Below are 57,671 nucleotides of genomic sequence, written 5' to 3'. Positions count from 1 at the left end.
CGACCTCCTGGTCGCGCTCGCCGACCTCGAGAAGCCGTCCGGCCAGACGATCAAGGACCAACTCGAAGCTCGGCTGAACAAGGACATCACCCACGGTCGACTGTACCCGAACCTCGATACCCTCGTCACGGAGGGATTCGTCGACAAAGGGGCAATCGACCGCCGCACCAACTACTACGCGATCTCCAAGACGGGGCAAGACGCACTCGCTCAGTACATCGAGTGGGCGAGCACGCACGCCGAGGACTGACCAACGCTCGGTTACGACTCGACTGACAGGGACCACGGCCCGTGAGGCGATTTGCCGTGTCGAGAGGTCCCCGTCTCTTGTGATACAGTGCGTCGACACACGAATCAGGGAGTGGCTTTATCCACGATAATTCCATATTGTCGACTGGATGGGTTGGCCCCATCCCCGACTTGGCCGCTGTTCGTCCGAAGAGGAGGTGTCTGAAGTGGGCGTACACCTCCTCACGGACTCGTCGCCAGAGACGTTCTGGTAGCACGTACCACCGGGTACCGAGCGGAGTACGGTGGACACACTCACGCGCGAATCCGACGACGACCACCCAGGACAGACAGCGTGTCCTCCAAGACGGGGACGGCCAACGGTCGAGTAGCGCTCGGAGATGGCAGGACACCGCACGGCGCTGCGGTCACGGTCTGGCCGGTGAATACGAGATGGCCGTGCTGCGTGCTGTCCTGCCGTAGCTCAGTGATGGTGATCTGGCAGAAGTGGTCGGCCCATCTGCGAGGTACTCGAATGCTGGGTGTCGCGGAGGGTGCAGAGCCTCGCGTCGCGGGCCGACCATCGATGCAACGGTCGTGGGAAGCGACGGTCGTTCCCGTCGGGCACCTCAATCAATCGAAGACCGAGACACCGATTTCACGGTAGGTTTCAATGATAAAAACTCTTGTGGCACGATATCATGGTTCGTGATGCGGTTGGTACACCTGGAACGGTACGTCCAGAGCCGATTACGTGCCGGAAACGCCGATGCATCACCGCGACGTCCTCGCCGAGTCCGTGCCCGAGGACGACATCGCAGCGATGAATGGTAGAGAGAATCGCTGCCGACGTTCCATACCCCTGAACCTGAATGTATCACCCGCGAAACCGCCCAGAGAATCCGCCTTCTCGATATGTCTCGCAACCACACCATGTGCCTCGAGCGTGAGGAGCACAATTATCGACGAAGTCTCACGCGATACAACCGGGACCACGTCGACGGCTGTGCGTTCTGCGGGCGCGACGCTTCTATTGTTTCCTGGAATGAACACCCTCCCGCGTCGATTACGACGGTGACACAGCCTGCAAGGTCGACGACCGAATCGACTACCCGACGCTCCAGTTCTGCGACTAGCACTTCTCGACGCCAGAGACGGACGTCGAACCATACGACGCGAGAATCCACCGAAACGCATGCCGATCGACCGACCGCTGACGCCTCAATAGGCACTCAGTGAGGTGTCTCGGTATGAGGAGAGAGACGACCGGATGTCCTGCTCTCGCCACCCCATCGGCGAGAGGATGCTCTCCGTCGCTCGAATCGCCAAGCCTTCGTAGAATTCGACATCGTACTCACCGTCGTCGGCTTCGTCGACGAGGCGGACTCGGTCGCGTCCACGCGTGCTGTCGACGACGACGTACTGGACGGACTGCCCAGGGAACACCTGAAGGCCGGTGTCGTCGGCACGTTCCAGGGCGGCGACCCCACGGGTCGCCTGTCGATACTCCTCACCGTCGATAGCCACGGTCTCCAACGCGCCAGCAGCGACGTCACGCTCCGGGATGGTGAGTCGCAACGTCGTTGGCTCACGCTTTGGGGAAGCACTCAGCCCGTGTTCGAGACAGTAGCGGAACTCTCGCGAGAAGTCGACGTTGAACAGCCGGTAGTCACCGGGACGACCCTGCCGTGCAACGAACCACGCCACCTCCTCGACAGCATCGAGGTCGGTGACGGCGATGTGGAGCACTGGCTGGTCGCCGTGCCGGAACCCGGGGCGCTTCATCGTCAGTCGTGTCGCTGCCACCTGTGGGAGCGCTTCGACGGCCTCGTTCAGGTCGAGCAGCGCTGCTTCGTCTACGGTTCCCGGTGGCGTGCTCGCGTACAGCGATGGTGTGTACAGTGGGTTGTGATGGGCGGTGGCTCCATCGTGGGTGAGTTCCCACTCGAGGACACCATCGTCCAGGCAATCAATCTAGTGCGGCATCCGGACCTCTTGCTCCCCTTCCTCGTCGAATCGCTCCTCCAATTCCTCGATACGCCGTTCGTGCTCGAGAGCGATGGAAACCAAGATTGGATAGAGTGGCTCACTGTCGTTCAACGCGCCGGCGGCATCGGCATGAGCGGCAGCGTGCTCGAACAGCCGGTCGAAGTGCGGCTGGCCACGCCGACGAAGGGCCCGCCGGTATGCCTGCCAGTAGTCCTCGTACTCCCGGAGTTGGTCCCGGAAGGTTGGGTTCGTGCGGCCCATCGCTCATCCCACCACAGCTGGAGCCCTCTGACTCGACTCGGCATAGAGTGGCCGCCGGTCGGAGAGCATCTGTTGCCAGAATGCGATGGTCGTCTGGAGTAGACCATGACCGACTGGGTAGACGAGCGTCTCGAAGCCCTCGCCGGCGAACCGCGGCCCGTAGCGTGTCTCCTCGTAGGAAATGCACTCAGTGGCGGCCGTCGCGATGGGGTCGGCGAACTCGTCTGAACGAGTCCGCGTCACCAGCACTGGGATGTCGTGGCTCCGGGCCATCGACGAGAGGCGGGCGACTGCCCGGAGGAGCAGTGCCTCAGCCTCTTCATCCCGGCACTCTTCGCGGTAGGGTCGGTCGAGCGCCGGGCAGACGACGAGCGCCGTCTGTTTGGAGACGCGGTCGGCCAATCGCTCGACGAGTGAGGCGTGCTGGTGGAGCGTGAACGCCCGTGCGACGGTGATCCGTTCGAGGAATCGCTCGCTCGGGACGAGTCGAGCTATCGGCTGCGCCGAGGCGTGGCCTCCGGCGTCGACCCACTCGACGTACCCTGAGTTGAGCAGGAGATGGTCGAGGACGAGCGCCTGGACGACACTGGTTGATTGCCGACGGGACGAGTCGGGTGCTTCGAGGAGGCGAACGCCAGGCCGGAGGGATGGCAGCTCCGGGGTGGCATTGGTCTCCTGCGACTGTAGCGAACTGTGGTCGGGTCGCATATCTCTCGAATCTCATCATATCGTCATAACGCGAACCGGGTCCGTGCCAGATGTACCACATCGGACGAAACCAGCGATTTCAGTGGTTTCAGCGACCCCTGGGTATCCACGAACAGCTGAGTGAATCTGGTTGCCAGATTCGTTGCCAGAAGTCAGAGCCACTCGGGCACGTAACTGATGAGTAGCACAGCCACTCTCTGCAATATTTGCCTGTATCTCGTGTGTCGAGCGGCTCGCGAGATCGGAGGAATACCGTCGCACAGTTCGCTATGTCGTACGGTGCAGCAGTTCACCAGTGTCTCGGGTTCGTGCAGAGACACCCGGAGAGCCCCGACTTAACCATGCGAATCCCGTGGTCAGAACGTGGCACTGACGCTCCTCATCGCAGCGGTCGTCGGAACTGGCCTCGGAGTCTTTCTCCAGAAGGGCCGGTTCTGCTTCGTGAACGCCTTCCGGGACTTCTTCGCGTACAAGGACTCCCGAGTCACGAAGGGCGTCATCGCGGCGACCCTGTTGACCATGGTCTTCTGGGGCATCGCCTACCAGCTGGGATATTACCAGGGTTTCTGGACGCCGGGGTGGGGGCTCACCGGACTGTTCGGCGGGTTCATCTTCGGCATCGGGATGACCTACGCCGGCGGGTGTGCCAGCGGGACGCTGTATCGCGCCGGCGAGGGCTACCTCCAGTTCTGGATTACCCTCCTGTTCATGGGCGTGGGCTACGCCGCGTTCACCATCGCCTTCCCAACCCTCCAGAGCACGTACTTCGCCCCCCTGACGTTCGGTGAAGGCGTAAGCCTGTTCACGATCTCGCCGATTCCGGCAGGCCTCCTCGCCATCGGGGTCGCCGCCCTCGTTCTCCTCGTGTACGCGACGCTGGTCGGACGAGCGGCGACCGGTGTCGACCCCGACGACCGAGCGACGACGGCCTCCGTCCGGATGACGTCGCTCCTCGCCCCAGTCGTCGGCCTTCGGCAGTTTGCCCGCGGGACGAGCGCGTACCTGTGTGGTCTCGTCGAGACGTGGAGCAACCCCATCGCAGCCAGCAAGCGGCCGTGGGACCCGCGAACCGCCGCGCTGGGCATCACTGCGATGGCCGTCGTCTGGTTTACGCAGGTATCCATCGTCGGGGTCACCGGTCCCGAGGCCCGTTGGACGGGCTACCTGCTCTCGCAGGTCGGCGTCGATGCGGGGTCCTTCGAGTACTGGGGCTCAGTACTGTTCCAGGGACAGGGCGTCGGCCTCACCGTCGACATGGTGATGATCGGCTTCGTCATCGTCGGCGCGGCACTGGCTGCCCTCTGGAGTGGCGACTTCTCGCTGCGGATGCTCAAGCGTCGACGACTCCCGAACGCCGTCGTCGGCGGGCTCCTGATGGGCGCAGGGTCACGGCTCGCTCCCGGGTGCAACATCGGAAACATCTACTCCGGCATCGCCGAACTCTCGGTCCACTCGTTCATCGCGGCCATCGGCATCGTCGCCGGGGTCTACGTGATGACCCATTGGATCTACCGCGAAGTCGGCTGCGCAATCTGAATCGCTCGCTGACCGATATCACCATACACGACACCAATGCCATCGATCGACGACGTCACCGACGCACCGGATGAACTGAGCGACGAACAGGCCGAAGAACTCCTCGAGGACGCCGACCTCGTCCAGGACATGGTGGGCGAGGTGTGTCCGTATCCGCAAGTGGAGGCGAAGAAGGGACTCCAGCAGCTCGAAGCGGGCGACCTCCTCGTCCAGGAGACGGACCACGTGCCCTGTACCGAGAACGTCCCGCGGGCCGTTGGCGACGACGCCGACGCTCGTGTCTGGCGGAGCGGTAACGCGACCTACCGGATCTATCTCCGGAAACAGTGATGGTCGAGGAACTCACTCCTGCCGCGGTCCACGAGCGCATCGAAGGCGACGCGGCGTTCGACCTGATCGACATCCGTGACGACGACGCGTACGAGGACAACCATCTCCCGACCGCCGAACACGTCACGGTCGAGGAACTCGAGGAGACGGTTGTCGACCGAGACTGGGCCGACGAGGTCGTCGTCTACTGCTACGTCGGACAGACCTCCGTTCAGGCAGCGCGACTCGTCGAGAAATACGGGAATGCCGACTCGGTTGCGAGTATGGCCGGTGGATACGAAGCGTGGGAGCCGGCCGTGGACCCGGCCACAGACTGACGACGCCCACGACATTCCTATCGAGGGGTGCTGGCTATCCGATGAGGGGGCGAGTCCGCTGTTCAGTAGTCGACGCGGCAGTACCGACGATCCCGACTCGTCCTCTCGATGCGAATCAGGTTGTACCGTGCGAGCTTCTGGAGGTAGTTTCGCACCGTTCGGTCGGCCTTCGGTGAGTCGACGCGCTCGCGGTACTCGCGATAGAGATCTGAGGGAGCGACCTCACCGCGTTCGTCGACGAGTTCGAACAGCGCGCGCTGATGCGGCGTGAGGGTATCGACGTTCTTCCGGCGGACTTCGTGTCGGGCGTCGGGGATGGCCGCTTCCAGCAGGTCGGGTGTGATGCGCTCAACGCCCTTCTGCTGGGCGTGGCGAGCTGCGTTCCGGAGGATGTTCAGTGCGGCGCGGGCATCACCGGCGGCGACGTCGGCGACGGTCCGGAGCGTCTCGTCACCGACAGCCTCCCGTTCGAGGCCCCACCGGACGCGCGCCTCCATGATGGCGATGAGTTCCGGGACCGTGTAGCGGTAGAACTGGATGCGCTCAGCGCCGACGAACCGACTCGTCACACGGTCGTCCGCACCTGAGAAGATTTCAGACTCTTCGTTGGCGACGAGGACGAGCGTGAACTTCGGCAGCGAGTGCAGGTGGTAGAGCATCCGCTTGTCCTCCAGTTGGTCGGCCTCGTCGAGGATGACCACACACGGTGGGCCGTCGTACTGGCGGAGGCGTTCGAGCAGTTCGTCGTGCGGTGTGGACTGTCGGTGGATATCGACGGTCTTGCCCAGCCCTTCCAAGAGACGATACAGTACCCGGTACTCGGAGTAGTTCTGCCAGCAGTTCACGTACTGGACGTCGATGTCGAGGACGGCCTGCCGGAGTTGTTCGAGCGTATACTGCGAGATACAGGTCTTGCCTGCGCCCGAGGGTCCAAGGAGGATCGCCGGGGCCGAAGGGTCGCCGTCGACGAGGGGTTCGAGGACGGCAGTGAGTGCATCCACTTCGGAATCGCGGTACTCGACGTCCCGTGGAACGAAGTCGGCACGGAGCACGCGAGCGTCGGTAATCATCGTCGTTTGGGTGTTCATTCCGCGATGTATATACCAGTCGGGGGGTCGATTCCAGAACTGCCAGAACTATTGGCATAGATGTCAGAAGGAAAGACGACGGCATCGGGATGTACCCATGATTGTGTCCTGGTCACACCGAGAGGGAGGACAGGGGTTGGACGAGTGTCGTGCTTACCAATCCAAATTGTCGCTTCACGGGAGCAGACGCCGTAGTGCCCATCGAGGGGGCGCGTCGGTCAAGTCTGTCCCGAGTCCGGTCAGCACGCTCAATCTGCGCCAGCGAGCCACAAGAGCAGCTCAACGGTGTTTGGGCACCTCGTAGACACGGTGCTCCACACTGTCAATCGAGGGGACCGCCGACACACTTGGGGACTACCGTGGGGCGGTTCTGGAATTCGAACGGGGGCTCACCCCAATCAGTCTGGCGAGAGATGGCTCGGTCGTTCTACGTCCTCTTCTACCCAGTGGAGAGACGTACCCCGTTGTGATTGACTCGTCAGATGCGCCCGCACTCGACAGTTTCGTCCAAGAACTGTGGCCGGACGCTCGGATTTCAGCGATGGCGGCGACCCGAAAGAGCTCATCAGGTACAGTTGCTTGGTCGATCCGACCGACCCGGCTCCCATGCACCTTTCAGCCGCACGCCTCCATTCGTATCTCAGCTACAAAGACGACCATGTAAACGGAGTTCAGCGGGCGAACCCCGGTGGTGTAAAGCGGATTCAGGAGGAGAGCGAGTCCCTCAGACGATTCCTCGCCGGATACGTGGTAGAAGCAAGGAGCAATTTTTCTCGGCGGCCGCTGACCGTTGGACCAGATTGAGGAGCCCCTCGGTCAAGGTCGGTGAAGCGACAGTGCCGCCATCTGAGCGGTCTCTGTACCTGGCACCGCTCGTTCGTGGTGGCACCGAATCGCCACGCGATGTGCCGAGGGTGAGTATGAAGGTCAGCTGCGTCTCATACAGAGTCCTTTGGTCTCTGATGCTGCATTGACCACACAAGACGCGTTTTCAGTAAGTTGTATGGGTCATGAAGAACAATATCATAAGACGTCAGATATATTAATAATATAACTAGCTTTGAGGGTGCAAAAATGCCGTTCGTTCTCAATTCGTCAAGTTTATATCAACTATTTGCTGATGTGTAATCGGCATCACTGTCTAGCTACCCTCCCGAGCTGGCGTTCGTCCATCGAGCGATTGATGCGGCCGCTGAAAATTATAGTAATGAATGAACACTACAAGCCAATGACGGACGCTCCGCCGACTCTCCACCCACGAATCGTGGAAATGATTGACCTTCATTTTGGACGTGTGAAACCACCTTTCGATGAGGTTTCGGTCTGTACAGTCGACCCGATGTTCAGCCCTAATCGAACGAAGGTAGTCCGATAGCCGAAGGCATCGGTGAGAAGCGTAAGGTCCTCACAATCGTGCTTCTCGGCGACACCATGAAGGAATGCAGTCGCCGAGTCAGTTCCGTGCCGTTCGAACAACGGCACGTCAACAAGCAGCTTTTCGTCGATGTCTATTGTAACGTATAGCCAAGACTACTCGCCATTTATTTTGACAGCGGTCTCATCAACTTCGACCCGCGACGGCTGCGCTGTCAGGGGGTCAGAAACGCTGTCAGCAAGCTGATGTACCCATGGAAAAATCGCTTGGTGAGAGCTTCAACGCTTAATTCAGCGAGAATAGAAGCTATTCTCTAAGTGAACAGCCGTCCGCTCACGCACCCAATATACTTTTAAATTGGCTGCAAACGACTCATTGAGCAGGTCTTCGAGACATTTTAGACGATTAACTCAAGGGGCTGTTCACTTCTTGAATTGGTTTGAATAGATAATGCCGAGAGGGAATTATTACTGGCATATGTATCGGTCCATCTAACGAAAAGTTGGCCTCTCTCCCCACCCCGTCAATTGATAACAATCGCTCAGATAAACCCAAGTACCGATGGTGACTACAGCGCCTAATCAGTATCCAGCGGCTATCGAGCCTGAACCGAGATCCCCTTTAGGAGAGCAACCACTCCATCAGTATCTCTCCCAGTGGGCCAACGAGACACCGGAAAATTCCGTCATCAATTACTACGGTAACGAGATAAGCTATCGCGAGCTGGATGACGCCGTAGACCGATTCGCACAGTTCCTCACGAGTCGAGGATACGGACGAGGAGATACACTCCTTCTCTTCCTTCAGAATTCTCCACAGTACTACATCGGGTACTACGCAGCGCACAGACTCGGCCTCCGAGCGAGCCCCTGCAGTCCGATGGCCAAGGGGCACCGAGTGAGCTATCAATTGGACGATGGTGACGTCGATGTCGTCTTGGCGCAGGATACGTATTCGGACGTCGTCGAGAGTGTAAGAGGGGAGTCATCGCTGGAGGATGTCGTCTACACTCGGCTCGAGACGTACCTCCCCGACGACCCGACACCGGACCTCCACGATGACATGACCGACGCGATCGAGACCGACCGGCAACCGACAGGCGATAGCACGAGGTACCTGTCGTCGGTACTCGACGAGACTAACCGAATAGAGCAAACTCCTGAGACAGCGATGGACGACGTCGCGCTCCTTCAGTACACCTCGGGGACGACAGGGATGCCGAAAGGCTGCAAACACACGCACCGTACTATCTTGTACAAGGCCGCCAGCAACGCGACGGCGATGGGGTACAACGACGCCACCCGATTCCTCGAAGTGATGCCAATATTCCACGTTGCTGGGAAGTTGTTCGGCGTAGATACCCCCATGGTCAGTGGAGGAACGACGGTTCTACTCACCCGGTACTCGCCCGACGCTTTGCTCGAAGCCATCGACGCCCATCGACCGACGATGAGTTGGTTGACGACGCCGATGGTTCGAAGTGTTCTCGGTGAATCGGATGTCGAACAATACGCCCTCACATCCCTCGAGCGCACCCCGACGACAAGCTTCGGGCAGGCACTCACCGAGGAGTTGTGCCAGAAGTGGCACGAGGTCACGGAAGGAGAGATGTTCGAGGCCGCCTACGGACTCAGCGAGACCCACACGATGGACACGTTCACCCGCGGGCTAGGAGTCGTTGAGGAGGGGTTCGTCGGTCGACCGTCACACGGAGTCGACATCGTCGTTCGCGATTGGGACACCCACGACGAAGTGCCACTCGGTGAGACGGGCGAAATCAGCGTGAAGTCACCCTCTGTCATGAAAGGCTACTTGAACAAGCCCGAAGAGACGAGAGAGTCATTCTACGACGACTACGTCCTCACCGGCGACGTCGGGAGGATGACCGAAGAGGGGTTCCTATACTTCCTCGGTCGTCGTAAGAACATGATCAAGACCAGTGGCTACTCGGTTTCGCCGGCCGAAGTCGAGCAGATTCTCAAGGAACACGATGCCATCGACAACGCTGCGGTCGTCGGAAGAACACACGATGCCAAGGGTGAGGAGGTAGTCTCGTTCGTCACGTCACCCGACGAGACACTGAGCTCAGATGCCATCGTCGACTGGGCGAAGGACGCGATGGCGGCCTACAAGCGCCCGAGAGCAGTGTTCGTCGTCGAAGAGCTCCCGACCACGGATGTCGGGAAGCTTGACCGGCAGCGACTCGAGGAGATGGTCGATTGACCGTCGAATCCCCGAGAGCGAAGTGATTGCTCTGTGAACAGTTATTACGCTCGGAGCTACCATTCGGTACGATTTATATCTCGAACCGCCAACTCGCGGTATCAGCTATCGAAGAACTCCCCAAGCGCGTGTTGATACTCCTCTGTTTGCAGTAGTCGAAGCCCAGCATTGAGCTCGCGTTCGAGTGAGTCCTCGTACTCACCCTCTCGACCGTAATTGAGCAGATGCTTGGCCGCCACGAGGCCCGAAGGGGATTTCTCTAATAAACTCTCGATGATCTCCTCGCTTCGATTCTCCACCTCATCGTCCGGGACGGCCTCCGCGACCAGTCCTAGAGTGGCCGCCTCCTGTCCCGAGATGCGCTCGCCGGTGAGGACGAGTAGCTTAGCTCGTTGAAGCCCGACCGCTCGTGGCAGCAGATTCGTGACGCCGTTCGTAATCGATAGTCCGATCTCGGTCTCGGGAAACCCGAGTGTCGCCGATTCCGCAGCCACCGCGATGTCGGAGATGACCGCGAGCTCCAGTCCCGCACCGAGTGTGTTTCCCTCGACGGTCGAGACGACGATCATATCCGTCGAATCGACGAGACGGCTAAGGTCCTGCAGAGCTCGTTTCCCCCCCGCGTGCCGCTCGAAGTTCTCGTACGACATCCCCCCCATGTCGTCTTTGAGCTCGTTGAGGTCGAACCCCGACGAGAACGACTCCCCTCGTCCCATGATGTGGACCACGAGTACCTCTTCGTCGTCGTCGAGTCGCTCGAACGTGTCGCGAAGTTCGATTGCCAACTCACCGTTAATGGCGTTCAGTACCTTCGGTCGGTCCAGGGTTATCTGTGCTACCGGGGCGTCCGTGCTAACCGATATCGTGTTGGTCATTGCCGTATCCTCATCAAGCAGGTGATGGGAACGTGTTAATAAATCTACCGGGGGGTAACACCACGTTCCACGAACAATTCCGCAATTGAGAGGAGACAGGGGCGACTAGCCTTCGACGGCCCGGTTGTCCAACGGGCGCTAGACACCAGTCGAGACCTTCAAGTACCGATCGATAAGGTCCGAGTCCCGCTGGAGGTCGTCCGTTTCCGCGACTACCTTCCCTTTCGTCATCATATATATCCGGTCAGAGATCTCCGAGACGGCCTCAACGTTCTGTTCGACTAGCAGTATGGTGATGTCGTCACGAATCGTGTCGAGCGCCTCGATAACGTCTTCGACGATAAGCGGCGCCAGCCCCTCGGTCGGCTCGTCGATGAGAAGCATATCGAAGTCACCGAGTAGCCCACGAGCGATAGCGAGCATCTGCTGTTCACCACCACTCAGCTGACGGCCGAGGGCGTTGGACAAGTCGTCCAGTTTCGGGAAGTACTCGTATGCCGTCTCGGTCGCCACACTGTCGTTCCGGATCGCCAGCTCGAGGTTCTCCTCGACTGTGAGTGAGGGGAATATCTTCCGATCCTCCGGAACCCAGCCGATTCCTCGGCGCGAGATTCGATCCGGAGGTTCTCCGGTGATGTCGTTCCCGTCGAAGCTGATGGACCCCGAGGACGGAGGGGTGTGACCGAGGATACTGCGGAGCGTCGTCGTCTTACCGACGCCGTTGCGCCCCAGCAACGAGACGACCTCCCCCTCGTTGACGTGGAGCGACGTCCCGTGGAGGATGTGCGAGTCCCCGTAGTACGTGTCGATGTCGTCGACCTCTAGCAGGGAGCTCATGTTAGACGGTCCCCCCGAGATAGGCCGCCTGTACGTCTTCGTTCGCCGCAACTTCGTCAGGTTTCCCTTCCGTAATCACTGACCCATCTGCCAGCACAGTAATCTTGTCCGAGAGCTCCATGATGAGGTCGATATCGTGTTCGATGAGCATTATCGTGTAGTCCTCGTTCAGTGAACGTATCAGGTCGACAACTTCCCGAGTTTCTTCGGCAGACATTCCAGCAGCTGGCTCGTCGAGCAGGATTATCGAGGGATTCTGCGCAACGACTAAGGCGATCTCCAATAGCCGTTTCTCGCCGTGAGACATCGTGGAGGCGACCGTCTCCGGGCTCGCTGTGATACCGATTTCGTCGATGATTTCGTCGACCCGTCGGTCGAGACTCTCGATTCCGTCGACTTGCGACCAGAAGTTTCGGCCGTATCCCGCACTGTTCTGGAGCGAGATCCTGATGTTTCGTTTCACCGAGAGCCCCGGGAAGATATTTGTCACCTGAAACGAGCGTGCGATTCCCTTTTTTACGCGCGCCTCGGGCTTTTCGTGGGTGATTGGGTCCCCGTTGAACATTATTTCCCCCTCTGAGGGCTCCAGCAGACCAGTGATGAGGTTGAAGAAGGTCGTCTTCCCGGCCCCGTTCGGCCCGATAACAGACCTGAGCTCTCCCTCCTGAACTTCGATCGTAACGTCGTCTACCGCGACGAGGCCACCGAACCGCTTCGTGAGGTTCTTGGTAGTAAGTAGCATGTGCTATCAGTTTTCGCACCCGCATTTGTATCTTGTCGTCTGTCCGGCCGATTCGGTCGTCGAAGTATGATATGAGCGATACATCGTTACTCTCTGTCGTCGGAGGTGAGGAGTCCGACGATTCCCTCCGGGAAGAACAGCACTACGAGGACGAACGCGGCACCGACCATCAGTCGCCACTGGTCTGTTATCGGACTGAGGAACTCGTCGAGTAGAACGACGAACCCTGCCCCAACGACAGGTCCGAAGAGCGTCCCTGCGCCACCGAAGAGCGTCTGCAGGAGGACGTCACCGGACATCGTCCAGTTGAGGAACGTTGGCGAGGCAAAATACAGGAACAGACCGTACAGCACACCGGCGACTGCGGAGACGGACCCCGAGAGCGTTAGGGCAGCGAGCTTGTAATAGAACGTGTTGTACCCGAGCATCTCCGCCCGTTCCTCGTTTTCGCGAATCGCTCGGAAGACGTCTCCGACAGGCGATTTCAGCACCCGCTGGAGCACCAGATACGTGACTAATAGTATCACGACGGTCACGACGAAGAATTGGAATTGATCGCCGAGGTCTATCGGAAGGAGCGTTGTGGGCCGGTCGAAGATAGAGAGTCCCGACGCACCACCGAGAGAGTCACCGAGCCTGACTGTCAAGATGTACAGCAGCTGTGCCATCGCCAGCGTAATCATCGAGAAGTAAACCCCTGTCGTCTGCAGGGACACGATCCCAATCAACGAAGCCAGAACTGCACCGAGCACTATCGCAGCGGCGATGATGACCAACAGCGGCAGGCCGAACTCTGCCGTCAGGTACACTGCGGTGTACGTCCCGCCGCCGAAGAACGCGGCGTGGCCAAAAGACATCAACCCCGTGTACCCGAAGAGAAGGTCGTACGCCATCCCGAAGATACCCAGGATGAGGATCTGGTTGAGGATGGAAAGCTGGTGTGGAGCGAGGAGCGGTCCGATTGCAACGAGTGCGACCGCGACAGCTAACGGGAACACCGTGATGACTTCCGATGGGAGGCGGTCTAGGAGGGCGACCTTCGCCTCGCTGATCTGTGCCTTCATCGCTCCAGTGGTTGAGGTTCTATCACTCATATTACTCGGTGAACACCCCCTCGACGCCGAATAGCCCCTGCGGGCGGTACAGAATAATAGCTATCATGAGCAGGAACGGTAGTGCTTCAGAGAGCGACGGCACGTAGATCCGTCCGAACGACTGAGCGAGCCCGATTAGTAGGCCGCTCGCGATTACGCCCTTGAAACTCCCGAGTCCACCGACGACGACGACGATGAACGTGATGATGATAATCTGATGACCCATCCCCGGGAACAGTCCGAACAACGGTGCAATCAGTACCCCCGCGATAGCGGCGTATGCGGCCCCCAGTGCGAAGATGAACGTATAGGTACGTGAGACGTTGTACCCCATCGACTGGACCATCTCGGTGTCGAAGATTGCGGCTCGAATTATCAACCCATACTTGCTCCTCTGGAGGAAGACCCATAGGAGCCCGACGAGGATGACACCGGAGACGATCAGGAAGAGCCTGTACAGGCCAAACGAGTAGCTACCAACGGTGAACGTCCCTGACAGATAGTTAGGGATAGGGAAGGGCTTACTGTCGGAGCCAAGGACGAACTTGATACCCTCTATCATCACGATAGCGACCCCGAACGTCGCTGGAAGTTGGTAGATGGGATCCCGATCGTAGAGTGGCCGAATGACACCGATTTCGAGTACACTTCCGATGGCGATTCCTCCGATTATGGCCGCGACGATCGCGACGGGAAAGCTCCCAGTGATTCCAAAGAGGACGAACCCGGAGTACGCACCAATCGCGTACAGTTCTCCGTGTGCGAAGTTGATCACTCCCATCAGTCCGAAGACCAGCGACAACCCGGCAGCGGTCATGACGAGAATCATACCGTACGAGAGCCCACTGTACACTCCCTGGATTACCGCACCCAGTCCAGACTGCAGAGGTGCGAGCATGACGGCGGTGCCAATACACAGGCAGTCGGGTATCATAGCGAGTCGTCGTGGTACATCATTCTCCGAGGTCGCACTCTAGTCGCGAGGTCTGTTCCTCACAGCTCAACAGTATCTGGTCGGAGGCCACGGTACCCTGGACGTTCCAGGAGACTGCACCCTCGCTACTGACTTGGTCGACCTGCGCGATGTACACCGGGTACTCTCCCTGGTGATCGCAGGCGCGGATGGTGTAATCGCCAGTGATGACGCTACCGCTCCAGCCCTCGAAGGCTGAAACCAGTGCGTCCGCCTCGAGACTGTCAGCTCCGTCCATCCCTTTGAATCCGGCGTCCAGGTGGCGGTACGCATTTCCGGCAGCAAGACTCGGGTTGCGTCCGAACTCACTGTTGAACGCCTCGACGAACTGATTGTTAGCTCCCGTGTCGATCTGATACGTGTACTCCGTCGGGGTATACACGGGAACCGTGTTGAAGATGTCTCCAGAGGCTCCGCTCACGGTCTGTTCGTAGAGGACGTGGTGGAACTGTGGGTATTCGAGTCCTTGTTGGTTTGCTTGTGTCATGAACGACACGGCGCCCGAGCCGGCGAACCCGACCTGAATCCAGTCCGGGTCGGCACTCTGAATCCGCGAGATTGCCGTCGAGAAGTCCGAGGCACCGAGTTCGACGTACATACTGTCGACGACGCTTCCGCCGTTGTCCTCGATAACCGTCTGCCAGTCCTGTTTAATCTCCTTCCCCCAGCTGTAGTCGGGGTTCAATTGGAACACGTTCGAACCGAATTCCTCGACTCCAGTCGGACCTCCGGCCTTTGCTTTCGCGAGGGTCGAGGTCGGTCCCCGGAACGCGTATGGGTTGCATGCCTGCTCGACGAGCAACCGTGCCCCCGTAGAGCAGGTGATGAGCGGTGTTTGGTTTCGACCGGCTACGTTCATCGCCGCACGCGCCTCCGGCGTGCTGAGGAAACAGCCCATTATGTCGATGCCCTCACTTTCCACCAACTCCCGTGCCTCCTGGATTGCCTTCTGGGCATCCCCTTCAGTGTCTCTCGTCGAAAGTTGGATCTCCTGCCCCTGAAGCCCGCCTTGTTCGTTCCAGTTGTTTACGAGCATCTTGGTGGCGGCGACGATGTCATCGCCAAACGCAGAGTACGGACCGGACTGGAAGGTCACGAGCCCGAACTTCACGGCGCCGTTACCGCCACCACCACTGCCGCCACTATCGTTACCGCCACCACCACCACCGCCTCCTCCAGTTCCGTTTCCATCACTACCGTTGTCACCGTCGTCGCCTCCCGTACAACCTGCGAGCCCGGCTGCGATTCCCGTACCAGCAGTCGCCAGTAAGGACCTCCGGGTAGTGCTACCTTTTGACATCCTGTATCAGGTCGAACGCATCGGAGGATAAATATGTTACTGTTCGACTTATGGTTGTTATCCGTGAATTCTACTCGCCGCCCCGTAGTTTCCGGCGTTGGACTTTCCCGGTAGTCGTGGTCGGGAACTCCTCGACGAATTCGATCTCTCGAGGGTACTCGTACTTCGCTAGTCGATTCTTCACGAACGACGAGATGTCTTCCCGGAGTTCATCAGAGGGGACCTCACCGTCCAGAAGTTTGACGAATGCTTTGATCACTTCCCCGCGCACCTCGTCGTCGACGCCGACGACTGCCACGTCCCCGACAGCAGGATGCTCGATGAGAGTGTCTTCGACCTCCGCGGGGCCGACCCGGTAACCCGCCGTGATGATGACGTCGTCCTTCCGTGATTTGTACCAGAAATATCCGTCTTCGTCCTTTACGGCCATATCCCCGGTTAGCATCCAATCATCGATGAACGTGGACGCTGTCTTGTCGGGTTTTTTCCAATAACGCTTGAACATGACGGGAGCGGGCTTTCTCAGCGCTACTTCCCCCATCGTCCCGACATCAGCGACGTTGCCGTCCTCGTCGAGTATCGCGACAGTGCTCCCCGGTACTGGCTTTCCCATGCTTCCCGGTTTGATATCGAACCACGTTGGCGAGTTCGCGATGAGCATGTTCGCCTCAGTCTGACCGAATAGATCGACGAGCGTCGCATCGAGCGTCCCCTCGACCCAACGAACGAGCTCGGCACTACACGGTTCACCGCCGACACTTATTACCTGGAGACTGGATGTGTCGTACTCCTCTACAGCGTCACCGAGCCCCATCATCATCTTGAGCGCTGTGGGAGGAATGAAGGCGTTCGTCACTCCGAACTTCTCGATGGTTTCGAACCCCCAGTGTGGGTCGAACCCGTCGTCTTTGAGCCGACTCACGTAGGGCTTCCCGTAGTGCCACGCACTGTAGAGATGGGCGACCAGGCTTCCAACCCACGCCCAGTCACCAGGAGACCAGTACATCTGGTCCGGTCCGATTTGAAGGTTGTTCCACATCTCGAACCCCGGTAAGTAACCGGCGACGTACCGATGGCCGTGAAGTACGCCTTTCGGATCTCCGGTCGTACCGCTCGTGTAGACGAGTAGAGCATCGTCGTCCTTGCTCGTGTCCACGGTGTCGAATGATCGATCGTAGTCCTCGAGACGTTCACGGAGCGAGACGTCGCTCCTGTCGTCCTGCTCGACAGACGCTAAGACGTCCAAGTCGGGGAGCGTATCGAGGAGTGGAGTGATTTTATCGAGACCGTTCGCATCGCCGACGAACATCCTCGATCCGCTATCTCGGAGCCGGTACTCGAGTGCATCGGGACCGAACAACTTCGAGAGTGGAACGACGACCCCGCCGAGCTTGTAGACGGCCAGATGTGTGACGACAGTCTCCGGAAGGTTCGGGAGATTGACCGCGACCCGGTCTCCTCGTTCGATTCCGTAATCAGTCAGGAGGTTCGCCGCCTGGTTCGATAAGACGTCTAGATCGTAGAACGTGTACTTTTGAACGCTCCCGTCCAGATCCTCGAAGATCAATGCGAGTGTTCCACGTCGATCGTCGTGGCTGGAGACGAGATCGGTCGCGATGTTGTATTGATCCGGGATGTCCCATTCGAACTGCTGTCGAGCCTCCTCCCAAGAGTCGTACTGTGCTATCTTCGGTACGTGATCATAGTGAGCCATACCCATGCACTACAGTGAGGCGAGTTAAAATTTCCCCAGGCGAAACAGTCGGGGCGTTTGTCCGGTGTATCGATTCCAGATGTCTGTTTGGGCTACAGTTTCGGACGCAGTGTACAGCCGAGGACGATCACAGTTTGACGATGATCTTCCCGAACACCCCCCTGTTCTCCAACCGTTCGTGAGCGTCGGCGAGGTCAGAGAGAGGGATTTGACTATCGACAACGGGGGTCAGTTCATCGGAGAACACTCGTTCCATTACCTGCTGGAATTCGTATGGGGTATCACCTGTCGAGCCGACGACTTCGAGTTGCTTCCAGAAAATGTGTTGCAGCATTGCCTCGTCAGCATCCCCAGTGGTCGCCCCGAACGTCACCAGCCGGCTCCCTCGGGCGAGGCTCTTCGCGGCCTGCTTGTACACGTCACCACCGACAGATTCCACAGCGAGATCGACTCCCCGCCCATCGGTCAGTTCCTTGACCTCGGCATCAATGTCCCCAGCGGTGTAGTCGATAGTGTGGTCGGCACCGAGGTCACGGAGACGAGTGGCCTTCTCGTCGGTGGACGTACAGGCAAGCACCCTCGCCCCCGCATTGGCCGCGATCTGGACTGCTGCGTGGCCCACACATCCGCTGGCGCCGACGACGAGAACGTCATCGTCGAGTGTGAGATTTCCCCGCGTCATGAGCGCGCGCCACGCTGTTCCGAAACTTGAGGGGGCTGCAGCGGCGGCCGTGAACGAAACTGAGTCCGGGAGCGATAGGATGTTGGTAGCTGGAACGGTGACGTATTCTGCATGTCCCCCATCTCGACTTTCCCCGATTGCGCCGTAATCGACGCACATGCTCGGGTCCCCCTTCGTGCAGAACTCACACTCGCGGCAGGCGATAATCGGATAGACCACGACCCGCTCACCTTCACGGACACTCGAGACGTTGGCACCCGTCTCGGCAACCTCACCAGCGATGTCCAGTCCCGGAATGATTGGGGGGATTCCATCTGTGACCCCCCGTCTCACCCATATATCGGTGTGGTTCACTGCACAGGCGGCTACTTTCACCAGTACGTCTCCCGGTCCCACCTCGGGACGAGGCACACCGTCTCGGATTTCGATTACATCTGGTCCTCCACTGTCCGTGATGACTGCTGCTTTCATTGGATTTGTTGACTTACTTATTGGTCATACTTACTGTTCGCTCGGCTACTGTCCGCCCTTCACTTCGCGGAAAACCCAGCATCGACGGGGAGTGTGACTCCTGTGACGTACTTCGAAGCCTCGCTCGATAGCCACAGGACGGCCTCACTGATGTCGCGCTCGGTCAGCGGGTTGTCCTCTTCGTCGAAAAGGTTGAACGAGCCTGCTATGCCCGTGAAGTCCGGGGGTGTGTCCTGCGCCTGTGCATCGGCGAGCCCCTGTCGCATCATCTGCGTGTTGACCGAACCTGGGCACACAGCGTTGACGTTGATACCATGACTCGCATACTCGATGGCCATCGTCTTCGTGAGGCCGACGATACCATGCTTGCTGGCGGAATAATGGACCGATCCTGGAAAGCCGACCAAGCCCGCGACGGACGAGATGTTGACGATAGCCCCGCCCGAGCTCTGCTCAGCCATCCGGTTTGCGACTTCTGCAGCACAAAGCCACGCCCCCTTGAGGTTGACATCTAGAGTTCTGTCCCAGGTGGACTCGTCAACCTCGAATGGATCCGCTACCTCCCAGACACCTGCGTTGTTGACCAAGATATCGATTTGACCGAACCGGTCTTCGATCCGGTCCACAGCTCGGCGGACCGCCTCGAGTTGGCTTACGTCCACTTCCAAAGCGAGTGATTCTTGTCCCTCCGCTTCGACAAGTTCGGCCGTCTCAGCTAGCCCGCCGTCGGTGCGAAGATCACCCACAGCGACGTCAGCTCCGCTTTTCGCGAACTCGACTGCGTGCGAGCGTCCCTGACCACGTGCTGCACCAGTGACGAACGCTACCTTCCCCTCGAAATCGTACGTTGGCATTCGTTAGCCCGTCTTGCCAAGTGTGACCATACCACTTAATGCTTCTCCACAAATCTCAGCGTACCCTCTGGGGAAGTTGGTCCGAGATCCGCCTAAAGGTTTAACTATCGTGTTACGAGATACCACATGTATGCCAGTCGAGCTTGAGGCGGTAGAGATGTCGAGAGAAGACAGTATCGCGTGGCTCACTATCGACCGTGTCGAGAAACACAACGCACTCAGCCTCCAAGTCATCGAGGACCTCATCACGGCTGTCGAGGCCGTCCACGAGGACGACCATTCTCGAGTCATCGTCGTTCGTGGTGACGGAAAGAAGGCGTTCTCAGCCGGAGCTGATATCAGTGAATTCGCCGAACGGGATGCGTCTGAGCAACTCCACTACAACCGGCGACTCGGAGATCTGTGCGAACTGCTCGACACTGGTCCAGTTCCGACAATCGCCGGGGTAAACGGTGTCGCGTTTGGCGGCGGAGCGGAACTCCTCCTCTCGTGTGATATCAGGGTCGCATCGACGAACGGATCGTTCAGCGAGGCAGAAATCAACGTCGGCGTCGTTCCGATGGCCAAACGACTCATCGACCTCGTCGGATACGGAGTGGCGGCGGAACTCTGTCTAACTGGGAGGACGGTCGACGCTGACGAAGCAGCTGACCTCAAGATATTCAACCGGGTAGTCGAGCCTGGTGACCTTGACGAAGCGATCAGAGAGATGGCGGATAGCATTATCGAGAAGACATCTCCGTCTGTCGAACTGACGAAGGAAACGTTAGTGGCTGCTCGTGACAACCCGACTCGAGAGGCCAACGTTCACCAGCTCGTGAATTTCCACCAGGCATTCGAAACAGACGAGGCGCAAGACCGCATCCAAGCGTTTCTCAACCGAAAATAGCCCGTCTATCGCTCGATTCACGACTAGAACGAGTGGCCCATGCGAACATTTATCAAGACGCTCAATTACTGTGGTGGCTGTATGGAGTCAAAATACTTCGACGAACTGGATATTGGTGAGACGTTTACTACGAATGCTCGGACGATAACCGAAGCGGACCAACTCAACTACGCCGGGTTGAGCGGTAATTTCGACCCGATACACCTCGACAAGGGGAAGATGGAGGCGACAGAGTTCGGCGGTCGGCTCGTGTACGGCTATCTCGTCCTCAACGTCATGGAAGGGCAAAAAGTGCAGACTGGCCTCATCGAGGATTCCGTTATCGCGTTTTACGGGATAGACAAGGCCCGTTTCACCAATCCGGTGATGATCGGTGATACGGTCCACACCGAACTCACCGTCCTCGACCTCGACGAAAAGGACGAGAGCAGTGGTGTTGTGGTCCTCGAAGAAAAAGGCGTCAATCAGGACGGAGAAGACGTCGTCGTGGCCGAAACCAGAACCCTGATCAAGAAACGCGACTGACCAGCAGCGTAGCAGATCTCCGCGTGCCTCAGTCCACCCGACAGCGGCTCATTCGCCGAGCTGGTCGTTGAAATCCTGTTGGAGCTTGTACTTCTCCATCTTGTTCGTCTTCGTCGTTGGGATGTCGTCGACAAATTGGATATATTTCGGTCTCATGAATTCAGGCATCTCTCCACTCAGGAACGCCCTGAGATCTGACTCGGTGAGTCGCTCGCCATCTACCACCTCGACCGAGATAGCGACTTCGTCTTCGCCGCCTTCATGAGCTGGAACGGGATAGGCCGCAGTCTTCTCGACCTTGCTGTTCTTGTTGGTGATCTCCTGTACCTGCAACGAGGAGATGTTCTCGCCGCGCCTCCGGATGATGTCACCTCGTCGGTCAAGGTAACAGTAGTTCCCCTCCGAGTCCACGTAGGCTGTGTCTCCTGTGTGGAACCAGAGATTCGAGAACGCTTCTACAGTTCGTTCCGGTTTTCCGTAGTATTCTTTGAGCGTAATCTCGGCTACCTTCGGCCGAATAACGAGTTCCCCAGCCGCCTCCGCCGGTACTGGCTCGTCGTGGTCGTCGACGATTGCGACGTCCACGATGGGGTCGATGGGCTCACCCATGTACCGTTCGGCAGGAGCTTCGTCCAACACCGGAACGCCGACATCACGGACTGAATCGACGATTTCGTTGGGAGTCATTCCTCTGCGGACATCTTCGGGCGTCGCGTCTCGACCCTGCGCGGCGTGGATGGCACCCGCAATTGGAAGTCCCGACTCCGTTTGCCCAAAGCCGACGGTGACGAAATCGAACCCGAACCTCTCCGCAACAGTACGGTAATCATCCGGCAAGGGCTGCATGTGAACTTTGTTGAGGGTGTTCGGCGTGTCTCGTCCTCCGTGTTTCGAGAGCCAGGTGGCCATGACGGAGACCAGCGTGACGGTCGTGGCTTCGTATCGATCGATTCGGTCCCAGAAGTCGTTAGGACTGAACCGATCCCAGAGTACTGTCGAGGCTCCAGATACCCACCCGGTATGCAGGTCGAAATAGACGCCCCCGACGTGGTACATCGGTAACGAGGTGTGGACGACGTCGTCGTCACTGAGCAACTGCTGTCGGAAGAGCGTGTAGTTCTCAAAGATCCAGCGGTAGGGTAGCACGACGCCTTTGGGCATTCCCGTAGTTCCAGAGGTGTATACAATACTGGCTTCGTCGTGCCACGAAACATCGACCCCCGGTTCACTCCGATCACCGGATTGAAGCTTGTCGAAGGTTGGCCCCGATAGGTTGGACGGGAGTGTCGCACTCTCTGTCCCCGTATCAATCACCACGACGGTAGGAGCGTCCTCGAGACTGTCGACAACCTCGTTCAGGCGACCGACGTACTGGTCCTCGACAATCAGTACCTCCGGACCGGTGTCGTTTAGCTGGTAGGAGAGTGCTTCACCCTTGTACTCGAAGTTTATCGGGGAGTAGACCATCCCTGCTTTGTTGATTCCAACCATCGCGAGAACGCTGCTCAAGGGGTTCCGAGCCATCACAGAGACCTTCTGTTGCTTCTCGATTCCCATCTCGATAAGCGAGTTCGCGATGGCGTTCGCGACGTCGTTCAACTCGGAAAATGAGTACGCTCGGTCCTCTGGTCCGTACGTCACCGCAGTCCGATCTCCGATTTTCTCTGCACGGTTTCGCAGCAGATCGGTCACAGTGAGCTCGCGCAGCGGTTCCTCATCGTAGTCTGCGGTCCAATTTGTCATGGCAAAGACTGACTCACACACCACTAAAAGCGTTTGCGTTACTTCAGGTGACGATGGGAGGTCACCTATTCTGGAGTCCGACCGCTCGGGAAGTCAGGTCGACGCTTCTCGAGGAATGCTTCTACTGCTTCCTCGTGGTCCGGGTGTTGTTGCCCAGTGGCCTCGAGAGCGAGACCCTCGGTTAGCGCGATGTTGCAACCGAGCTCTAGCCAATTGTTGAGTGTCTTCTTGGTGTACCGGATAGCCGTTTGCGGCCCCGTAGCCAGCTTTTCGATCATCTCCTCCGTCCGGCTGTCGAGTTCGTCTGGAGGCACAGCGTAGTTTACGAGGCCTAAGCGTTCGGCTTCCTCGGCCGAGATCAAGTCTCCCGTCATCAACAACTCTTTGGCTTTGTTCATACTCGTGAGCAGGGGCCAAATCACGGCTCCGCCGTCTCCAGCGACGAGTGCTACCTTAATGTGGGGGTCACCAATCCGTGCCTCGTTACTCATCAGACTGATATCGCAGAAGAGTGCGAGCGTGGCTCCGAGACCAGTCGCGTCTCCGTTGATCTTCGTGACTATCGGCTTTTCGAGATTGACGATTCCCTGAATGATTTCCTCGGCTTCACGGATAGTCTTCTGGAAGTTCTCGGGGTTCTCGAGGTTGTCTTTCATCCAATTGATGTCCCCGCCTGCCGAGAACGCCTCACCTTTGCCAGTGAGGACCACAACGCGTGCTTCTGTATCGTATACGTCACGAAACACCTGAGCCAACTCTTCGTGGAGCAGGTCGTTCACTGCGTTGAGATCGTCCGGTCGATCGAACGTGACTGTCAGCACATCCTCTTCTTTCTGCAGCCCCACATGGTCATATGTGCCCATGGCGCATGCTCCGATGGACGGTTGATTCTTAAATCTTACCGTGGAGTGTTCTCCGAGTCAGTTAGTGCGAAAGAGTGGGTCCTTCTGCCCATCCTCGTCAGGTGCTCTACAGAGTTCGAACCATCTGAGATCGTGGCGTACTGAGAGAATGGGGAAGGGGGATACCGATGGTTATCACCCAAAAATCACCCTCGTCCAGTGCACCTCCAAAAGGAAGACGCCCCGCGGACGATATCCCTTCCTGTTCGCCACAGTCTACTGTCTCAAACTCAGTGCGGGTCCCTTCATTCGGTATCAGATTGGGGGGTAGGTGCCAACCACAGCTACAACTACTAGCCGTCTGCAAGTAGGCGATTGCGCACACAATGTGATGTGTGGGCTATGACCAACAAAAATCGTTCCAGACATGATACATATCCCATTTCAGATGAAGTAATTATGTTGAAAGACACCAATATTCTAGTTTGGTATGGTAGGGTATTCACAAACCCAGGTTGTCATCAAACGTTCACTCTCCGAAGCGCCATTTCGGCGCTAGGAAATTGTTGGGCATAACCCAATAGGACTTTGGTAGTTGAACTCACAGTGCACGATGGACATGGGACAGAACCACCGGATCAAAACTACGGAAACGGTGTTCGAAATCATCGAGACGCTCGTCCGATTAGAAGTGGCGAATCTCTCGGAGGTTGCGGCTGCGGTCGAGAAGCCCCGAAGTACCGTCTTCGACCACTTAGCCACACTCCGCGAACTCGGCTACGTCGTCAAAGACCAATCGAACTATCGACCAAGCCTTCAGTTCCTCGAACTCGGTGGCTGTATCAGGTTCGATCGGGACATCTACCATGTGGCGCGGCCCGAATTGAGAAAGCTCACCGAAGAGACAGGAGAACCAGCGACGCTGGGAGTCGAGGAGAATGACTACGCCGTGTTCCTCTACTCGGTAGAGGGAGAGTACACGACCCGCTCGACAGAGTTCGACGGATCCCACACGTGGTTGCATGCGAACGCACTTGGCAAGGTTCTGCTAGCGTTTCAACCGGAATCGCGTGTCGAACGGTTGGTCAACCAGTATGGCCTCTCTGCGAGTACTGAGAACACAATCACGGACCCGTCTGAGCTGTATTCTGAGTTGGAGTCAGTGCGTGAGAACGGCTACGCAACCGATATTGAGGAGGGAAAGCTGGGATTGAACGGCGTCGCGATGCCAGTATTCTGCTCAGATAAGGAGCCAGTCGCCGCGGTTAGCGTCTACACGGGGACTAGTCTCACTGATATCGATGACTTCGTTGACAGAGTCATCGAGCCTTTACAACGGACCACCAGTGTAATCGAAGTAAATCACTCATTCGAAACGTAGCCCACACAATCGGTTTGAATTCGATACGAAATAGGAGAGAGTGTAGAAACACTATGGACCACAATCACGTTTACAGCTATAGATCTGTAATAACACTCACCAACATCGGTTGGGATAGGTCGGTACCAGGGTTGTATTTGAGTGCCTGCCCGAGGGGACAGTAATGCTATGACATCGATATGCCTGTAACGCACCCACAACAAGAGGTAGTCAAATAGAATGATAGTGCCAGCAGAAATCTTCTAGTCCGTCGTCGTCCGTAACCAGATCCTCCGAGAATCATCACAGCACCAGACGCAGAGAGGAAGCCTATTCGAGTCTGGTAATCGTTTGGACGTTGCCCAAAGTTTTTCTCACGGTCACTTGTCCACGGTAGTGTCGCTTGGCCAAGCCGTGCAGGATGCCGGCCGATAAAATCTCTGAACGAAGTTCTCGGAGTTCAGGAAGGAACTCCGCAAGCCGATGGCAACCTCGAGGTGGTCGAGCGACCCACAAGTTTTGCGGCTCGTGACCTACCTAATCGGGACGCATGAACTCGGGGAACCTCCCGTCGAGATACTGTCTGAGTGACAACTGAGAGAACTCGACATCGTTCACTGGCTCGACGGCAGCACCGATTTGATCTTCTCCCCCTTCGGCTGCATGTACGGGAAAGACAGCAGCTTGCGCCACGGGCTCGTACGCGTTGACTGCCCTCGAACGAGACTGCTCGGTCGTCCGGCCCCTACGTGACCTGCGTCGAGGAGTCGAAGCCTCCGCGTTCGGGGCTCCAAGATGCTGCTCATCGTTTGCTGCCGCAGCAGGTCGTCATCGAACTCGGTCGTCACGCTCGAGACATCGACCTCATCAGAGGACCTATTTTACGAATGATTATGGCGCTCACATGAATTTCCGGCCACATAGACAGCCTGGATTCGGTCGACTGGGTGGGTCAGATAGGGTTTATTCCGTGTTTCTTCGGTGGCCAGGATTCTTCGTACTCGGTCCGGGACTGATCGAGCGAATCCACGATCCAGTCTCGGGTTTCGGTGGGATCGATAGCCGCATCGACGCCGAAATCCTCGACTGCCCTCACCGCACCGGTTCGATTGATGAACTTCTGGACGAGTTCCTCTCGTCGCCGTTCGGGGTTGTCGGCGTCCCGGATTTCGCGTCGATAGACGATATCCACGGCACCTTCGATCCCCATGGCGGAAATTTCAGCGGTCGGCCAGACGATAGTCAGTTCGCTATCGGTCGACCGACCGCCCGCCATGAGGACGTATCCGAACCCGTACCCTCGTCGAAGGACGACGCTCACTTTCGGGACTGTCGACCGGTTGATCTCGAACATCACCTTTCCGGAGTGCCGAGCGATTCCCTCCCGCTCCGAGTCGGGTCCCGGCAGTACGCCCGGAACGTCCATCAAGAACACGAGGGGAAGTCCGAAGGCGTCACACAGGCTGATGAAATGAGACGACTTGTCGCAGGCAGCCACGTCGAACGTCCCCGCCTTGATTCGTGGATTGTTCGCGACGATTCCGACGGAATTGCCTTCGAACCGCGCGAACCCAGTGACGATGTTGCGTGCGTAACGAGGTTTGAGTTCGAAGAACGACTCGCGGTCGATCAACCCTTCGATAGCGGTGTAGATATCGTACCCTCGCTTTGGATTGTTCGGAATGATGCTCGATAACTGCTCTGCCGCGTTGGGGGTCGGCGGTTCAAAGTGACTGTCGGTGGGGGGCATCTCGTCTGCGTTCTGCGGGAGATAGGAGAGGAACGTCTTGATACTGTCGAGGCAGGCTTCGTCGTCCGCGTAAGCGGCGTCTGCCATCCCGGTCATCCCTGTCTGGAACTCTGCACCACCGATTTCGGCTTTATCCAGTTCGACGCCGAGTGCTGCTTTTACGAGTGATGGTCCCGCCACGCCCATCGTCGATTGTCCCTCGACCATCGGGACGAAATCGCACGTCGCGGCGTAGTTCGTCGGGGCGGCGAACCCAGGCCCCATCATCGCAGATACCTGTGGTGCCCATCCGGAGAGTCGGGTCTGAAACACGAAATCCCCGCCGTGAGCGTACGGTCTGGCATCGAGTCCCTCCTGAATGCGGTGGCCGCCCCCGTCGTGGAGCAGAACCAGCGGGAAACCCCGTCGGAGGGCCAACTTCCCGATGCGGCGGACCTTCTGAAAACCGGTGTGTCCGATCGACCCCCCTTTAACGGTGAAGTCGGTCGCCCCCACTGCCACGGGCCGCCCGTCGATCTCTCCGATTCCGGTCACGATTCCGTCCGAAGGCGCGTCCGATCGGTCCCAATCGACTGTTTCCGGCGTCGCAGGGGCTGGAGCCGCGAGCCGGCCAAATTCTCTAAAAATTCCCGCATCACAGAGATACGCAATCCGCTCTCGGGCAGTGAGTTTCCCTGTAGAGTGCTGCTGCTCTACGGCTTCCGGGCGCCTTTCGTCAGAGACCGTCTCTTTGGCCTCTTGAAGGTGTTCACGAAGCTCTTCAGTCGTGTAATCCCGTCTGTCGTTGGGTTCGTCCTTCATAATCGGCTCCAACTGAGAGCGCAAACCGTATGCCTCTATCCCCACTGTCTCGATCGTCCAGACGAGGTCTATCCTGTAAGCCTCGTTCGGAGCCACTGACTCGGGTATCTCATCCGAGAGGGGAATCACCGAAGAGCTCACTTACGATGACTCCGATCGTTTTCGATCGTGTCCGTAGTGGTTCCGTCAAACGATGGCGGGGTCTCATTCGTTGATATCGAGCAAGGTCCTCGTATCTGATCGCACTATCTCGCACTCGTAGATTCTGTTTTCCCTCGTCGCGGTGGAGAGCTGGACGGAGTCAGTTCCGCGACAATCAACCGACGACTCAACACTATCGAGCGGTTCGAGTGGACCGACAGGAGTTCGTGACGCGCATGTTTGAAACCAGCGGACCGAAACTCGACAGGAGTACCACAGACGGCCGCGGCGACCTCACTGAACACCTGTCCCCCTTTGCCGATAATGTCGCGTGCCTCGAGAGCCAAGTCGAATAATCCTCGCCATGCTCAGCAATTGAACTCACCGACCCAGAGTTCGTCCACGAGGTGATGTACGAATGTACGACCTCCGACCTAATCTCGCAAGACGAGGAGGTGGAGATACTGGGAATTCTCGCGCGCGCGAACCGTTCCGAATAAGTCCTACCGAGCACCGCAGTTGCGCGGACAGTTTCGGCAGTGCGAAGTCAGCTTCCGGGCTGTTCGGATATCGTCCGTCCCTCACTGTCGGGAAGGAGATTGAAGTACCCACGAAACTCACGTGCGTTCGATGGTATCAGACTTCCAAATCGACCTGACATTATCCACCGACCGATACGAATCGCTGGACGAGGTCGCACGATTCACTCAGGAGGCCGAGGAACTCGGGTTCGAGTACGTCGGATTCGGCGAGACGACGGGATGGGACAGTGTCTCCCTGTTGACCATCCTCGCAGAACGCACCGATAGTATCGGCGTGTCCGACGACGTCATCGGGCCGTTCTCCCGTTCACCTTGTCAGATTGCTCAGGCCGCCGCATCGGTTCAGTCGCTCGCGGGGGGGCGACTGCGTCTCGGTTTGGGGACGAGTTCACCGGCACTCGTCGAGGGTTGGCACGGGCTCGAATTCGACCGACCGCTGCGCCGTCTCCGCGAGGCCATCGAGATTATCAAGCAGGCCACGGCTGGCGAGGAGGTCACGTACGACGGTGAAATATTCACCCCCGAAGGGTTCTCGCTCGAAATGCCGACGCCGGTGGATGTTCCCATCGACGTCGCTGCACTCGGTCCGAAAGGGGTCGAGCTCACCGGTCGCTTCGCCGATGGCTGGGTCCCACAACTTTTCACACCGGATGGCCTCGACCAGCGTCTCGACGACCTTCGGCGTGGTGCCGAACTCGCCAATCGGGACCCCGAGGAGTTCCGGACATCGGTCCTCGTCCGCTCCTGTGCACTCGAGGACGGCGAGCGAGCCCGCCAGCTGGGCCGCCAACACGTCGCGTTCATGATATCTCTCTACGGTCCGTTCTACCGCCAATCAATCGCCAAACAGGGCTATGAGGACATGGTAGAAACCGTCCGCGACCATTGGATGGATGGCGACCGCGAAAAGGCGGTCGCCGCCGTTGAGGACGAGGTACTCGACGGACTGGTCGCCTGTGGCACGCCGGACGAGGTCAACGATATTATCGATAGATTCGCCAGCGTAAAGGGCTGTGACGCGGTTCGAGTCGGCTGGGTCGGCCCGGCCGACGACGAGGAGATTACCTCGACGATGGAGGCCGTGGCTCCCGTCAACCGCTGATTCGGGGATGAAAGGTCCATCGAACCGCGACGTGGGTTCTCGATGGAGACAGCGCGATCCCGATGCAGCCGAACCATGGAAAGAACTATCATGCAACATGCGGAAGATTTCGTGTTATGGTAGACGTCGAACACGTTTCCGTCATCGGTGGCGGCGTCATGGGGAGTGGTATCGGGCAAGCATTTCTTCAAAACGGCTACGATGTGTCGATACGGGACATCGAGCAAGAAATCCTCCAAGAGACCGAGGAGCGCATCGTCGACGGGAACTACGGGCTGAACCGCGCCGTCGAGAGTGACCACCTCTCCGAAGAGGAGAAACAGGCTGCCCTCGATAGGCTCACGCTCACCACCGACCTCGGGGAGGCTGTCGCCGATGCCGACTTTGTCTTGGAGGCCGTCTCCGAGGACCTCGAACTCAAGGGCCGCGTCTTCCGTGAAATCGACAGCGTTACCGGGGACACCCCCCTATACTCGAATACCAGTGGCTTTTCAGCCACCTCGCTCTCGAACGCTCTCGAGGACCCATCGCGGTTTGCCGTGGCCCATTTCTTCAATCCGGCACAGATCATGACACTCGTCGAAATCGTCCCCACCGGTCAGACCGACGACGAGGTTGTCGACACTATCGTCGAGGTTAGCGAAAGGATGGGAAAAACCGCCATTGTCCTCGAGGATGCCCCGGGTGATTACGGGTTCGTCGCCAATCGGTGCTACGCAGCCATGCGTCGCGAGGCCGAACGTATTGTCGAAGAAGGCGTCGCGACCGAGAAGCAGGTCGATACCGCTCTCGAAGAGGGGTATAACCTTCCTGTGGGTCCGTTTTCTCTCCGTGGTATCGGTGAGGAGTGGGACTGAGTGGTCCTCGCGATTCGTTGGTCCAGCTAGCTGGTTTCGCCGGGAGGCCCCTCTGCAGGTGGTCGGTGGTATCGACATGGACAGGGTCCAAACTGAGTACTAGCAACTGCTCTCGAGAGGACGACGCCTCCGTCGCGGTTCGCAGACTCGGAGAGACTACCCATTCGCACCGTAGCCTCCACTGGTGACAGAGACGATTTCGACCGTAATTGACATAGCGACGCTTTCCAGTTCGATGTAGAAACGGTGTGAGCCTTTTTGTAGTGGAGTGAGAACCATGGATATGGAAGATGTACACCGATTCGAGATTCCGACACCGTTCGACGTGGGGAGGGTGAACTGTTACGCCTTCGTTGGAGATAGGTTGACGCTACTAGACCCCGGACCGGCGACTGGAGAAGCGTATGACGCGCTCTCTGCTGGGTTGGAATCCTTGGGATTCGCGGTAACTGACGTCGACCAAATCCTCGTTACCCATCCCCACATGGATCACTTCGGGCTGGCTGCTCGAATCGTCAGGGAATCTGATGCTCACGTCCACGCACATCGAGACGCGGTTAAGCCACTCAGTGACCCATTAGGTCACTTCCGCTGTGAACAAGTGTTCTTTCGGCCGTTTCTACGTCGTATGGGGGCACCGGCGGAAATCGTCGAGTCGGCCGTTTCGCTTCCGGAGGCGTACACGGACTACCAAGACCCGCTTGCAGTCGATTACGAACTGACGGATGGCGAGAGCGTTGAAGCCGAGGTCGAATTGACGGCGGTTCACACGCCTGGCCATTCGCCGGGATCGATATGTTTCGTCGCAGCGGCGAACGCCGTCGCGTTCACCGGTGATCATGTGCTCCCACATATTACTCCGAACCCACTGCTTACAATCGCGCCGGATACCGAGAGCGAGCGGACGCGGAGTCTTCCGACCTACCTCGACTCGCTCCACAAAATCACCGATGTCAATGTCGATATCGGTTGGGGTGGTCATGGAAAGTCCATGCCAAACCTGAGCGAGCGTGTTCGAGCGACTATTGACCACCACCTCAGCCGGAAGGAACGGATCGCAGATATAGTCGGGAAAACGGGTCCGACTACGGCATACCAGGTCATGCAAGTGATGTTTCCCGACCTGCCTGCTACCGAGGTATTCCCAGGCATGTCCGAGGTAATCGGCCATCTCGATCTCCTTGAGGACGAGGACCGCGTTGACATCACAGAGAGGGAAGGGTACCGCCAGTATACATTGCGCTGACACTGGGAACCGGGCTGTCGGGGTAGATAGCAGAAGCTATCGGCGAAGTATAGTAGCGTTCGATACGGCACATACTCTCGCAAGAGACTCTTGACTGACACCAGGTGGCCCCAGTTCATCTCAAACTAGTCCTTAGAAATGTTCTCCTCTAGCCTCAGACCGGATTGTGTTAAGATATAGCGATATACGATAGATAGACATCGCTACTGTATTTAGCGGGACTTCTGACCTCCAACCCGTAGATGAAACCATTTCGGTAAGAGCTCTATTTCACCTTGGTGTAGGAGAGTACAACAAAGTAAATTCTGGCGGGGTTCGCCGTCGGTGAGTCGAATTTCGTCGGATCACCGAGAGCGATGGCTACCCACACGGCGTCGAGCCCTCTCACCACTGGCAGGGAGAGGTACGGGTCGTGTCGCCGCATCCGCCGAACGTCCCGCAGTTATTCGAGGGCGTCGAGGTCGGACGGGGCGTCCACGTCGCGGACGACGCCCGGGTCGTCCGTCGCGACGAGGGCACCCCCCGCCGAAGCCAGCAGCACGCCCCGACCACCGACGTCCCCGTCGACGGCCGCGAGGGCATCGAAGTGCCGGGCGTCGAAGAGGACCGGGTTCCCCCGCCTCCCTTCGTACGCGGCGGCGAGGGCGGTCCCGACGCCGCGTTCGTACGCGTCGACGAGCAGTCCGACGGTGGCCGGCCGAACCGTCGGCATGTCGCCGAGGGCGACCACGACGGCGTCGGCACCGTGGTCGCGGACGGCCTCGACGCCGGTGCGGACCGACATGCTCTGCCCTCGCTCGTACTCCTCGTTGGCACACACGTCGGAGACGACGCCGTCGACGGCGTCCCGGACGGCGGACGACTGGTGGCCGACGACCGCGACGACGCCGTCGAGGGGCGCTGCGGCGAGCGATTCGGCCGCTCGCCGCACCAGCGGTTCCCCGTCGAACCGTTCGAGCAGTTTGTTCCGGTCGCCGTACCGACTGCTCGTCCCGGCGGCGAGGAGGACGCCCCAGACCGACGCGCCCTCCTCCGGCGCGGCGTCGGGGAACTCGGCCGGCCGCACGAGCGGGATGGGTTCGTCCATCTCACTCCACGACGGGGTAGGGGACGACGTCGACGGCCTCGCCACCGCCGAGCGCCGAACGAGTGAGGACGAACCCGTCGGCCCGCGTAGCGCGCGTACTCGACGAGAGGACGCTCGGGTCGAACGTCCCCTCGTACACCTGCAGCGGGGAGTCGACGTGGCCGAGCGGCATCGCCTCGTCGCCGTCGAGCGTGACGGGGACGGCGTACTCGAACCCCTCGGGGCCCAGTTCGACGTCCCGCGCGCAGGTCGCCTCGACCGTCGGAAGTGCCGTCTCCCCGGTGAAGAGCGGCCGGACGACGAGCGTCGCGACGGTGTGCGCGCCGAGTGGTTTCCCCGGGACGGCGAACACGACGGCGTCGGGCAGTTCCGCGAGGGCGAGCGGTTTTCCGGGACGGACGCGGACGCGGTGGAACCGGACCTCGCCCAGTTCCGAGAGCGCGCGGACGACGTGGTCCCCGTGGCCGACGCTCGTCCCGCCGGTCGTCAGGACGACGTCGTACTCCGCCGCGAGATCGGCGATGGCCTCGCGGACGCGGTCGTACTCGTCGGGGACGGTCCCCTCGTACGTCGCTTCGTGGCCCCACGAGCGGACCAGACCGGCGAGCATGTTCGAGTCGAGGTCGGACTGCCGGCCCTCGTGAATCTCGGTGCCGGTCGCGAGAACCCCGACCGTCAATCGGGCGCGGACCTCAACCGAGTCGTGCCCGAGGTCGCCAAGGAAGACCGCGTCCTTCGGCGAGAGGCGCTCACCGCGGTCGAACAGCACCTCGCCCCGTTCGACGTTGCTTCCCCGCTCGTAGGTGTAGGTGCCCGCCTCGATGGCCGGCCCCGTCAACTGGTCGCCCTCGACCGTCGACTCCTCCCGCTTGAGGACGGCGTTCGCCTCCGGCGGCAGACTCGCCCCCGTCGCGATTTCGACCGCCTCGCCCGCGCCGATGGACGGCGGGTCGTCCTCCGGGTACACCTCGTCGTGGACGACGGTGAGCGGGTAGTCGGCGGCGGCGTCGAAGGCGTACCCGTCCATCGTCGCGCGGTCGGACGCGGGGAGGGTCCGCGGTGCGGCGATGGACTCGGCGAGCACGCGACCCGAGACGGCGTCGAGACCGACGGACTCCGTCCCGGCCGCCGAGAGAACGGCCGCCCGCACCTCCTCGACGGTTTCGACCGCGGCCGGTCGCCAGCACATGTCCTTGTGACCGTGGCTCATACCCAATCGTGACCGACCCCCGGCAAAAGAGTTGTCGTCGGGGCCACCGCGACGCGCTCGCGTTCGCGGCGAGCATCGGGGGCGACACCCCAGCCACACGAACGCTTTTGCTGGCGCGTGAACACGCTGATCCATGCCACCAGTACGGGTGCCACCACGCACAGCGAGGACTCCGACCGTCCCCGAACGGGGAACCGGGATAGAGGGACCGCAATGACGGACCTGCTCGTCACCAACGGCCGCGTCGTGACGCAGAATCCCGAACGGGACGTCGTCGAGGACGGTGCAGTCGCCGTCAGCGGCGACCGAATCGAGGCGGTCGGGAAGACGGCGGACCTCCAAGCCGACTACGACGCCGACCGGGTACTCGACGCGGACGGGGGCGCGGTGATTCCGGGGTTAATCAACGCCCACACGCACGTCTCCGACATCCTCCTGCGCGGGGCGTTCGCCGCCGACCGCGGCCTCTACGACTGGCTGTACAACGTCAAACGCCCCGGAGTGCTTGCGATGACCCCCGAGGAGCACGAGGTCGCCGCCGACCTGTACTGCGTGGAGGCCATCCAGTCGGGCGTGACGACGTTCGTCGAGAACGACACCGAGGTCGTCTGGGACGGCTGGGACGCCATCGAGGCCAAACTCGACGCCTACGACCGGGCGGGCATCCGCAGCGTCTACGGCGCGGGGTTCGCCGACGACCCGTCCGACGAGGCCTTTCGAACCCTGCTGGCCGACATCCAGACCCGAAATCCCGGCGTCGACCACCCCAGGGCGGACCACTTCACCGTCGACACGGAGACGGCGCTAGCAGAGGTGGAAGCGCTCATCGAGACGTACCACGGGAGCGCGGGCGGTCGCCAGTCGGTCTGGCCTGCGCCCATCGTGCTCGCGACGTCGACCGCGCGCGGGCTTCGGGAGGCCTACCGACTCGCCGAGGAGTACGACGTGATGACGACCACCCACGTCGCCGAGGCGGAGGTCGAAGAGCAGGGCGTCGCCCTCTCCAGCGTCGAGTACCTGCGGAACGTCGGCTACCTCGGAGACCGGGCGTTGCTCGGCCACTGCGTCCAGGTCGACGCGGCCGACGTGCGCCTGCTGGCGCGGACGGACACGCGGGTCGCCCACAACTACATGGCCAACATGCGCCTCGCGACCGGGTACGCGCCGATCGTCGCCATGCTGGACGCCGGCGTCACCGTCGGCCTCGGGACGGACAACTCCAACCTGAACGACACAGTGAACCCCCTCTCGGACGCCCGCGCCGCCGCCGCGGGGCACAAGGGCTACCACCGCGACCCGGGGGTCGTCCCCGCACAGCGAGCCTTCGACATGATCACCGTAGAGGGGGCGCGCGCCATCCGGCGGGGCGACGACCTCGGCTCCATCGAACCCGGAAAGCAGGCCGACCTGGCCGTCGTCGACCTCAACTACCCTCACCTCACGCCGTGTCCCGACCCCGTGTTCGCCCTAGTCAACGGGGCACAGGGGTTCGAGGTCGAGACCGTCCTCTGTGCCGGTGACCTCGTGATGCACGACCGGGAGGTCCTGACACTCGACGGGCCGCTCGACGACCTCCTGACCGACGCCTCGGCCGCGGCCGAGGCCGTCGTCGAACGGGCGGGCATCGAGTGACTCCCCGGTCCGCCCTCCCGGGCGACGGTCGACGCCTCGACACCCCGCGCTACGGCGGGTCGGACTCCCGGCCCGGGGTCGGTCGGCCTCCGATGTTCGAAATATGAAAACGGACTCGTCCGGATGCGGAGCGTTCGGGCGTTCGAAACGGGCGGTCGATTGTCTTTACCCCGAATTCGTGGCCGTCGAGCGCGGAGCATCGCGTTCTGGCTGGTGGTCTCGACAGATGCGACCGGACCATCGGCGCGCTTCGACGCGATAGATGCCGTCGAGGCGAGCACTGTTCACGGGAGAGTCGCCCCGATAGTTACAGCCATATGGTTGTAATTCGAGTCACTATTTTATCGATGTCCGGCGCAGAGCGTGCTCACCTCGTGTTTGATATATGCGAACGCTTCCCGGGGCGAGTTGTGGGAGCCGACGGAAGCGTGAGACGACCCCGTGGCACGACCGGAAGCGAAGGCCCTCCTGTCCCGTCGCGTCGGGAGGTGGCCGGTCCGTCGTGGACGGCGGACGAGACGATACCGACGGAACCCGGAACGACGCCGGATGTCGACCCGTGTGATTGGCCCGCGTTCGGGATTCGTCCGGCCACACGTCAGCCGGGGGAAGCTTTAAATGACCGACGGCCACCGTATGTTGTGTAGGAAGCTAGCATGCCCGGGGTCAGAAACCGGTCCGGTTCGCCAGTCTCGCACGGTCCCCGAGTCGCGAGGGCTCGGAGCGACGGCATCTCGTCCCCCGGGGCGGACCGCTCTTGCCATCACCAGCTAACGACAATCGCCATGGAAATCGATCTCACGCTGAACGAAGACGACGTAACATTCGAGGCCGCCCGCTCAGACACGCTACTCGACGTCCTGCGGGACAACGGGTACACGGGTGCGAAACGCGGGTGTGACACCGGTGACTGCGGGTTCTGTACGGTACTCGTCGACGGCGAGCCGGTCAAGTCCTGTATCCGCCCGAGCCGGCAGGTCGAGGGAAGCGACGTCGAGACCATCGAGAACCTCGGGACGCAGGACGACCTCAGCCCGGTCCAGGCGGCGTTCGTCGACAACGCCGCGCTCCAGTGTGGCTTCTGCATCCCGGGGATGATCATGCGCTCGAAGGCGCTTCTGGAGGAGAACCCGGACCCCGACGAGGCGGAGATTCGCGACGCGCTCTCGGAGAACCTCTGTCGGTGCACGGGCTACGAGAAGATCATCGACGCAGTCCGGGACGCCTCGACCCGGTTGGACGGGGAGGCGGTGGCGGCCGACGGGGGCTGTCCGCCCGCCGACGGTGCGCCGGGCTGTGGCTGCCGCGAGGAGGGGTTCGACGGATGAGCAAGCACGACGAGCCGACCCCGAACGAGGGGACCGCCGACGCGTCGGCGGTCGAGGAGGCCCACCCGATGGAGTGGGAGGAGGCGCCGAACAACCGGAAGGAACCGGACGAGCGCCGGACGGTCTCGCACCGCGAGGAGAAAGACGACGCGCGGAAGATCGTCACCGGGGAGGCGAAGTACGCGGCCGACTACGCCCGGGAGTTCCCGGACCTCGCCGAGGCGAAGGTCGTCCGCTCGGACATCGCACACGGCGTCGTCACGGACATCGACACGAGCGCGGCCGAGGAGATGGACGGCGTCTACGCCGTCATCACGCCGGATTCCCCCGAGGTGCCGGACAAACCCTACACGTCCGCCGGCCAGTCGTACCCGGAGCCCTCCCCGTGGGACCTCCGGGTCCTCCGACGAAAGGTGCGTTTCGTCGGCGACCCCATCGCCGCCATCGCCGCCGAGGACGCGGCCACCGCGAGCAAGGCCGCGCGCAAACTCGACGTCACCTACGAGGAGTACGACGCCGTCTTCGACACCGCGGAGGCGATGGAATCCGGCGCGCCCCAGATTCACGACGAGGCCGACGTAGAGAACGTCCAGCCCGGGGCGGACTACGAGCGGAACATCGAGGCGCAGGCGACGGGTGAGATCGGAGACGTGGACGCCGCATTCGCGGAGGCGGCGGACCGCGAGGACCTGACCGTGACCGAGACGGAGTGGGAGACCCCCTACCAGTCCCACTGCGTCCCCGAACCGCACACGACCATCGCCCACCGCGACGAGGACAACCGTCTCCACCTCATCTCCAGTACGCAGGTCCCCTACCACACGCGGCGGCAACTCGCCCACCTCTTCGACCTGCCCATCCGCGACGTCCGCGTCTCGAAGCCGCGAATCGGCGCCGGCTTCGGGTCGAAACAGGGGATGATCCTCGAACCCATCACGGTGGCGCTCTCCGAGGCCGCCGACCGACCGGTGATGATCGAGACGACGCGCCGCGAGCAGTTCCACGCCGTGCGAAACCGCCGGCCCGCCCGCGTCACGCTCCGGAGCGTCGCGACCGAGGACGGCGACCTGAAGGCGCTGGATATGGAGGCCGTCACGAACTCGGGCGCGTACGGCCCCCACGGGATGACCGTCGCCATCTCCATCGGGAAGAAACCGCTGCCGCTCTACACGCACACGCCGAACATCCGCTTCGGGATGACCGCCGTCCACACCAACCTCCCCATCGCGGGTGCCATCCGCGGCTACGGCGCGCCACAGGGCCACCTCGCCGTCGAGGGGCACATGGACGAGGTTGCCCGCGACCTCGACATCGACCCCCTCGAACTCCGCGCGCGGAACGTAGTGAAAGAGGGCGACTTCGAGGTGGCCTCCGGCATCCTGAAGGACAAGGAGTACGGCCGGCGCATCCGGTCGTGCGGTCTCGACGAGTGCATCGCCGAGGGCCGGGCGGCCATCGGCTGGGACGACGTCGAACAGCCGGACGAGGACCACCTCCACCGTGCCTGTGGCGTCGCGCTCACGATTCAGGGGAGCGGCGTCGCCGGCGACGAACTCGGCGCGGCCCACATCAAGATGAACGAGGACGGCTCGTTCATCCTCCAGACCGGCGCGGTCGACATCGGGCCCGGGGCCGACACCGTGATGGCCCAGATAGCGGCCGAGGTGCTCGGCGTGCCCCCGGAGGACGTGCTGGTCCAACCCTCGGACACCGACATCTCCCCGTTCGACCACGGCGCGTACGCCTCCTCGACGACCTACATCACCGGACAGGCCGTCAAGAAGGCCGCCGAGGACGCCCGCGAGATGCTCTTCGAGTTCGCGTCGCGGATGCTCGGCGAACCCGAATCCGCGTTCACTATCGACGAGGAGTCGGTCGTCTCGGGGGAGACCGGCGAGTCGGTCTCGCTGGAGGACATCGGATACGAGTCCATGTACGGCGACGAGGTGCGCGCCCACGTGATGGGCGAGGCGAGCCACTGCACGGACGAGTCGCCGCCCCCCTTCGGCGCGCAGTTCGTCGACGTGACCGTCAACGAGGAGACCGGCGAGTTCGAGATCAACGACATGGTGTACGCCGTCGACTGCGGCACCGCGCTCAACCCCGCCCTCGTGGAGGGGCAAGTAGAGGGCGCGATGCACATGAGCTACGAACTGGCGACCGGCGACGGCGTCACCTTCGACGCGGACGGACGGCCGGAGGTGATGGGCTTTCGCGACTACGACATGCCCACCACGGCCGACCAGCCCCCGATGGAGTCCATCATCGTCGAGACGCACGAACCGACCGGACCCTTCGGCGCGAAGTCCGTCGCCGAGATTCCCGTCAACGGCGTCCCGCCCGCGCTGAGCAACGCCATCCGGCGCGCCGTCGGCGTCCGAATCGGCGACATGCCCATCACGCCGGAGAAGGTCAAAGCCGCACTCGACGAGCGCTGAGCGCCTCGTCACCCGTCAGGAGACCGGAGACGAGCAGCGGTCACCGGGCGTCCTTCGCTGCCTCTCCCCTCGTCGTCACTGCTCGGGCTCGACTCGCGCGTGGATCGATCCCTCTTCGTCTCTCAACCGGGTCCCCTCGCGGCCGTTGCTCACCGCCAGGGCCTCGCTGACGATACTGAGGGCGATCTCCGTCGGGGCACCGCCGCCGAGGTCGAGGCCGACCGGCGTCGCGATTCGGCCGGGGTCCGTGCCCGCGACGACGTCGCTGTCCTCCCGGAGTCGCTCGAATCGGTCGCGCGGTCCCATCAACCCGACGTACGGGACGCTCGTCTCGCGCAGGAGCGTCTCGACGGCGATTCGGTCGTCGACGAGGTTGTGCGTCATGACGACCGCGTACGTGTGTTCGGGGACCTCGGCGCTCGCGTCGACGGTCGAGGGGTGCCCCGTCTCGACTCTGTCCGCGTGCGGGAAGTCCTCGGGACCTCTCGCCCCGCGGGGCGAGTGGACCACCACCTCGAAGCCGGCGTTCGACGCCGCGCGCGCGACGGGGTGGACGTCCGGCTGGCTACCGACCAGTAGCAGCGTCGAGACGGGCACCAGTCCGTCGACGAGCACCGCGACCGACCCGCGGTCTGTCTCGACGTCGACCGTCGTCGTTCGATCCCGGCCGTGTATCTCGGAGACGGCCGACGCCGCGGACTCGACGACGCTATCCGGGACGGCGGCGCGCTCGGCCACGCCTCGAATCTGACTGCTCCCGGCCGTGTAGGAGCGCGCACCGACGGGGACGTCGGAGTCGGTCGATTCGACGACGGTCAGCACGGTCACCGCCCTCCCAGCGTCGAGTTCGTCGAGGGGCTCGCCCCAACTGGCGTCGAGCGGTTCGAGCAGGACGTCGAGGACGCCGTTGCATCCGAGGCCGAGTCCCCAGCTGTCGTCGTCTTCCAGCAGGTCGAACGTCACCAGTCGGGGTTCGTCGGCGTCGAGGACCTCCATCGACGACGCCGTGACCGCGTCCTCGAGACAGCCTGCGGTGACCGCGCCGACCGGCGTTCCGTCGCCGTCGACGAGCATCTTCGCGCCGGGACGGCGGTACGCGGCCCCCTCGACGTCCGCGACGGTCACGAGGACCGCGTCAGCGTCGCGCGCCAGTTCGCGTCGCATCTCACCCCGGAGGTCGCTCGCCGTGACGGTCCACGGGTGGGTGGTGTCTCCGTCCATGTCGCCGGCTTGGGTAGCCCCGGTGTTATAGCTGCTCCCTCACGGCGTGCGCTTCGGGGCGGGCCGGCCGGTGGGCGCTCCCCCGGACCGAGGCGGCGTCGGTCACCGACCCCGGAGGCCTCTCGTCGAAGAACCGACCGTGACCGATTGTACCACTCCTTAGTTCTGGAATAATTCTTTGAAAATAACAGACTTTAATTATTAGTAGCAATATTCCCTGCGCGAGCCATGTCTGACAACACAGAGGACGGTATCGACCTCGCGTACGGCTTGGAGGAGAAGCCGCCGCTGTCGAAATCGCTCCTGCTCGCCTTACAGCACGTATCGGTCATGATCGTCCCCTCGACCGCCGTCGCGTTCATCGTCGCGGGAGCCGTGGGACTGGACGCCGCGTCCACGACGTTCCTCGTCCAGATGGTCATCCTCTTCGCCGGGGTGGCGACCGTCGTCCAGGCGTACACCGTCGGGCCGGTCGGCGCGAAACTCCCCATCGTGATGGGGACGAGTTTCGCGTTCGTCGGCGCGATGTCCTCCATCGGCGCGAGTTCGGGCCTCGACGTGGTGTTCGGCTCCATCGTGGTCGCGGCGACCGTCGTTCCGTTCCTCCTGGGCTGGCAGTTCAAACGGCTCCGGTCGTTCTTCCCGCCGCTCGTCACGGGACTCATCGTCGTCATCATCGGCCTCTACCTCATCCCGGTCGGCATCCAGTACGCCGCGGGCGGCGTCGGCGCCGAGAACTTCGGGTCGGTACAGAACCTCGGGCTCGCGGGGCTGGTCCTGCTCATCGCCGTCCTGTTCAACCTGCTCCTGCGCGGCGTCTGGCGGATGTTGAGCATCATCATCGGCATCGTCGTCGGCTACGTCGCCGCCATCGCGATGGGCGTCGTCGACTTTGGCCCCGTCGCCAGCGCGGCGTGGATCGCAGTCCCCACACCCGGCCGGTTCGGCTTCAGCATCGAGGTGGTCCCGCTAGTGACCTTCGCGTTCCTGTTTCTGGTCTCGGGGATGGAGACCATCGGCGACATGTCGGGCATCACCGCCGCGGAGGGCCGCAACCCGACCGAGGAGGAGTTCCGCGGCGGCATCTTCGCCGACGGGTTCATCAGCGCCCTCGGGGCCGTCTTCGGGTCGTTCCCGCAGACCTCGTTCTCGCAGAACGTCGGCATCATCAACTTCACGGGCGTGATGAGCCGCCACATCGTCGGCATCGGCGGCGGAATCCTGATCGTCCTCGGCTTGGTGCCGAAGATCGGGGCGGTCGTGACGACCATCCCCTCCGCCGTCTTCGGCGGGGCCGTCCTCATCATGGTCGGGATGGTGGCCGCGAGCGGGATGCGGCTGCTGTTCTTGAACATCGAGATGAACCGGCGGAACATGGTCATCATCGCCACGGCGCTCAGCCTCGGCCTCGGCGTCGCGACGGTCCCCGAGGCCCTCTCGGGGTTGCCGAGCGCCGCACGGACGTTCTTCGGCGAACCGGTCATCGTCACCGGCGTCGTGGGGCTGGTGCTGAACACGTTCGTCCCCGGCGAGTCGAGCCCACTGTTCGACAGGACCGACGCCGCCACCCCGCTCTCCGAACCGGTCGACGACTGAGCCGCTGACGACCCCGACGAGCGTGCGGGCGGGGTGTCCACCGGACGGCGGACGCCTCGCGCCACCCGGCGGGGAAACCCTTTTACTCCGATGTCGTATACGAGCGACACATGTTGCTAACCGGGATCGTCGTCGTAGACGCTGAGACGGTCATCGACGACGGGGCGGTCGTCACCGAGGGGTCTCGCATCGAGCGGGTGGGCGAGCGGTCCGAGGTCGCGCCGCGGTATCCCGACCACGAACACCAGTCGTACGACGTCCTGATGCCGGGCCTCGTCGGCGGGCACGTCCACTCCGTCCAGAGCCTCGGCCGCGGCATCGCCGACAACACCGAACTGCTGGACTGGCTGTTCGACTACATCCTCCCGATGGAGGCCTCCCTGTCGGCCGAGGAGATGCGGGTCGCGGCGGAACTGGGGTACCTGGAGATGATAGAGAGCGGGACGACGACGTGCATCGACCACCTCTCGGTCGCCCACGCCGAGGAGGCCTTCGAGGCGGCGGGCGAGATGGGCATCCGGGGCGTCCTCGGCAAGGTGATGATGGACCGTCGCTCGCCCGACGCCCTCCTCGAGGACACGCAGGAGGCCATAGACGCGTCCGAGCGGCTCATCCGGGAGTACCACGGGTCGTTCGACGACCGCATCCGGTACGCGGTGACGCCGCGCTTCGCCGTCTCCTGCACCGAGGAGTGTCTCCGCGGCGCGCGCGAACTGGCCGACGCGTACGACGGCGTCCGCATCCACACGCACGCCAACGAGAACCGAAGCGAGATCGAAACGGTGCAGGACGACACCGGGATGCGCAACGTCCACTGGCTCGACGAGGTCGGTCTCACGGGCGAGGACGTGGTGCTGGCACACTGCGTGTGGACCGACGAGAGCGAGCGGGAGGTCCTCGCCGAGACGGGGACGCACGTCACGCACTGTCCGTCCTCGAACATGAAACTCGCGAGCGGCATCGCCCCGGTCTGGGACTACCTCGACCGGGGAATCAACGTCGCCCTCGGCAACGACGGCCCCCCGTGCAACAACACGCTCGACCCGTTCACCGAGATGCGCCAGGCCAGCCTCCTCCAGAAGGTCGACCGACTGGACCCGACGACGGCACCGTCCGCCAGCATCTTCGAGATGGCGACGGTCAACGGGGCGAGGGCCGCAGGGTTCGACGAACTCGGCGCGCTCCGGGAGGGCTGGCGCGCCGACGTCGTAGGCCTCACGACAGACTGCACGCGCGCGACCCCCCTCCACGACGTGCTCTCACACCTCGTGTTCGCCGCGCACGGCGACGACGTGCGCTTCACGATGGTCGACGGCACCGTTCTACAGGAAGACGGTGAGGTGACCGCCATCGACGCCGAGGCGGTCCGGCGCCGCGCGTCGGAGGTGGGCCTCGATCTGGACCTCGAAGAGGAGCGGCGGTCCGCCCGGCGGCAGAAACCCTGAGCGGGGCAATCGGACGCCCACAACGGCGGTGACTCCGACTCCGCACCCGTCGCAGTGAAAACTTATTTGTTCCCAGTAGGGTAGTGAAGTGGTATGGCAAGCGATAGCAATGCAGGGTCGCGCGTAGCGTCGTTCTTCGAGTTCGACCGGCACGGGACGGACGCCAGGACCGAGGTGGTCGCGGGTATCACGACGTTCCTCACCATGTCGTACATCATCGTGGTGAACCCGGCCATCCTGTCGGAGGCCATCTCCATCCAGGGCTACTCCGAGGGAGAGACGTTCCAGATGCTCGCCATCGCGACGATTCTGGCCGCCGCTATCGGGTCGGTCGTGATGGCGCTGTACGCGAACCGGCCGTTCGGACTCGCCCCCGGGATGGGCCTGAACGCGTACTTCGCGTTCACCGTGGTCATCTCGCTGGGGATACCGTGGCAGACCGCGCTCGCGGCCGTCTTCGTCGAGGGCGTCATCTTCATGGCGATGTCCAGCGTCGGCGCGAGGCGGTACATCATCGAGTTCTTCCCGGAACCCGTGAAGTTCGCCGTCGGGGCCGGTATCGGCCTGTTCCTCCTGTTGCTCGGCCTCATCGAGACCAACATCGCCGTCGCGGACGAGGCGACGCTGGTCTCGCTCGGGAACGTCGCGTCGGACCCGGTCGCGTTGCTGGCGCTCGCCGGACTCGCCTTCACCATCGTCCTCTACGCCAAGGGGGTCACCGGCTCCATCATCATCGGTATCCTCGCGACTGCGGCCGCCGGGTGGGGACTGACGCTCGCCGGCGTCGTGGGCGGCGGCGTCCTCACGCCCGGTGGCCTCCCACCCGTCCAGTACGACATCACGCCACTGGTAGGGGCGTTCGTCGGCGGCTTCGGGACCATCGAACCCATCCCGTTCGTCATCGTCGTGTTCACGTTCTTCTTCGTCGATTTCTTCGACACCGCCGGCACGCTCATCGGCGTCTCGCAGTTCGGGAACTTCCTCGACGAGGACGGCAACCTCCCCGAGATGGAGAAGCCGCTGATGGCCGACGCCGTCGCGACCACCTGCGGGGCGATGGTCGGGACGACCACCGTGACCACCTACGTCGAGAGTTCGACCGGAGTCGAGGAGGGCGGCCGGACCGGGCTGACCGCGCTCGTCGTCGCCGTGCTGTTCCTGGCGTCGCTCGTCGCCGTCCCCGTCGTGGCCGCGATACCGACGTACGCCTCCTACCTCGGACTCATTCTCGTCGGCCTCATCATGCTCCAGGGCGTCACCGACCTGAAGTGGCAGCGCTCCGAGTGGCTCATCCCCGGGGGACTGACCATCGTCATGATGCCGCTGACGGCCTCCATCGCCAACGGCATCGCCGCGGGCATCATCAGCTACCCCCTTGTCAAGTCGGCGCAGGGCGACTACGACGAGGTCCACGCGCTCCAGTGGGCGCTGGCCGGTTCGTTCGCCCTCTACTTCTACGTCACCGCGGGGGGCGTGATGAGCTGACGCGAACGACGCGAATGACGCGAACGATGCGCGCGAACCGCCTCCGCGCCCCTTCCGCGACTCGCCGACGGACGCGCCCGCCACCGCGAACCCGCGGTCACTGGTTCGAGCGTATCGAACCGTCCCGTCGCTCCCGAGCCAAACTACTATCTACCTCCGGTGACCACGTCCGGCATGTGGCTCACTGACACGCCCGGCGGGGCAGCCGAGACCACGTGCGCCCGCCAGCGGGTGAACCGTACGAACCGGACGCGCGACACCGTCGTCGGCACGGTCGACACCGATGAGTGACACGGTCGACACGCTCGTTCGCGGGACGCTGGTGAACGTCAGCACGGGGACGCTCGAAGACGGCGCGGTCGCTGTCGACGACGGCGAGATCGTCGCCCTGGAGGAGCGTCCGGCCGACCGCGTCCTCGACGCGGGCTACGTCACGCCCGGACTCGTCGACGCCCACATGCACGTCGAGTCGAGCATGGTGACGCTGCCGGAGTACGGGAGCGCAGTCCTGCCTCGCGGCGTGACCAGCGTCGTCCACGACCCGCACGAACTCGCGAACGTCCTCGGGGAGGACGGCGTCCGCGCCGTCGTCGAGGACGCGGCGAACACACCCCTGAAGGCACGCTTCACCGTCCCCTCGAGCGTCCCGGCCTCCGGGCTTCAGGACGCCGGGGCGACGCTCGACGCGGCGGCCGTATCGGACCTGCTCGACCTCGACCCGGTCGTCGCGCTCGGCGAGGTGATGGACGTCCCGGGGCTGGTCGCTGGCGACGGCGAGGTCCACGCGAAGGTGGCGGCCGCCCGCGAGCGCGGCCTCACCGTCGACGGGCACATGGCGGGCGTCGACGGGGCGGCCCTCCACCAGGCCGCCCGGTATCTCGACACCGACCACGAGAGCATCACGCTCGACGAGGCGCGACAGCGAGCGCGCCTCGGCATCCGGGTCTTCCTGCGCGAGGGGTCGTCGAGTCGGAACCTCGCCGACCTCCTCCCGCTGGTCGACGAGGTCGACACTCGGCGGCTCTCGCTGTGTACTGACGACACGGAGGTGACCGACGTCGTCGACCGCGGGGGCGTCGACTTCGCGGTCCGCAAAGCGATGGCGGAGGGCGCAGACCCCGTCGACGTCGTCCAGATGGCGACGCTCAACACGGCCGAGTGCTACGACCTCCCGTTCGGCCGCCTCGAACCCGGCACGCCGGCCGACCTGGTGTTGCTCGACGACCTGGAGTCGTGGGACGTCGCCCACGTGCTGGTCGACGGCGAACTGGACCCCGCGGCCGGGAACTCGACCGGGACCACGAACCTGCCGACGGACACCGTCCAGTTCGACCCGGTCTCGGGGAGGGACCTCGCCGTCACGGCGGCGGACGACACCGGGGAGACGGCCACCGTCCGCGTCATCGACGCCGTCGGGGGGCTACAGACCGACCGAATGCGGGCGACCGTTCCGGTCAAATCGGGGGTCCTGGTCCCGCCCGACGACGAGGACGTCCGCTCGCTGGCCGTCATCGAGCGACACGGCGGTGACGGGGGCATCGGGCGGGGGTTCGTCCACGGCCTCGGCCTGTCCCGCGGGGCCGTCGGCTCCACCGTCGCCCACGACGCGCACAACTGCGTGGTCGTCGGTGCGGATTGCGAGTCCATGGCCCGCGTCGCCAACCACCTCCGCGACATCGGCGGCGGTATCGCCGCGTTCGACCCGGCGGCCAACGAGACGGTGTCGCTCCCGCTCCCGGTGGCGGGACTGATGTCCGACGAACCCATCGAGGTGGTCTACGAGCGCTACGAGGCCGTCGAGGCGTTCGTGACCGACCTCGGCCTGGTCGACGACGGACTGATGGAACTGTCGTTTCTCGCCCTCGAGGTCATCCCGACGTACCGACTGACGAACAACGGGTTGGCCGACGTCGAGGCGGGCGAACACGTCGACGTCATCTGCTCCTGACCGTCGGTCGGGACCTCCGACGCGGGCGACTGCGGACCCAGCGAGCGGGAGGGGTCGGCGCGGTTCCCGGCGCGAGTACGCTTCCCACGTGTACTTTTATGTCGGTCGTCGGTCGAGATGCACCCGATGGTCGTAGACACTGTTATCGAGGGCGGGACGGTCGTCTCCGGGACCCGGTCGTTCGACGGAGCGGTCGCGGTCGACGACGGAACCATCGTGGGACTCGGCGACCCGGAGCACCTCCCAGCGGCAGAACGGACGCTCGACGCGACGGGGAAGGTGGTCATGCCGGGAGTCGTCGACCCGCACGTCCACATCGGCGACCACGTCTCCGTCGACAGTTACGAGACGGCGACGGCGGCGGCGGCGCTGGGGGGCGTGACGACGGTCATCGACTTCGCCTGGCAGGCGTACGCGGACGAGGAGAGCCCGTGGGACGAGGCGGGGACGCTCGTGGAGGGAATCGAGCGAAAGCGGGAGCGAGCCACCGGCGCGCTGGTCGACTACGGACTCCACGGGGGGATTCTCAGGGAGGGCGACGACCTCTTCGACGAACTGGAGGCGGTCGTCGACGCGGGCGTCACCTCGTTCAAGATGTACACGGCCTACGAGTTCGGCCTCTCGAACGGGTACATCCACCGCGTCCTCGAGCGACTCGCGGACCTCGGCGCCGTCGGTGTCGGCCACACCGAGGACGATTCGGTCTGCGAGGCGGTGACCGAGCGACTCCGAGCCGAGGGGCGCGGGGCGAGGAGCTACCCCGAGTCGCGCCCCGACTACGCGGAGGCCATGGCGGCCGACGACCTCGCACGGATGGCCCGCCACCTCGGGGCGAAGTACTACGGCATCCACACCTCCTGTCGGAAGTCCGCCGAGGCGCTGGCGCGCCACCGGGAGGACGGGAGCCTGATTCGCGGCGAGACGTGTACGCACTACACGGCGCTGACGGGTGACCTCCACGAGGAGATGGGGAACCTCCCGCGCATCGCACCGCCCCTCCGCCGGGGCGACGACGTCGACGCGCTCTTCGAGTACCTCGAACGGGGCGTCCTGAGCGTCGTCTCGACCGACCACGTCGCACAGAAGCGCGCTGCGAAGGAGGGAAGCGAGTGGTGGGAGGGGCCGTTTGGCGCGAACGGCCTGCAGCGGAGCCTCCCTGTGTTCCACGACGAGGCGGTGAACGAACGGGGACTGTCCTACGAGTTCCTCACGAGAGTCATGAGCCGAAACCCGGCGGCCACGTTCGGCCTCCCGGAGAAGGGGACGCTCGACCCGGGGACCGACGCGGACATCGTCATCTTCGACCCGAACGCCGAGGAGACGATAACGGCCGCGGACAACGCCTCGAAGGCGGACTACTCCATCTACGAGGGGCGGACGGTCCGGGGAAAGGTCGAGACGACCCTCGTCCGCGGCGTCGTCGTCGCGGACGACGGCGAAATCGTCTGCGATCCCGGCCACGGCGAGTTCGTCGAACGCGAGCGTCCGGACTGGACGCCGTAGTCCCTCGACGCCCGAGTCCGGCCCCGGACGACGGGGGCGGATTCCCGACAGAACCTTTATTTTCCACTCACCAGTTGGTCGTGCCGTGACGCAACTAGAGTTCGACATCGAGGGAGACGTGTACGTGGCGGACCTGCTCGAAGACGAGGCGCCGGAGTCGGTCGAGGCGCTTCGCGACTTCCTGCCGCTCGAATCGGAGTTGATGCACGTCCGCTGGAGTGGGCACGCGACGTGGGTCAACATCGACGAGATAGACCTCCCGGAGATTCCACGCGAGAACCACACCGTCTACCCCTCGCGGGGCGACATCCTGCTCTACCCGGGGTACCGGAACGAACAGGAGATTCTCGTCCCCTGCGGGCCGACGTGCTTCAAGAGTCCCGCGGGTGAACTCGCCGGCAACCACGTGGCGACGCTCGACGCCTCGCGCGAGGAACTCGCCGAGATAGAGGAGGAGACCCTCCAGACCGGCGCGAAGGATATCGTCATCCGAGAGCGGTGAGGGGTCGGTAGACGGGTCCCGGGTGAACTACCGCCTCGGTTCGACGCTAGCAGGACGCCGGTATCTTCAAATCCGGGGGGCTGTAACTCGTGGACAATGAGTACCACGGAGCATGCCTACCGAGCGGTGAGCGAGGAGCGTCTCCGCGACGACATCACGACGAACGCGGAGTACGGTGCCATCTCGACGGACCAGGGATGGGGTCGGACGGTGCTGACCGGCACGGACGCGAACCGGGGGGCGCGACAGTACCTGCTCGACCGACTCGATGCGGCCGGCCTCGACGTCCGAATCGACGCGGTCGGGAACATCGTCGGGCGCTGGGTGTCCGGTGGCGCCGACCCCACCGCGCCCGCCGTCGCGTGTGGCAGCCACCTCGACTCCGTCCCCGAGGGCGGCATCTTCGACGGCGTCCTGGGGGTCTACAGCGCGCTGGAAGCCGTCAGGGCACTCCAGGACGCCGGCCGTGACCTCGCACGGCCGATAGAGGTCGTCTGCTTCACCGAGGAGGAGGGCGGGCGGTTCTCCAACGGCGTCCTCGGCTCGTCGGTCGCCAGCGGAAACCGGACGGTCGAGGACGCACTCGCGCTCGAAGACGGCGAGGGCGTGACGCTCGAGGCGGCGCTGACCGACATCGGGTTTCGCGGCACCGGGCGACTCGACGCGAGCGAGTGGGACTCGTGGCTCGAACTCCACGTCGAACAGGGCGAGCGACTGCAGGACGCGAACGCCGCCGTCGGCATCGTCTCCGCGATTACGGGGACGATTCGCTGCGAGGTCGACGTGGTGGGCGAGGCGAACCACTCGGGGTCGACGGCGATGGACGCGCGGACGGACGCGCTGGCCGCTGCGAGCGAACTCGTCCTCGAGGTGGAGGCGGCGGCGAACGACGTCCTCGACGAACGCGGCGGCGCTGTCGTCGGGACGGTCGGGAAACTCGACGTCTCGCCGAACGCCATCAACGTCGTGCCGGGACGGGTGGAGCTCGGCATCGACGTCCGCGACGTCCAGTACGCGTCGATGGAGCGCGTCGTCGAACGGATCCGGGACTGCCTCGCAGGGCTGGAGACCGAGCGGGGGGTCGAGGTGAGCTTCGAGCGACCGTACGACATCGCGCCGAGTCGGATGAGCGACCGGTGTATCGCGGCCCTCGAACAGGCCGCCGCGACGGTCGACGCCTCCTCGCAGTCGCTGCACTCCGGCGCCGGCCACGACACGATGCACGTCGCGGACGTCACCGACACCGGACTGCTGTTCGCGCCGTCCAGAGGTGGGTTCTCGCACAGCCCCCGCGAGTGGACGGAGTGGAGCAGTTGTACGACGGCCACGCGGGTCCTGACCGCGGGCCTCCAGCGGCTGGCGGAGGCGTAACCGCCGCGCGGCGCGGCGTGCCGGAGGGGCCGGTCCGGCGAGGAACCGTCTCGGGCGCGCGACGGTCGTCGCGCGGCGTCGGGACCGTCGATACCTCTCGCCGGGGCTGTCGTCGCGCGGTGTCGGAGAAGTCGGGGGTGCGGCCGCGCTCTAGCTCCCGCGGTAGGTCGTGTACCCACCCTGCGAGAGGAGCAGCGGGACGTGGTAGTGCTCGGTCGGGTCGTCGATCAGGAACCGTACCGGCACCTCGTCGAGGAACGACGACTCGGTGGGGCCCTCGCGGTAGTAGGTGCCCACGTCGAAGACGAGTTCGAAGGTGCCGGCCTCTATCTCGTCGGCGTCGAGCAACGGCTCGTCGACGCGGCCGTCGTGGTTCGTCGTCGCCGCGGTGACCTGCTCGCGCTGGTCGTCCTCGAGCCGATAGAGCGTCACCTCGACGCCCTCGGCCGGCCCCTCGCGGCTCGTGTCGAGGACGTGCGTGGTCAGGCCGGCGCTCATCGTTCCGCGGCCTCGTCGAGGTCGCTCCGGTCCATCGAGAACTGCTGGAAGCCGGTCGGCCGCGGCGGTTCGCGCAGCACCTTCGCGTCGCCCTCCATGTCGTCGCGGACCTTCAGCCACGTGCGGTTGTTGGCCTCGAAGCTCACTTCCGACAGCTGCGGGAAGCGCTCGAGCACCCGGAGTCCGACCTGGTAGATGAGGTCCTGAATCGAGTTGACGTCCTGCTCGTGGAAGACCACCTGCGCGATGTCCCGGACCTGCTCTGCCGGCACGTACTCGGTGGGGTCCTCGCCCAGCGCCGCCTCGGGTTCGTCGTACCGCCAGAAGATGTCGAGGCTGATGTACAGCGTCCGGTTCTCCCGTTCCGGCAGGGTGGTGTACTCGTCGTGCACGTAGCCGACGAAGGAGTTGTCCTTGACCTTCACGAGTTCGAGGCCGGTGACGCCGCTCCGTTGCTCCTCGACGACGACGTCGCCGTCCTCCCGGGAGAGGTAGAACTCCCCGAAGGCGGACTCGTCGTCGGAGACGCGGAAGACGAGGTCGCTCGGCTCGAAGCCGCCGTCACCGTCGGGCACGGGGCGCTCGTCGAACGCGAGTTCGTCGGCCGACATGCGGACCGACTCCATCTGGTCGTAGGTCCGGAGGAACGCCCCGCCGACGTAGTGGAGGAAGCCCTCGATGGTCGCGCCGTCGTAGTCGCCGGCGTGGTGGAGGATGAAGTTCTTCATCGAGTCCGTCGCCACCACCTTCGTGTTGTCCCCGTCGCGGAAGGAGGGGAGGAACTCCTCGCCTTCGACCTGGGCGCGCACCTCCATCCCGAAGAGCGTGTTCGGCTTGCCGTCGAACGCCGACTCGGGTATCTCGCGGACGCCCTCCAGCGGGGTCGCGTACGTCCGATAGACGTTGACGTGCTCTTTCCCGTAGTTCATCGTCCGCTCGCCGGCGGACCCGTGCTCGGTCATATCGGCTCCCCCCCGAGCGGTCGGCGGACGTCGAGTGTCTTCGGGTTCATCGGCTCACACTCCGCATGCTATGTGGTCTCATCGTCCAGTTAGGGATTCCGTCGCCGGTACAAAATAGTTTGCCTCGATGCGGCCCGCGTGGCCGCCGGCTGGCGATTGCACCGGGACCCGCAGAGGGAACTGCGCGGGGGGGTGCGGCCGCTCGCGGGCGAACGGCCGCGACATCGCGACGCGACCGCCGCTGTATCGGTGGCTCTCAGCCCGGAGGACGCGCGTCCGACCGTTCGGCGGGGCTACGAGTCCACCGACCCGCGAAACCGGTCGTCGAGCCGGAGACGGGCGATTTCTTCGACCTCTTCCAGCGCGGTTCGGAACTCGGTCGACTGGTCGTTGTCGACGCGCGCCTCCATCGCCGCCTGTATCTCGTCGGGCGACGCCCCCTCGACGGCCATGATGAACGGGAACTCGAATCGCCGTTTGTACCGCTCGTTCAGTCGTTGAAACGCCTCGTACTGCTCGGGGCCGAGTTCGTCCAGCCCGGCCGACGCCTGTTCTGCCTCCGAGGCGTCGGTCAGCGCCGTCTGCTCGCCGAGGTCCGGGTGGGCTCGCAGGAGATCGAACTGTTTCGCCTCGCCGGCCTCGCGGACGACCCGCGCCATCGCCGTGTGGAGGTCGGAGACGGTGTCGAACGGTCGCGCCGACGTGGCGCGCTCGGCCACCCACGGCGAGTGTTCGTACACGCCGCCCAGTTCGTCCACGAAGGCGTCGTCGTCGAGACCGTTGAGGTCCTCGATGGTACGTACGTTCATCCCATCCCCGCCTCGCCCACGTGCCACTTAACAACTCGCATCACCGCCGGTGCGGCGGTCGGAGTCGTCCCCACGCCGTTGACCCGCCTCCCGCCAGCCCACCGGCAGCCGGTCGTTCGATATCTTCGAACACGCTCGGACGTGGCGGCCTGTCCGACTCGTCGACAGCGGTGTCCCTCGGGACGGAGCGAATCAACCCCTGCCGGTCGGGTCGTCGCCGTGCGTAGCCATGTTGACGTTCACCTCGATGAGGTTCGCCGCGCTCAGGACCGCCTCTGGGAGTTCGTCCTCGAACTGTTTGCCCTTCAGGCGACTCGTCGGGCCGGCGACGCTCAGCGACCCGAGGACGTTCTCGTTTCGGTCGATGACGGCGGCACCGACGGCTCTGAGTCCCTCGACTTCCTCCTCGTCGTTGTACGCGAACCCCCGGTCACGGACGACGTCGAGTTCCGCTTTGAGTTCGGCGCGGTCGGTGATGGTGTTGACCGTCTGAGCGGGGAGGCCGTGCTGGTCGACGATCTCGTCGACGCGTTCCTCGGGGAGGTGCGCGAGAATCGCCTTTCCCGTCGCGGTGCAGTGGAGGTGGTCGGGGCGCTGGAGTTTCTCGGTCTGGTACCCACTCCCGACGGCATCGCTCCCCCGGACCTTGTACAGGTTGATGCCCATGCCGTGCTGTTCGGTGAACAGGTTCGCGTACTCGCCGGTCGACTCGGCGAGCGTCTCGACTTCCTCCTTGCCGTACCGGTACAGCCGGTTCCGGTTCCGGACGTACTCCCCCGTGAGGAGGAACTGCAGGCCGAGTTCGTACCGGTCGCCCTTCTTGACGACCAGGTGTTGCTGCCGGAGGGTGGCGAGGTACTGGTACGTGGTGCTTTTCGAGATGTCCAAATGGGACGCGACCTCGGTCACGCCGGCGCCGTCGAGCGCTTCGAGGACGTCGAGGATGCGGGCACACCGTTCGACCGTCTTCAACGTCCGCGGCGATCCGTCCTGTCTCGGAGCCATGAGGTGACATCACTTGCCACCCGTTTAGTTGTTCGGATATATCAAACGACCGGCCTGCCCACTCGTCGCCACATTACAGGCATAGGGGTGTTATCCGGTCGGTGATGACGGCCGAGTTCTCTCGAGACGAACGCCCGACGAACGGGGGCCTCGCGCGCCTCCCCGTCCGTTTCGACGGGTCCGAGCGCGACGTTCCCGTACGCGACGGAGAGGGCAGGCCGTCTAAGACACGCGGCGCAGCGGTACGCGGACACCACCCCCAGATATATCGACATACGGTGTATCGGCGTGGATGCTCCGCCATCGGCAGTCCCCACAGCCGTGCGGTCGATACAACCAAGTAGATTGAAGTACACGTCCGTCCTCGGTCGACGCCATGACCGACGGCACCGACCCGGACGCCCTCTCCGACCTCGTCTCGCGGTATCTCGACTCGAAGAGTCGCGGCGCGACGGCGTCGGGCGAGGCGACCGGGACCTACCGCGCCAGCGCCGCCTCCGAACTGACGCGCTGGCTCGAGTGGATGGACGGGCGAGAGTACACTCTCGTCGACCTCTCCGAGGAGGGCCGACGGGTCATGGCCCGGTACGCAATGCACCTCGCACGTCGGACGCGAGGCGAGGAGGGCATCGCCGCCTCGACGGCCCGGACCTACTACGCGTACGTCTCGGGGTGTCTCTCGTACGCCGTCCGCGACGGCGTCCTTCCGACGAACCCCGCGCTGGCCGACCGGGCCCGCGAGGAACTCCCGCAGGACGCCGACAGCGACCGCACGGACCAGCAGTTCTGGAGCCGCGATCAGCGGCGGGCCCTCACCCGATACGTCGACGAACGGGCGAGCGAAGCCATCTCGGAGCGGGGCCTCGACGCGGGGACGCCCGTTCGGGACCGTGCGCTGGTGCGTGTCCTCGCCTACAGCGCCGTCCGGGGGGCCGAGGTGCTCAGACACCCGAAGGACGCCCGGACGGGTCGTCAAGGCCTCCACTGGGCGGACGTGGACCTCGAACGCGGCGTCATGCGCGTCCTCGGGAAGGACCAGCACCGCGAACCCGCGCTCCTGCCGGAGCCCGCTCGGCAGGGTCTCGACCGGTGGTATCGCGTCCAGCGGCCCGCGAGCGACGACTGGCCGGTGTTCCCGACCGACCACGCCCCCTCGAAGTTCCGCGCCGGGCGGGATCGACTCGACGGTGCGTTCGACGACCACCTCGACGCAGTCGACGGCGACGTCGATGCACTCCTCCGGGAGCACGATATCGCACCACCAGCACTCACGACCGAGGGGGCGCGCTCGCTCATGCGACGGCTGACCGACGCGGCGGGCGTTGACGTGGACGAGGAGTGCGGGTACCTCCAACTGCACGGCGCGCGCCGGGGAATCCTGGAGGAGATCTACCGCCGCGACCGAGGGGACGCACAGGATCTCGCCCGGCACAAGTCCCTCTCGACGACGCGGGCGGCCTACCAGCACATCGACGCCGAGGAGAAGACCCAGCGTATCGACGACCATTTGGCGGACATCGAGTAGGGGGACCCCGGCGACGAGTTAAGTATCGGGACGGCGACACCCACGGCATGGCCACGCTCGACTCCTTCACCCGGGAACGTGTCCGCGATGCCGTCTACCGGTCGCTCACCGCGGAGTTCGCCACCGCGAGCGGCGACCGACCCGTCACGTTCCCCGCGACGCCGTTCTACGACGACGACCGGGGCGTACTGGTCGTGAGTTCCCCGCCGGCCTTCGCGGGGAAGGTCGACGCCGCCCGGTCGAACCCCCGCGTCTCGCTGCTCCTCGACGGCAAGGGTGGGCGAGTGCTCGTCCGTGGCCGCGCGACCGTCCGGGACGACGACCTGCGGGCGAACGCCGCGTACGTTCGCGAGCGCATCGAGGCCGAACCGGTCGGCCCGAAACGCGACGCCTTCCTCCGGTCGAGCGCCGCCCAGACCTCCGAAGTCGGCCGGTTCCTGTTCGACTGGTACGCCCTCCGAATCGTGGTCGAGGTCGAACCCGAGCACGTCGAACGACTCGGCGTACCCGGACGGGTTCACGTCCCGCCGTGGCCCGCCGTCGGGATGGACGAGTCGGAGGCGACGGAGTACGACCGAGCGACGTTCACCGTCGTCGAGGACGGCTTCCCCGTCACGCGTCCCATCGAGGGGTTCACCGTCTCCGACGGGAAGGCCCACATCGAGAGGTGGTCGGGACCCGTCGAAGACGGGCGACCCGGCTGTCTCCTCGTCCACTGGCACGACGACGACGTGAGCCGGCTCGGACAGCGCGTCGTCCGCGGTCGGTGCCGCGCGGACGAGGGGACACTTCTCTTCGACCCCGGCAGTTCGTTCACCCTGCGGAACGCCAGTCTCCTCGACACCCTCCGATTCGTCTGGGAGGGGAAACGGCGGACGGGAGCCTACTTCGGGGTCCGGAACCCGCTCGGATGGCGCTGGTAGGGCGAGCCCATCGTAAGGCTTCGCACCCTGCACAGCAGGTGAAGCCTCGTCAGTCTCCCCGAGTTCCACACACTATCCAGACTAGACACATGGAGCAGCCTTAGGAAGCGGTATAGTCTATAGAAATTATCCAGCCTTCAGAGCATAACAATGCTAAAGAGATTTGAAAATGTATGGTGCATTCTGGTCGAAGTATTGAAGTAGTATATTTTTTCTGTATAGATTGTGCAGACTTCTCATGCTCTGTAGATTATACATTTCGCCTACAGCGTACACGCCGTCGAGTGTGGAGAGAGCACGGAGGGTGGAGAACTCACAGAACGTAGTGAGCCCACGGAGAGCAGGGACGAGGGGAGTTCCGAGTGCCGGTCGCCCGCGGCTACTCCGAGATGTAGTCGTCGGGGTCGAGTCCCCGCTCCTCGAGGAGGAGTTCGGCCACGCGTTCGGGTTCCTCGCGGGCGAGTCGGAGTGCTGCGTCGTGGAACTCCCGCTTGGAGAGGCCGTCGACGCCCGCCCGCCGGAGCGTCGGGACGAGGTCGATGTCGTAGGTGTCCTCGAACGCCTGCCAGGTCTCGTCGCGGACGTACACCGAGTGGTTGAGGTGGTTGCCCGCCTCGAACGCGGGAGTCGACTGGGGGTCCGGGGCGTCGGGTTCTTCCGTGGCGTCCTCCCCGTCACCCTCCGACGCTCGGGGGGCGGACTCCTCCCCGGCGACCGACTTGTCGAGGTCGGCGAAGGGGTTGTCGTCGCTCATCGAGAGACACCCCCGCGTTCGACGATGGTCGCCAGTTCCTCCAGGTGCTCGAGTTGGTCGTTCTCGGGGTCGTAGTCCAGCAGGGGGACGTTCTCGCCGAGGGCCTGCGTGAAGGCCTTCCGTTCGCGGATGCCGGGTCTCGGTGGGTCGATCTCGCCGCTGTCGATGCGCTCGAATTCCTCCGGAGTGATGTGCGCGAAGTTCGGGAGCCGTTCGGCGAGGTGCTCCTGTGTGTTGAGGTTCTCCAGCAGTTTCCGGTCCTCCGTCTGCTGGTCGATGCGGTCTTGCAGTCGGTTGGGGACGATGGCGAGGATGTCGACATCCATGTACTCGCGCAGCGGCGAGACGAGGCGGTCGACGGTCCGCCGGAACCCACCGATAGCCTCTGACCCGGGCGTCATCGGGACGATGAGGTTCCGACTCGCCACCAGTCCGTTGTTGTTGAGCATCCCCGGATACGCCGGCTGGTCGATGACGACGTACTGGTAGCGGTCGCCGAGGACGGGTTCGACCACGTGTTTGTGGAGGCGACTCGACCCCTGGATGGCACCGGTGAGTTCCTTCTCGACCTGTTCGAGCGTGTTCGAGGACGGGAGGACGTCGAACTCGGCGTCCGTCTCGACGACGACGTCGTCGAGCGTCGCGTCTCGGTCGTCGAGGACGAGGTTGCCGAGGTTCACGTCGCGCTCGTACGCCTCGTCGAGACCGAGGCCCATCGTCGCGTGGCCGTTGGGGTCGAGGTCGACGAACAGCACGTCGTGGCGCGTCGCCAACTGCCGGGCGAGGTTGATGGAGATGGTGGACTTCCCGACGCCACCCTTCAGGATGACTGAACTGACCGCGCGCGGTTCCACGTCGCTCATAGCGCACCCGAACTGTGCAGGCTCGATGCCGTCCCGAGACTGTGTAGACTATACAGCGTACGGAGTCTCGAGAGTGTCAGTAGTCCGTTCATGGTCGTACGGACGCTTGCGGCGTCCTCCCTTAAAATTTGTGGGGGCTAAAGAGATTCCGCAGATTTTCTAGACTACATA

49 protein-coding genes and 1 pseudogene (1 of these 50 running past the window's edge) are annotated in these 57,671 nt (G+C 62.8%); 23 read left to right on the top strand and 27 right to left on the bottom strand.

The features are described 5' to 3' along the window. On the top strand, positions 1 to 250 hold the 3' portion of the coding sequence (locus NKG96_RS17420; protein ID WP_254538406.1) for a PadR family transcriptional regulator. The gene continues 95 nt to the left of window position 1, outside the view; only the last 250 of its 345 coding nucleotides appear in the window; its start codon lies beyond the left edge, outside the window; it ends in the stop codon at positions 248 to 250. 1,199 nt (positions 251 to 1,449) lie between these two features. On the opposite strand, the gene NKG96_RS17415 is transcribed toward NKG96_RS17420, so the two are convergent. The 3 genes from NKG96_RS17415 to NKG96_RS17405 form a co-directional block, all read right to left on the bottom strand. Further along, positions 1,450 to 2,013: a hypothetical protein gene (locus tag NKG96_RS17415; protein WP_254538405.1), complete on the bottom strand. Its 564-nt coding sequence runs from the start codon at positions 2,011 to 2,013 to the stop codon at positions 1,450 to 1,452. A gap of 189 nt (positions 2,014 to 2,202) precedes the next feature. Next, positions 2,203 to 2,478 carry a DUF8156 family protein gene (locus NKG96_RS17410; protein ID WP_254538404.1) on the bottom strand — a complete coding sequence of 92 codons (276 nt, stop codon included), beginning with the start codon at positions 2,476 to 2,478 and terminating at the stop codon, positions 2,203 to 2,205. Positions 2,479 to 2,481: 3 nt separating this feature from the next. After that, entirely contained in the window at positions 2,482 to 3,186 is a 705-nt protein-coding gene (locus NKG96_RS17405; RefSeq protein ID WP_254538402.1) for a hypothetical protein, read from the bottom strand. Positions 3,187 to 3,549: 363 nt separating this feature from the next. On the opposite strand from NKG96_RS17405, the gene NKG96_RS17400 reads away from it, so the two are divergent. From NKG96_RS17400 to NKG96_RS17390, 3 genes are read left to right on the top strand one after another with little or no spacing between them, the layout of a single operon-like run. Continuing rightward, on the top strand, positions 3,550 to 4,722 hold the full coding sequence (locus NKG96_RS17400) for a YeeE/YedE family protein (RefSeq protein WP_254538401.1): 1,173 nt from the start codon (positions 3,550 to 3,552) through the stop codon (positions 4,720 to 4,722). A gap of 36 nt (positions 4,723 to 4,758) precedes the next feature. Continuing rightward, the gene (locus tag NKG96_RS17395; RefSeq protein ID WP_254538400.1) at positions 4,759 to 5,052 is read left to right on the top strand and encodes a sulfurtransferase TusA family protein; all 294 of its coding nucleotides are present in this window, start codon (positions 4,759 to 4,761) and stop codon (positions 5,050 to 5,052) included. Beyond that, on the top strand, positions 5,052 to 5,369 hold the full coding sequence (locus NKG96_RS17390) for a rhodanese-like domain-containing protein (RefSeq protein ID WP_254538398.1): 318 nt from the start codon (positions 5,052 to 5,054) through the stop codon (positions 5,367 to 5,369). Before NKG96_RS17395 ends, NKG96_RS17390 begins: the two co-directional genes overlap by 1 nt. Before the next feature lie 62 nt (positions 5,370 to 5,431). On the opposite strand, the gene NKG96_RS17385 is transcribed toward NKG96_RS17390, so the two are convergent. Beyond that, complete coding sequence (locus NKG96_RS17385) at positions 5,432 to 6,439, bottom strand: Cdc6/Cdc18 family protein (protein ID WP_254538397.1); 1,008 nt, start codon at positions 6,437 to 6,439, stop codon at positions 5,432 to 5,434. A gap of 1,159 nt (positions 6,440 to 7,598) precedes the next feature. After that, a pseudogene (locus NKG96_RS17380) lies at positions 7,599 to 8,215 on the bottom strand (IS6 family transposase). A gap of 178 nt (positions 8,216 to 8,393) precedes the next feature. On the opposite strand from NKG96_RS17380, the gene NKG96_RS17375 reads away from it, so the two are divergent. Further along, on the top strand, positions 8,394 to 10,055 hold the full coding sequence (locus NKG96_RS17375; RefSeq protein ID WP_254538396.1) for an AMP-binding protein: 1,662 nt from the start codon (positions 8,394 to 8,396) through the stop codon (positions 10,053 to 10,055). Positions 10,056 to 10,156: 101 nt separating this feature from the next. Here NKG96_RS17375 and NKG96_RS17370 read toward each other — a convergent pair whose 3' ends face one another. The 9 genes from NKG96_RS17370 to NKG96_RS17330 form a co-directional block, all read right to left on the bottom strand. Beyond that, on the bottom strand, positions 10,157 to 10,930 hold the full coding sequence (locus NKG96_RS17370; protein ID WP_254538395.1) for an enoyl-CoA hydratase/isomerase family protein: 774 nt from the start codon (positions 10,928 to 10,930) through the stop codon (positions 10,157 to 10,159). A gap of 138 nt (positions 10,931 to 11,068) precedes the next feature. After that, positions 11,069 to 11,767, bottom strand: coding sequence for an ABC transporter ATP-binding protein (locus NKG96_RS17365; protein WP_254538393.1), 699 nt, complete (start codon positions 11,765 to 11,767; stop codon positions 11,069 to 11,071). 1 nt (position 11,768) lies between these two features. After that, positions 11,769 to 12,509, bottom strand: a complete 741-nt coding sequence (locus NKG96_RS17360) for an ABC transporter ATP-binding protein (RefSeq protein ID WP_254538392.1) — start codon at positions 12,507 to 12,509, stop codon at positions 11,769 to 11,771. Between the two features lie 86 nt (positions 12,510 to 12,595). Next, positions 12,596 to 13,573, bottom strand: coding sequence for a branched-chain amino acid ABC transporter permease (locus tag NKG96_RS17355; RefSeq protein WP_254538391.1), 978 nt, complete (start codon positions 13,571 to 13,573; stop codon positions 12,596 to 12,598). Positions 13,574 to 13,604: 31 nt separating this feature from the next. Beyond that, positions 13,605 to 14,537, bottom strand: coding sequence for a branched-chain amino acid ABC transporter permease (locus NKG96_RS17350; protein WP_254538390.1), 933 nt, complete (start codon positions 14,535 to 14,537; stop codon positions 13,605 to 13,607). A gap of 19 nt (positions 14,538 to 14,556) precedes the next feature. Next, positions 14,557 to 15,687 (bottom strand): ABC transporter substrate-binding protein, encoded by a 1,131-nt coding sequence (locus NKG96_RS17345; protein WP_254538389.1) that lies wholly within the window; start codon positions 15,685 to 15,687, stop codon positions 14,557 to 14,559. A 259-nt stretch (positions 15,688 to 15,946) separates the two neighbouring features. Next, positions 15,947 to 17,590 carry an acetate--CoA ligase gene (locus NKG96_RS17340; RefSeq protein WP_254538388.1) on the bottom strand — a complete coding sequence of 548 codons (1,644 nt, stop codon included), beginning with the start codon at positions 17,588 to 17,590 and terminating at the stop codon, positions 15,947 to 15,949. Between the two features lie 127 nt (positions 17,591 to 17,717). Beyond that, the gene (locus NKG96_RS17335) at positions 17,718 to 18,743 is read right to left on the bottom strand and encodes an alcohol dehydrogenase catalytic domain-containing protein (RefSeq protein WP_254538387.1); all 1,026 of its coding nucleotides are present in this window, start codon (positions 18,741 to 18,743) and stop codon (positions 17,718 to 17,720) included. A 59-nt stretch (positions 18,744 to 18,802) separates the two neighbouring features. Continuing rightward, the gene (locus NKG96_RS17330; RefSeq protein WP_254538386.1) at positions 18,803 to 19,597 is read right to left on the bottom strand and encodes an SDR family NAD(P)-dependent oxidoreductase; all 795 of its coding nucleotides are present in this window, start codon (positions 19,595 to 19,597) and stop codon (positions 18,803 to 18,805) included. Positions 19,598 to 19,727: 130 nt separating this feature from the next. On the opposite strand from NKG96_RS17330, the gene NKG96_RS17325 reads away from it, so the two are divergent. Both NKG96_RS17325 and NKG96_RS17320 read left to right on the top strand, forming a co-directional pair. Then, entirely contained in the window at positions 19,728 to 20,486 is a 759-nt protein-coding gene (locus NKG96_RS17325; protein ID WP_254538385.1) for an enoyl-CoA hydratase/isomerase family protein, read from the top strand. Positions 20,487 to 20,525: 39 nt separating this feature from the next. Beyond that, complete coding sequence (locus tag NKG96_RS17320) at positions 20,526 to 21,011, top strand: MaoC/PaaZ C-terminal domain-containing protein (protein WP_368409329.1); 486 nt, start codon at positions 20,526 to 20,528, stop codon at positions 21,009 to 21,011. A 48-nt stretch (positions 21,012 to 21,059) separates the two neighbouring features. Here NKG96_RS17320 and NKG96_RS17315 read toward each other — a convergent pair whose 3' ends face one another. Together NKG96_RS17315 and NKG96_RS17310 are read right to left on the bottom strand one after the other, a co-directional pair. After that, positions 21,060 to 22,754, bottom strand: a complete 1,695-nt coding sequence (locus NKG96_RS17315; protein ID WP_254538383.1) for an AMP-binding protein — start codon at positions 22,752 to 22,754, stop codon at positions 21,060 to 21,062. Between the two features lie 65 nt (positions 22,755 to 22,819). Next, on the bottom strand, positions 22,820 to 23,617 hold the full coding sequence (locus tag NKG96_RS17310; RefSeq protein ID WP_254538382.1) for an enoyl-CoA hydratase-related protein: 798 nt from the start codon (positions 23,615 to 23,617) through the stop codon (positions 22,820 to 22,822). A gap of 598 nt (positions 23,618 to 24,215) precedes the next feature. Between NKG96_RS17310 and NKG96_RS17305 the strand changes: the two genes are divergently transcribed. Continuing rightward, positions 24,216 to 24,977 carry an IclR family transcriptional regulator gene (locus NKG96_RS17305; RefSeq protein WP_254538381.1) on the top strand — a complete coding sequence of 254 codons (762 nt, stop codon included), beginning with the start codon at positions 24,216 to 24,218 and terminating at the stop codon, positions 24,975 to 24,977. A gap of 931 nt (positions 24,978 to 25,908) precedes the next feature. On the opposite strand, the gene NKG96_RS17300 is transcribed toward NKG96_RS17305, so the two are convergent. Beyond that, positions 25,909 to 27,648, bottom strand: coding sequence for an acyl-CoA carboxylase subunit beta (locus NKG96_RS17300; protein ID WP_254538380.1), 1,740 nt, complete (start codon positions 27,646 to 27,648; stop codon positions 25,909 to 25,911). Positions 27,649 to 28,278: 630 nt separating this feature from the next. On the opposite strand from NKG96_RS17300, the gene NKG96_RS17295 reads away from it, so the two are divergent. The 3 genes from NKG96_RS17295 to NKG96_RS17285 all read left to right on the top strand — a co-directional run bounded on the left by NKG96_RS17295 (position 28,279) and on the right by NKG96_RS17285 (position 31,395). Continuing rightward, a complete protein-coding gene (locus tag NKG96_RS17295) occupies positions 28,279 to 29,292 on the top strand; it encodes a TIGR04024 family LLM class F420-dependent oxidoreductase (protein ID WP_254538379.1) in 1,014 nt (337 codons plus the stop codon). A 116-nt stretch (positions 29,293 to 29,408) separates the two neighbouring features. After that, positions 29,409 to 30,149 carry a 3-hydroxyacyl-CoA dehydrogenase family protein gene (locus NKG96_RS17290; protein WP_254538378.1) on the top strand — a complete coding sequence of 247 codons (741 nt, stop codon included), beginning with the start codon at positions 29,409 to 29,411 and terminating at the stop codon, positions 30,147 to 30,149. A 283-nt stretch (positions 30,150 to 30,432) separates the two neighbouring features. After that, on the top strand, positions 30,433 to 31,395 hold the full coding sequence (locus NKG96_RS17285) for an MBL fold metallo-hydrolase (protein WP_254538377.1): 963 nt from the start codon (positions 30,433 to 30,435) through the stop codon (positions 31,393 to 31,395). Between the two features lie 265 nt (positions 31,396 to 31,660). Here NKG96_RS17285 and NKG96_RS17280 read toward each other — a convergent pair whose 3' ends face one another. From NKG96_RS17280 to NKG96_RS17270, 3 genes are read right to left on the bottom strand one after another with little or no spacing between them, the layout of a single operon-like run. Continuing rightward, complete coding sequence (locus NKG96_RS17280; protein WP_254538376.1) at positions 31,661 to 31,819, bottom strand: hypothetical protein; 159 nt, start codon at positions 31,817 to 31,819, stop codon at positions 31,661 to 31,663. 18 nt (positions 31,820 to 31,837) lie between these two features. Continuing rightward, the gene (locus NKG96_RS17275) at positions 31,838 to 32,482 is read right to left on the bottom strand and encodes a nucleotidyltransferase family protein (protein WP_254538374.1); all 645 of its coding nucleotides are present in this window, start codon (positions 32,480 to 32,482) and stop codon (positions 31,838 to 31,840) included. Between the two features lies 1 nt (position 32,483). Then, a complete protein-coding gene (locus tag NKG96_RS17270; RefSeq protein ID WP_254538373.1) occupies positions 32,484 to 33,692 on the bottom strand; it encodes a molybdopterin molybdotransferase MoeA in 1,209 nt (402 codons plus the stop codon). 213 nt (positions 33,693 to 33,905) lie between these two features. Here NKG96_RS17270 and NKG96_RS17265 point away from each other — a divergent pair, with 213 nt between their 5' ends. The 3 genes from NKG96_RS17265 to NKG96_RS17255 all read left to right on the top strand — a co-directional run bounded on the left by NKG96_RS17265 (position 33,906) and on the right by NKG96_RS17255 (position 39,090). Next, positions 33,906 to 35,324 carry an amidohydrolase family protein gene (locus NKG96_RS17265; RefSeq protein WP_254538371.1) on the top strand — a complete coding sequence of 473 codons (1,419 nt, stop codon included), beginning with the start codon at positions 33,906 to 33,908 and terminating at the stop codon, positions 35,322 to 35,324. A gap of 785 nt (positions 35,325 to 36,109) precedes the next feature. After that, a complete protein-coding gene (locus NKG96_RS17260; RefSeq protein WP_254538369.1) occupies positions 36,110 to 36,652 on the top strand; it encodes a (2Fe-2S)-binding protein in 543 nt (180 codons plus the stop codon). Next, positions 36,649 to 39,090 (top strand): xanthine dehydrogenase family protein molybdopterin-binding subunit, encoded by a 2,442-nt coding sequence (locus NKG96_RS17255; protein ID WP_254538368.1) that lies wholly within the window; start codon positions 36,649 to 36,651, stop codon positions 39,088 to 39,090. Before NKG96_RS17260 ends, NKG96_RS17255 begins: the two co-directional genes overlap by 4 nt. Positions 39,091 to 39,165: 75 nt before the next feature. Here the strand turns inward: NKG96_RS17255 and NKG96_RS17250 are convergent, their stop codons facing one another. Next, positions 39,166 to 40,311, bottom strand: a complete 1,146-nt coding sequence (locus NKG96_RS17250) for an XdhC family protein (protein ID WP_254538367.1) — start codon at positions 40,309 to 40,311, stop codon at positions 39,166 to 39,168. Between the two features lie 228 nt (positions 40,312 to 40,539). Here NKG96_RS17250 and NKG96_RS17245 point away from each other — a divergent pair, with 228 nt between their 5' ends. The 7 genes from NKG96_RS17245 (at position 40,540) to NKG96_RS17215 (ending at position 50,161) form a co-directional block, all read left to right on the top strand. Then, positions 40,540 to 41,907: a uracil-xanthine permease family protein gene (locus NKG96_RS17245; RefSeq protein ID WP_254538366.1), complete on the top strand. Its 1,368-nt coding sequence runs from the start codon at positions 40,540 to 40,542 to the stop codon at positions 41,905 to 41,907. A gap of 110 nt (positions 41,908 to 42,017) precedes the next feature. Continuing rightward, a complete protein-coding gene (locus tag NKG96_RS17240; protein WP_254538364.1) occupies positions 42,018 to 43,352 on the top strand; it encodes a 5'-deoxyadenosine deaminase in 1,335 nt (444 codons plus the stop codon). A gap of 93 nt (positions 43,353 to 43,445) precedes the next feature. Further along, positions 43,446 to 44,837: an NCS2 family permease gene (locus NKG96_RS17235; RefSeq protein ID WP_254538363.1), complete on the top strand. Its 1,392-nt coding sequence runs from the start codon at positions 43,446 to 43,448 to the stop codon at positions 44,835 to 44,837. A 283-nt stretch (positions 44,838 to 45,120) separates the two neighbouring features. Continuing rightward, positions 45,121 to 46,785 carry an adenine deaminase gene (gene ade / locus NKG96_RS17230; protein WP_254538362.1) on the top strand — a complete coding sequence of 555 codons (1,665 nt, stop codon included), beginning with the start codon at positions 45,121 to 45,123 and terminating at the stop codon, positions 46,783 to 46,785. A 126-nt stretch (positions 46,786 to 46,911) separates the two neighbouring features. Beyond that, positions 46,912 to 48,288, top strand: coding sequence for a dihydroorotase (locus NKG96_RS17225; RefSeq protein WP_254538361.1), 1,377 nt, complete (start codon positions 46,912 to 46,914; stop codon positions 48,286 to 48,288). Between the two features lie 85 nt (positions 48,289 to 48,373). Further along, positions 48,374 to 48,790, top strand: coding sequence for a DUF3830 family protein (locus NKG96_RS17220; protein ID WP_254538360.1), 417 nt, complete (start codon positions 48,374 to 48,376; stop codon positions 48,788 to 48,790). 96 nt (positions 48,791 to 48,886) lie between these two features. Then, positions 48,887 to 50,161 (top strand): Zn-dependent hydrolase, encoded by a 1,275-nt coding sequence (locus NKG96_RS17215; protein WP_254538359.1) that lies wholly within the window; start codon positions 48,887 to 48,889, stop codon positions 50,159 to 50,161. A gap of 150 nt (positions 50,162 to 50,311) precedes the next feature. Here the strand turns inward: NKG96_RS17215 and uraH are convergent, their stop codons facing one another. From uraH to NKG96_RS17195, 4 genes are all read right to left on the bottom strand, one after another. Beyond that, a complete protein-coding gene (gene uraH, locus NKG96_RS17210) occupies positions 50,312 to 50,659 on the bottom strand; it encodes a hydroxyisourate hydrolase (protein WP_254538358.1) in 348 nt (115 codons plus the stop codon). Further along, positions 50,656 to 51,621 carry a factor-independent urate hydroxylase gene (gene pucL, locus NKG96_RS17205; RefSeq protein ID WP_254538357.1) on the bottom strand — a complete coding sequence of 322 codons (966 nt, stop codon included), beginning with the start codon at positions 51,619 to 51,621 and terminating at the stop codon, positions 50,656 to 50,658. Before pucL ends, uraH begins: the two co-directional genes overlap by 4 nt. A 293-nt stretch (positions 51,622 to 51,914) precedes the next feature. Next, on the bottom strand, positions 51,915 to 52,430 hold the full coding sequence (uraD, locus tag NKG96_RS17200; protein WP_254538356.1) for a 2-oxo-4-hydroxy-4-carboxy-5-ureidoimidazoline decarboxylase: 516 nt from the start codon (positions 52,428 to 52,430) through the stop codon (positions 51,915 to 51,917). 192 nt (positions 52,431 to 52,622) lie between these two features. Further along, on the bottom strand, positions 52,623 to 53,435 hold the full coding sequence (locus NKG96_RS17195) for an IclR family transcriptional regulator (RefSeq protein WP_254538355.1): 813 nt from the start codon (positions 53,433 to 53,435) through the stop codon (positions 52,623 to 52,625). Positions 53,436 to 53,811: 376 nt separating this feature from the next. Between NKG96_RS17195 and NKG96_RS17190 the strand changes: the two genes are divergently transcribed. Continuing rightward, on the top strand, positions 53,812 to 54,960 hold the full coding sequence (locus NKG96_RS17190) for a tyrosine-type recombinase/integrase (RefSeq protein WP_254538354.1): 1,149 nt from the start codon (positions 53,812 to 53,814) through the stop codon (positions 54,958 to 54,960). Positions 54,961 to 55,007: 47 nt separating this feature from the next. Continuing rightward, entirely contained in the window at positions 55,008 to 55,883 is an 876-nt protein-coding gene (locus NKG96_RS17185) for a pyridoxamine 5'-phosphate oxidase family protein (RefSeq protein WP_254538353.1), read from the top strand. Positions 55,884 to 56,262: 379 nt separating this feature from the next. Here NKG96_RS17185 and NKG96_RS17180 read toward each other — a convergent pair whose 3' ends face one another. Next, on the bottom strand, positions 56,263 to 56,637 hold the full coding sequence (locus NKG96_RS17180; protein ID WP_254538352.1) for a DUF7970 domain-containing protein: 375 nt from the start codon (positions 56,635 to 56,637) through the stop codon (positions 56,263 to 56,265). Then, on the bottom strand, positions 56,634 to 57,500 hold the full coding sequence (locus NKG96_RS17175) for a ParA family protein (RefSeq protein WP_254538351.1): 867 nt from the start codon (positions 57,498 to 57,500) through the stop codon (positions 56,634 to 56,636). The genes NKG96_RS17180 and NKG96_RS17175 overlap by 4 nt, the downstream gene beginning before the upstream one ends. Positions 57,501 to 57,671: the final 171 nt, after the last annotated feature.

It is taken from the genome of Halomarina litorea (assembly GCF_024227715.1).
GTDB classification, from domain to species: domain Archaea; phylum Halobacteriota; class Halobacteria; order Halobacteriales; family Haloarculaceae; genus Halomarina; species Halomarina litorea.
This window is presented reverse-complemented; position numbering and strand designations above follow the sequence as displayed.

Coding starts and splice junctions, on each gene's coding strand:
- NKG96_RS17415 (WP_254538405.1), bottom strand. CDS start 2,013: ATGAAGCGCCCCGGGTTCCGGCACGGCGACCAGCCAGTGCTCCACATC.
- NKG96_RS17410 (WP_254538404.1), bottom strand. CDS start 2,478: ATGGGCCGCACGAACCCAACCTTCCGGGACCAACTCCGGGAGTACGAG.
- NKG96_RS17405 (WP_254538402.1), bottom strand. CDS start 3,186: ATGCGACCCGACCACAGTTCGCTACAGTCGCAGGAGACCAATGCCACC.
- NKG96_RS17395 (WP_254538400.1), top strand. CDS start 4,759: ATGCCATCGATCGACGACGTCACCGACGCACCGGATGAACTGAGCGAC.
- NKG96_RS17390 (WP_254538398.1), top strand. CDS start 5,052: ATGGTCGAGGAACTCACTCCTGCCGCGGTCCACGAGCGCATCGAAGGC.
- NKG96_RS17385 (WP_254538397.1), bottom strand. CDS start 6,439: ATGATTACCGACGCTCGCGTGCTCCGTGCCGACTTCGTTCCACGGGAC.
- NKG96_RS17375 (WP_254538396.1), top strand. CDS start 8,394: ATGGTGACTACAGCGCCTAATCAGTATCCAGCGGCTATCGAGCCTGAA.
- NKG96_RS17370 (WP_254538395.1), bottom strand. CDS start 10,930: ATGACCAACACGATATCGGTTAGCACGGACGCCCCGGTAGCACAGATA.
- NKG96_RS17365 (WP_254538393.1), bottom strand. CDS start 11,767: ATGAGCTCCCTGCTAGAGGTCGACGACATCGACACGTACTACGGGGAC.
- NKG96_RS17360 (WP_254538392.1), bottom strand. CDS start 12,509: ATGCTACTTACTACCAAGAACCTCACGAAGCGGTTCGGTGGCCTCGTC.
- NKG96_RS17355 (WP_254538391.1), bottom strand. CDS start 13,573: ATGAAGGCACAGATCAGCGAGGCGAAGGTCGCCCTCCTAGACCGCCTC.
- NKG96_RS17350 (WP_254538390.1), bottom strand. CDS start 14,537: ATGATACCCGACTGCCTGTGTATTGGCACCGCCGTCATGCTCGCACCT.
- NKG96_RS17340 (WP_254538388.1), bottom strand. CDS start 17,590: ATGGCTCACTATGATCACGTACCGAAGATAGCACAGTACGACTCTTGG.
- NKG96_RS17335 (WP_254538387.1), bottom strand. CDS start 18,743: ATGAAAGCAGCAGTCATCACGGACAGTGGAGGACCAGATGTAATCGAA.
- NKG96_RS17330 (WP_254538386.1), bottom strand. CDS start 19,597: ATGCCAACGTACGATTTCGAGGGGAAGGTAGCGTTCGTCACTGGTGCA.
- NKG96_RS17325 (WP_254538385.1), top strand. CDS start 19,728: ATGCCAGTCGAGCTTGAGGCGGTAGAGATGTCGAGAGAAGACAGTATC.
- NKG96_RS17320 (WP_368409329.1), top strand. CDS start 20,526: ATGCGAACATTTATCAAGACGCTCAATTACTGTGGTGGCTGTATGGAG.
- NKG96_RS17315 (WP_254538383.1), bottom strand. CDS start 22,754: ATGACAAATTGGACCGCAGACTACGATGAGGAACCGCTGCGCGAGCTC.
- NKG96_RS17310 (WP_254538382.1), bottom strand. CDS start 23,617: ATGGGCACATATGACCATGTGGGGCTGCAGAAAGAAGAGGATGTGCTG.
- NKG96_RS17305 (WP_254538381.1), top strand. CDS start 24,216: ATGGGACAGAACCACCGGATCAAAACTACGGAAACGGTGTTCGAAATC.
- NKG96_RS17295 (WP_254538379.1), top strand. CDS start 28,279: ATGGTATCAGACTTCCAAATCGACCTGACATTATCCACCGACCGATAC.
- NKG96_RS17290 (WP_254538378.1), top strand. CDS start 29,409: ATGGTAGACGTCGAACACGTTTCCGTCATCGGTGGCGGCGTCATGGGG.
- NKG96_RS17285 (WP_254538377.1), top strand. CDS start 30,433: ATGGAAGATGTACACCGATTCGAGATTCCGACACCGTTCGACGTGGGG.
- NKG96_RS17280 (WP_254538376.1), bottom strand. CDS start 31,819: ATGCGGCGACACGACCCGTACCTCTCCCTGCCAGTGGTGAGAGGGCTC.
- NKG96_RS17275 (WP_254538374.1), bottom strand. CDS start 32,482: ATGGACGAACCCATCCCGCTCGTGCGGCCGGCCGAGTTCCCCGACGCC.
- NKG96_RS17270 (WP_254538373.1), bottom strand. CDS start 33,692: ATGAGCCACGGTCACAAGGACATGTGCTGGCGACCGGCCGCGGTCGAA.
- NKG96_RS17265 (WP_254538371.1), top strand. CDS start 33,906: ATGACGGACCTGCTCGTCACCAACGGCCGCGTCGTGACGCAGAATCCC.
- NKG96_RS17260 (WP_254538369.1), top strand. CDS start 36,110: ATGGAAATCGATCTCACGCTGAACGAAGACGACGTAACATTCGAGGCC.
- NKG96_RS17255 (WP_254538368.1), top strand. CDS start 36,649: ATGAGCAAGCACGACGAGCCGACCCCGAACGAGGGGACCGCCGACGCG.
- NKG96_RS17250 (WP_254538367.1), bottom strand. CDS start 40,311: ATGGACGGAGACACCACCCACCCGTGGACCGTCACGGCGAGCGACCTC.
- NKG96_RS17245 (WP_254538366.1), top strand. CDS start 40,540: ATGTCTGACAACACAGAGGACGGTATCGACCTCGCGTACGGCTTGGAG.
- NKG96_RS17240 (WP_254538364.1), top strand. CDS start 42,018: ATGTTGCTAACCGGGATCGTCGTCGTAGACGCTGAGACGGTCATCGAC.
- NKG96_RS17235 (WP_254538363.1), top strand. CDS start 43,446: ATGGCAAGCGATAGCAATGCAGGGTCGCGCGTAGCGTCGTTCTTCGAG.
- ade (WP_254538362.1), top strand. CDS start 45,121: ATGAGTGACACGGTCGACACGCTCGTTCGCGGGACGCTGGTGAACGTC.
- NKG96_RS17225 (WP_254538361.1), top strand. CDS start 46,912: ATGGTCGTAGACACTGTTATCGAGGGCGGGACGGTCGTCTCCGGGACC.
- NKG96_RS17215 (WP_254538359.1), top strand. CDS start 48,887: ATGAGTACCACGGAGCATGCCTACCGAGCGGTGAGCGAGGAGCGTCTC.
- uraH (WP_254538358.1), bottom strand. CDS start 50,659: ATGAGCGCCGGCCTGACCACGCACGTCCTCGACACGAGCCGCGAGGGG.
- pucL (WP_254538357.1), bottom strand. CDS start 51,621: ATGACCGAGCACGGGTCCGCCGGCGAGCGGACGATGAACTACGGGAAA.
- uraD (WP_254538356.1), bottom strand. CDS start 52,430: ATGAACGTACGTACCATCGAGGACCTCAACGGTCTCGACGACGACGCC.
- NKG96_RS17195 (WP_254538355.1), bottom strand. CDS start 53,435: ATGGCTCCGAGACAGGACGGATCGCCGCGGACGTTGAAGACGGTCGAA.
- NKG96_RS17190 (WP_254538354.1), top strand. CDS start 53,812: ATGACCGACGGCACCGACCCGGACGCCCTCTCCGACCTCGTCTCGCGG.
- NKG96_RS17185 (WP_254538353.1), top strand. CDS start 55,008: ATGGCCACGCTCGACTCCTTCACCCGGGAACGTGTCCGCGATGCCGTC.
- NKG96_RS17180 (WP_254538352.1), bottom strand. CDS start 56,637: ATGAGCGACGACAACCCCTTCGCCGACCTCGACAAGTCGGTCGCCGGG.
- NKG96_RS17175 (WP_254538351.1), bottom strand. CDS start 57,500: ATGAGCGACGTGGAACCGCGCGCGGTCAGTTCAGTCATCCTGAAGGGT.